Annotated in this window: 54 protein-coding genes and 1 tRNA gene (1 of these 55 running past the window's edge); 43 read left to right on the forward strand and 12 right to left on the reverse strand. The window is 48.2% G+C overall.

Annotation, left to right across the window (positions count from 1 at the left end):
* Positions 1 to 128: 128 nt before the first annotated feature.
* From phnC to phnD, 3 genes are read right to left on the reverse strand one after another with little or no spacing between them, the layout of a single operon-like run.
* Positions 129 to 911 (reverse strand): phosphonate ABC transporter ATP-binding protein, encoded by a 783-nt coding sequence (phnC, locus tag ACZYR9_RS03850; protein ID WP_488977149.1) that lies wholly within the window; start codon positions 909 to 911, stop codon positions 129 to 131.
* A 51-nt stretch (positions 912 to 962) separates the two neighbouring features.
* Complete coding sequence (gene phnE / locus ACZYR9_RS03855) at positions 963 to 1,721, reverse strand: phosphonate ABC transporter, permease protein PhnE (RefSeq protein ID WP_488977150.1); 759 nt, start codon at positions 1,719 to 1,721, stop codon at positions 963 to 965.
* Positions 1,722 to 1,751: 30 nt separating this feature from the next.
* Positions 1,752 to 2,657: a phosphate/phosphite/phosphonate ABC transporter substrate-binding protein gene (phnD, locus tag ACZYR9_RS03860; protein WP_488977151.1), complete on the reverse strand. Its 906-nt coding sequence runs from the start codon at positions 2,655 to 2,657 to the stop codon at positions 1,752 to 1,754.
* 216 nt (positions 2,658 to 2,873) lie between these two features.
* Here phnD and selA point away from each other — a divergent pair, with 216 nt between their 5' ends.
* Complete coding sequence (gene selA / locus ACZYR9_RS03865; protein ID WP_488977152.1) at positions 2,874 to 4,316, forward strand: L-seryl-tRNA(Sec) selenium transferase; 1,443 nt, start codon at positions 2,874 to 2,876, stop codon at positions 4,314 to 4,316.
* Here selA and ACZYR9_RS03870 read toward each other — a convergent pair.
* Positions 4,307 to 5,182, reverse strand: a complete 876-nt coding sequence (locus ACZYR9_RS03870) for a selenium metabolism-associated LysR family transcriptional regulator (RefSeq protein WP_488977153.1) — start codon at positions 5,180 to 5,182, stop codon at positions 4,307 to 4,309. The two genes, selA and ACZYR9_RS03870, sit on opposite strands and share 10 nt — an antisense overlap.
* 274 nt (positions 5,183 to 5,456) lie before the next feature.
* On the opposite strand from ACZYR9_RS03870, the gene ACZYR9_RS03875 reads away from it, so the two are divergent.
* From ACZYR9_RS03875 to ACZYR9_RS03885, 3 genes are all read left to right on the forward strand, one after another.
* On the forward strand, positions 5,457 to 5,660 hold the full coding sequence (locus tag ACZYR9_RS03875) for a thioredoxin family protein (protein WP_488977392.1): 204 nt from the start codon (positions 5,457 to 5,459) through the stop codon (positions 5,658 to 5,660).
* Between the two features lie 85 nt (positions 5,661 to 5,745).
* Complete coding sequence (locus ACZYR9_RS03880; RefSeq protein WP_488977154.1) at positions 5,746 to 6,741, forward strand: glycosyltransferase; 996 nt, start codon at positions 5,746 to 5,748, stop codon at positions 6,739 to 6,741.
* Between the two features lie 51 nt (positions 6,742 to 6,792).
* Complete coding sequence (locus ACZYR9_RS03885; protein WP_488977155.1) at positions 6,793 to 7,413, forward strand: polysaccharide deacetylase family protein; 621 nt, start codon at positions 6,793 to 6,795, stop codon at positions 7,411 to 7,413.
* A gap of 80 nt (positions 7,414 to 7,493) precedes the next feature.
* Here the strand turns inward: ACZYR9_RS03885 and ACZYR9_RS03890 are convergent.
* Positions 7,494 to 7,590, reverse strand: a tRNA-Sec gene (locus ACZYR9_RS03890).
* 208 nt (positions 7,591 to 7,798) lie between these two features.
* Between ACZYR9_RS03890 and ACZYR9_RS03895 the strand changes: the two genes are divergently transcribed.
* The 12 genes from ACZYR9_RS03895 (at position 7,799) to ACZYR9_RS03950 (ending at position 20,712) form a co-directional block, all read left to right on the forward strand.
* A complete protein-coding gene (locus ACZYR9_RS03895; RefSeq protein WP_488977393.1) occupies positions 7,799 to 8,626 on the forward strand; it encodes a sensor histidine kinase in 828 nt (275 codons plus the stop codon).
* Positions 8,623 to 9,291 carry a response regulator gene (locus tag ACZYR9_RS03900; RefSeq protein ID WP_488977156.1) on the forward strand — a complete coding sequence of 223 codons (669 nt, stop codon included), beginning with the start codon at positions 8,623 to 8,625 and terminating at the stop codon, positions 9,289 to 9,291. The genes ACZYR9_RS03895 and ACZYR9_RS03900 overlap by 4 nt, the downstream gene beginning before the upstream one ends.
* An 83-nt stretch (positions 9,292 to 9,374) precedes the next feature.
* Positions 9,375 to 10,037 carry a YcnI family copper-binding membrane protein gene (locus ACZYR9_RS03905; RefSeq protein ID WP_488977157.1) on the forward strand — a complete coding sequence of 221 codons (663 nt, stop codon included), beginning with the start codon at positions 9,375 to 9,377 and terminating at the stop codon, positions 10,035 to 10,037.
* 171 nt (positions 10,038 to 10,208) lie between these two features.
* Positions 10,209 to 10,973: a CAP domain-containing protein gene (locus tag ACZYR9_RS03910; RefSeq protein WP_488977158.1), complete on the forward strand. Its 765-nt coding sequence runs from the start codon at positions 10,209 to 10,211 to the stop codon at positions 10,971 to 10,973.
* Between the two features lie 193 nt (positions 10,974 to 11,166).
* Positions 11,167 to 11,646 carry a large conductance mechanosensitive channel protein MscL gene (gene mscL, locus ACZYR9_RS03915; protein WP_488977159.1) on the forward strand — a complete coding sequence of 160 codons (480 nt, stop codon included), beginning with the start codon at positions 11,167 to 11,169 and terminating at the stop codon, positions 11,644 to 11,646.
* Between the two features lie 142 nt (positions 11,647 to 11,788).
* Positions 11,789 to 12,373, forward strand: a complete 585-nt coding sequence (locus tag ACZYR9_RS03920) for a class I SAM-dependent methyltransferase (protein WP_488977160.1) — start codon at positions 11,789 to 11,791, stop codon at positions 12,371 to 12,373.
* Positions 12,370 to 12,999, forward strand: a complete 630-nt coding sequence (locus tag ACZYR9_RS03925; protein ID WP_488977161.1) for a DedA family protein — start codon at positions 12,370 to 12,372, stop codon at positions 12,997 to 12,999. Before ACZYR9_RS03920 ends, ACZYR9_RS03925 begins: the two co-directional genes overlap by 4 nt.
* Before the next feature lie 227 nt (positions 13,000 to 13,226).
* Complete coding sequence (locus ACZYR9_RS03930) at positions 13,227 to 14,453, forward strand: ROK family transcriptional regulator (RefSeq protein WP_488977162.1); 1,227 nt, start codon at positions 13,227 to 13,229, stop codon at positions 14,451 to 14,453.
* A 219-nt stretch (positions 14,454 to 14,672) separates the two neighbouring features.
* Complete coding sequence (locus ACZYR9_RS03935) at positions 14,673 to 14,897, forward strand: helix-turn-helix domain-containing protein (protein ID WP_488977163.1); 225 nt, start codon at positions 14,673 to 14,675, stop codon at positions 14,895 to 14,897.
* 150 nt (positions 14,898 to 15,047) lie between these two features.
* Complete coding sequence (locus ACZYR9_RS03940; RefSeq protein WP_488977394.1) at positions 15,048 to 16,118, forward strand: putative bifunctional diguanylate cyclase/phosphodiesterase; 1,071 nt, start codon at positions 15,048 to 15,050, stop codon at positions 16,116 to 16,118.
* 421 nt (positions 16,119 to 16,539) lie between these two features.
* Positions 16,540 to 18,225 (forward strand): methyl-accepting chemotaxis protein, encoded by a 1,686-nt coding sequence (locus tag ACZYR9_RS03945; protein WP_488977164.1) that lies wholly within the window; start codon positions 16,540 to 16,542, stop codon positions 18,223 to 18,225.
* Between the two features lie 339 nt (positions 18,226 to 18,564).
* Positions 18,565 to 20,712: a sensor domain-containing protein gene (locus ACZYR9_RS03950; protein WP_488977165.1), complete on the forward strand. Its 2,148-nt coding sequence runs from the start codon at positions 18,565 to 18,567 to the stop codon at positions 20,710 to 20,712.
* 63 nt (positions 20,713 to 20,775) lie between these two features.
* On the opposite strand, the gene ACZYR9_RS03955 is transcribed toward ACZYR9_RS03950, so the two are convergent.
* Positions 20,776 to 21,663 (reverse strand): LysR family transcriptional regulator, encoded by an 888-nt coding sequence (locus tag ACZYR9_RS03955; RefSeq protein WP_488977166.1) that lies wholly within the window; start codon positions 21,661 to 21,663, stop codon positions 20,776 to 20,778.
* 225 nt (positions 21,664 to 21,888) lie between these two features.
* Between ACZYR9_RS03955 and ACZYR9_RS03960 the strand changes: the two genes are divergently transcribed.
* From ACZYR9_RS03960 to ACZYR9_RS03970, 3 genes are all read left to right on the forward strand, one after another.
* Positions 21,889 to 22,923: a YeiH family protein gene (locus ACZYR9_RS03960; protein WP_488977167.1), complete on the forward strand. Its 1,035-nt coding sequence runs from the start codon at positions 21,889 to 21,891 to the stop codon at positions 22,921 to 22,923.
* Positions 22,924 to 22,960: 37 nt separating this feature from the next.
* Positions 22,961 to 24,415, forward strand: a complete 1,455-nt coding sequence (locus tag ACZYR9_RS03965; protein WP_488977168.1) for a potassium/proton antiporter — start codon at positions 22,961 to 22,963, stop codon at positions 24,413 to 24,415.
* Positions 24,416 to 24,579: 164 nt separating this feature from the next.
* Complete coding sequence (locus tag ACZYR9_RS03970; protein WP_488977169.1) at positions 24,580 to 25,347, forward strand: divergent polysaccharide deacetylase family protein; 768 nt, start codon at positions 24,580 to 24,582, stop codon at positions 25,345 to 25,347.
* Positions 25,348 to 25,429: 82 nt separating this feature from the next.
* Here the strand turns inward: ACZYR9_RS03970 and ACZYR9_RS03975 are convergent, their stop codons facing one another.
* Entirely contained in the window at positions 25,430 to 26,059 is a 630-nt protein-coding gene (locus ACZYR9_RS03975; RefSeq protein WP_488977170.1) for a C40 family peptidase, read from the reverse strand.
* A 213-nt stretch (positions 26,060 to 26,272) separates the two neighbouring features.
* Between ACZYR9_RS03975 and ACZYR9_RS03980 the strand changes: the two genes are divergently transcribed.
* From ACZYR9_RS03980 to ACZYR9_RS04000, 5 genes are all read left to right on the forward strand, one after another.
* Positions 26,273 to 26,617, forward strand: a complete 345-nt coding sequence (locus ACZYR9_RS03980; protein WP_488977171.1) for a hypothetical protein — start codon at positions 26,273 to 26,275, stop codon at positions 26,615 to 26,617.
* Between the two features lie 65 nt (positions 26,618 to 26,682).
* Positions 26,683 to 27,180 carry a cation:proton antiporter regulatory subunit gene (locus ACZYR9_RS03985; protein WP_488977172.1) on the forward strand — a complete coding sequence of 166 codons (498 nt, stop codon included), beginning with the start codon at positions 26,683 to 26,685 and terminating at the stop codon, positions 27,178 to 27,180.
* 2 nt (positions 27,181 to 27,182) lie between these two features.
* Entirely contained in the window at positions 27,183 to 28,421 is a 1,239-nt protein-coding gene (locus ACZYR9_RS03990; protein WP_488977173.1) for a cation:proton antiporter, read from the forward strand.
* 422 nt (positions 28,422 to 28,843) lie between these two features.
* On the forward strand, positions 28,844 to 30,019 hold the full coding sequence (locus tag ACZYR9_RS03995; protein WP_488977174.1) for a DNA sulfur modification protein DndB: 1,176 nt from the start codon (positions 28,844 to 28,846) through the stop codon (positions 30,017 to 30,019).
* Positions 30,019 to 31,191 (forward strand): DNA sulfur modification protein DndB, encoded by a 1,173-nt coding sequence (locus ACZYR9_RS04000; protein ID WP_488977175.1) that lies wholly within the window; start codon positions 30,019 to 30,021, stop codon positions 31,189 to 31,191. The genes ACZYR9_RS03995 and ACZYR9_RS04000 overlap by 1 nt, the downstream gene beginning before the upstream one ends.
* 75 nt (positions 31,192 to 31,266) lie before the next feature.
* On the opposite strand, the gene ACZYR9_RS04005 is transcribed toward ACZYR9_RS04000, so the two are convergent.
* Entirely contained in the window at positions 31,267 to 32,478 is a 1,212-nt protein-coding gene (locus ACZYR9_RS04005; protein WP_488977176.1) for an ROK family protein, read from the reverse strand.
* A gap of 167 nt (positions 32,479 to 32,645) precedes the next feature.
* Here ACZYR9_RS04005 and ACZYR9_RS04010 point away from each other — a divergent pair, with 167 nt between their 5' ends.
* The 4 genes from ACZYR9_RS04010 to ACZYR9_RS04025 all read left to right on the forward strand — a co-directional run bounded on the left by ACZYR9_RS04010 (position 32,646) and on the right by ACZYR9_RS04025 (position 36,239).
* Positions 32,646 to 33,383 carry a class I SAM-dependent methyltransferase gene (locus ACZYR9_RS04010; RefSeq protein WP_488977395.1) on the forward strand — a complete coding sequence of 246 codons (738 nt, stop codon included), beginning with the start codon at positions 32,646 to 32,648 and terminating at the stop codon, positions 33,381 to 33,383.
* A gap of 1 nt (position 33,384) precedes the next feature.
* Positions 33,385 to 34,380: an MBL fold metallo-hydrolase gene (locus ACZYR9_RS04015; protein WP_488977177.1), complete on the forward strand. Its 996-nt coding sequence runs from the start codon at positions 33,385 to 33,387 to the stop codon at positions 34,378 to 34,380.
* 209 nt (positions 34,381 to 34,589) lie between these two features.
* The gene (locus tag ACZYR9_RS04020; RefSeq protein ID WP_488977178.1) at positions 34,590 to 35,657 is read left to right on the forward strand and encodes a Ger(x)C family spore germination C-terminal domain-containing protein; all 1,068 of its coding nucleotides are present in this window, start codon (positions 34,590 to 34,592) and stop codon (positions 35,655 to 35,657) included.
* 3 nt (positions 35,658 to 35,660) lie between these two features.
* Positions 35,661 to 36,239 carry a hypothetical protein gene (locus tag ACZYR9_RS04025; protein WP_488977179.1) on the forward strand — a complete coding sequence of 193 codons (579 nt, stop codon included), beginning with the start codon at positions 35,661 to 35,663 and terminating at the stop codon, positions 36,237 to 36,239.
* A 66-nt stretch (positions 36,240 to 36,305) separates the two neighbouring features.
* Here ACZYR9_RS04025 and ACZYR9_RS04030 read toward each other — a convergent pair whose 3' ends face one another.
* Positions 36,306 to 36,824: a phosphatidylglycerophosphatase A family protein gene (locus tag ACZYR9_RS04030; protein ID WP_488977180.1), complete on the reverse strand. Its 519-nt coding sequence runs from the start codon at positions 36,822 to 36,824 to the stop codon at positions 36,306 to 36,308.
* A complete protein-coding gene (locus tag ACZYR9_RS04035) occupies positions 36,821 to 37,711 on the reverse strand; it encodes a diguanylate cyclase domain-containing protein (RefSeq protein ID WP_488977181.1) in 891 nt (296 codons plus the stop codon). The genes ACZYR9_RS04030 and ACZYR9_RS04035 overlap by 4 nt, the downstream gene beginning before the upstream one ends.
* A gap of 196 nt (positions 37,712 to 37,907) precedes the next feature.
* On the opposite strand from ACZYR9_RS04035, the gene ACZYR9_RS04040 reads away from it, so the two are divergent.
* The 3 genes from ACZYR9_RS04040 (at position 37,908) to ACZYR9_RS04050 (ending at position 40,500) form a co-directional block, all read left to right on the forward strand.
* Positions 37,908 to 38,942, forward strand: coding sequence for a GerMN domain-containing protein (locus ACZYR9_RS04040; protein WP_488977182.1), 1,035 nt, complete (start codon positions 37,908 to 37,910; stop codon positions 38,940 to 38,942).
* A gap of 171 nt (positions 38,943 to 39,113) precedes the next feature.
* The gene (gene rph / locus ACZYR9_RS04045) at positions 39,114 to 39,875 is read left to right on the forward strand and encodes a ribonuclease PH (RefSeq protein WP_488977396.1); all 762 of its coding nucleotides are present in this window, start codon (positions 39,114 to 39,116) and stop codon (positions 39,873 to 39,875) included.
* Positions 39,856 to 40,500, forward strand: a complete 645-nt coding sequence (locus ACZYR9_RS04050) for an XTP/dITP diphosphatase (protein WP_488977183.1) — start codon at positions 39,856 to 39,858, stop codon at positions 40,498 to 40,500. Before rph ends, ACZYR9_RS04050 begins: the two co-directional genes overlap by 20 nt.
* 84 nt (positions 40,501 to 40,584) lie before the next feature.
* Here ACZYR9_RS04050 and asnB read toward each other — a convergent pair whose 3' ends face one another.
* Positions 40,585 to 42,429, reverse strand: a complete 1,845-nt coding sequence (gene asnB, locus ACZYR9_RS04055; protein WP_488977184.1) for an asparagine synthase (glutamine-hydrolyzing) — start codon at positions 42,427 to 42,429, stop codon at positions 40,585 to 40,587.
* 309 nt (positions 42,430 to 42,738) lie between these two features.
* Between asnB and ACZYR9_RS04060 the strand changes: the two genes are divergently transcribed.
* The 6 genes from ACZYR9_RS04060 to ispG all read left to right on the forward strand — a co-directional run bounded on the left by ACZYR9_RS04060 (position 42,739) and on the right by ispG (position 49,241).
* Positions 42,739 to 43,080, forward strand: a complete 342-nt coding sequence (locus tag ACZYR9_RS04060; protein WP_488977185.1) for a hypothetical protein — start codon at positions 42,739 to 42,741, stop codon at positions 43,078 to 43,080.
* Between the two features lie 260 nt (positions 43,081 to 43,340).
* Complete coding sequence (locus tag ACZYR9_RS04065) at positions 43,341 to 44,249, forward strand: hypothetical protein (protein ID WP_488977186.1); 909 nt, start codon at positions 43,341 to 43,343, stop codon at positions 44,247 to 44,249.
* Between the two features lie 149 nt (positions 44,250 to 44,398).
* A complete protein-coding gene (gene tig / locus ACZYR9_RS04070; RefSeq protein WP_488977187.1) occupies positions 44,399 to 45,688 on the forward strand; it encodes a trigger factor in 1,290 nt (429 codons plus the stop codon).
* Between the two features lie 442 nt (positions 45,689 to 46,130).
* A complete protein-coding gene (gene clpP, locus ACZYR9_RS04075; protein WP_488977188.1) occupies positions 46,131 to 46,721 on the forward strand; it encodes an ATP-dependent Clp endopeptidase proteolytic subunit ClpP in 591 nt (196 codons plus the stop codon).
* A 15-nt stretch (positions 46,722 to 46,736) separates the two neighbouring features.
* Positions 46,737 to 48,002 carry an ATP-dependent protease ATP-binding subunit ClpX gene (gene clpX / locus ACZYR9_RS04080; protein ID WP_488977189.1) on the forward strand — a complete coding sequence of 422 codons (1,266 nt, stop codon included), beginning with the start codon at positions 46,737 to 46,739 and terminating at the stop codon, positions 48,000 to 48,002.
* A 129-nt stretch (positions 48,003 to 48,131) separates the two neighbouring features.
* Positions 48,132 to 49,241 (forward strand): flavodoxin-dependent (E)-4-hydroxy-3-methylbut-2-enyl-diphosphate synthase, encoded by a 1,110-nt coding sequence (gene ispG / locus ACZYR9_RS04085; protein ID WP_488977190.1) that lies wholly within the window; start codon positions 48,132 to 48,134, stop codon positions 49,239 to 49,241.
* A gap of 122 nt (positions 49,242 to 49,363) precedes the next feature.
* On the opposite strand, the gene ACZYR9_RS04090 is transcribed toward ispG, so the two are convergent.
* Positions 49,364 to 50,170, reverse strand: coding sequence for an N-acetylmuramoyl-L-alanine amidase family protein (locus ACZYR9_RS04090; RefSeq protein WP_488977191.1), 807 nt, complete (start codon positions 50,168 to 50,170; stop codon positions 49,364 to 49,366).
* A 137-nt stretch (positions 50,171 to 50,307) separates the two neighbouring features.
* Here ACZYR9_RS04090 and lonB point away from each other — a divergent pair, with 137 nt between their 5' ends.
* The 6 genes from lonB to hemA form a co-directional block, all read left to right on the forward strand.
* The gene (lonB, locus tag ACZYR9_RS04095; protein ID WP_488977192.1) at positions 50,308 to 52,011 is read left to right on the forward strand and encodes an ATP-dependent protease LonB; all 1,704 of its coding nucleotides are present in this window, start codon (positions 50,308 to 50,310) and stop codon (positions 52,009 to 52,011) included.
* 105 nt (positions 52,012 to 52,116) lie between these two features.
* Positions 52,117 to 54,447 carry an endopeptidase La gene (lon, locus tag ACZYR9_RS04100; RefSeq protein ID WP_488977193.1) on the forward strand — a complete coding sequence of 777 codons (2,331 nt, stop codon included), beginning with the start codon at positions 52,117 to 52,119 and terminating at the stop codon, positions 54,445 to 54,447.
* A gap of 76 nt (positions 54,448 to 54,523) precedes the next feature.
* Positions 54,524 to 55,159 (forward strand): ribosome biogenesis GTP-binding protein YihA/YsxC, encoded by a 636-nt coding sequence (yihA, locus tag ACZYR9_RS04105; RefSeq protein WP_488977194.1) that lies wholly within the window; start codon positions 54,524 to 54,526, stop codon positions 55,157 to 55,159.
* A 279-nt stretch (positions 55,160 to 55,438) separates the two neighbouring features.
* Positions 55,439 to 56,026 (forward strand): non-ribosomal peptide synthetase module, encoded by a 588-nt coding sequence (locus ACZYR9_RS04110; RefSeq protein ID WP_488977195.1) that lies wholly within the window; start codon positions 55,439 to 55,441, stop codon positions 56,024 to 56,026.
* 404 nt (positions 56,027 to 56,430) lie between these two features.
* Positions 56,431 to 56,832 carry an adenosylmethionine decarboxylase gene (speD, locus tag ACZYR9_RS04115; RefSeq protein ID WP_488977196.1) on the forward strand — a complete coding sequence of 134 codons (402 nt, stop codon included), beginning with the start codon at positions 56,431 to 56,433 and terminating at the stop codon, positions 56,830 to 56,832.
* A 324-nt stretch (positions 56,833 to 57,156) separates the two neighbouring features.
* Positions 57,157 to 57,671, forward strand: the 5' end (the start) of a protein-coding gene (gene hemA, locus ACZYR9_RS04120) for a glutamyl-tRNA reductase (RefSeq protein WP_488977397.1). The gene runs 886 nt beyond the window's last position; 515 of the gene's 1,401 nt are visible here — the first part of the coding sequence; its start codon is at positions 57,157 to 57,159; the stop codon falls past the right edge of the window.

Below are 57,671 nucleotides of genomic sequence, written 5' to 3' on the forward strand. Positions count from 1 at the left end.
ATTACTCTGCAAAATGTATGGACTAAAGACGCTTTTGTAAATCGCATGCGCATGAATGACGAACATCGGAAAGCCGTATGAGGGAAAACTTCACGTACGGTTTGATGAGGAGGGGCTGAAAAAAAAATTCAGTCCTTTACTCTAGAAGCTTCGGCGGCATGACGATTCGGAACGTCTTGATAAATCAGCTGCTGAATCTCGGGAGTTACTTCGGAAGGACTGCCGTCAAAAACAACTCTTCCATGAGACAAGCCAATGATACGGGTGGCATACTGCTTGGCCAATTCGACATCATGGAGGTTGATGAGGGTAATGCGCTTATGGCGACGATGAATCTCCAGCAGGCTGTCCATAATGCTGCGAGAGATCACAGGATCCAGGCTGGCCACAGGCTCATCGCCGAGGATGATCTTCGGGTTTTGCATGAGCAGCCGGGCGATGGCCACCCTTTGCTGCTGCCCGCCGCTTAAATTTTCGACCCGCTGCCCGGTATAGGAGGCAAGACCGACCTGATCCAGAGACTGTAAGGCAAGCTCCCTTTCGTCCCGCGAGAAATATCCAAGCCAATTTTTCCAGGAGCTGCGTGAACCCAGCGCTCCGAGCAGGACGTTCGTAAGAACGGTTAATCTCGGAACCAGATTGAATTGCTGAAAAATCATGCCGATGTTCGTGCGGATGTGCCGCATTTCTTTTTCGGATAACCGGGTGAGCTCGACCCCGTCCCATACGATTCTGCCGCTTGCAGGCTTCACCAGTCGATTGATGCAGCGAATCAGCGTAGATTTGCCGGCCCCGCTTGAACCGATGACGGCAACGAATTCGCCCTGCTTCAATTGCAGGGAAACCTGATCCAATGCAGGAGCAGGGCGACTGCCGTAGGTGACGCTTATATCTTCAATGGAGATGTTCATATCTAACCGCTCCCTTGCAAATTCCTCATGACCAGCCGGTTGTTCAAACAATTAAATGGTTCTTGAACGGATGACTGCACTCAGATAATCGATGACGACGACCAAAATCATGATCATGAGCACATCCACTGCAACCTTCTCGTATTGGAACATTTTAAAATGGATAAAAAGCTGCTGTCCGATGCCTCCCGCACCGATAAAGCCAAGGATTAGCGAGGTGCGGATTGCTACCTCCAACCGGTAAAAATACTGCGACAGCATATTCGGTATAATTTGCGGCAGAATACCGTACAGAGAGATCATGGAGCGGCTGGCTCCCGCCGACTTCAACGCTTCCTGAGGACCGGGGTCCGCCGCTTCCACCAGCTCGGAAATCAGCTTTCCCAATACGCCGATATTATGGAGAATAAGAGCCAAAATGGCGGGAAAAGGACCGAGGCCCACAACCGTCACAAAAATTAAACCGAAGACGATCTCCGGTACGGAGCGCAGGAAGCTAAGCGCGGTCCGCACCGTATTATAAACCAGCGGGGTGCTTAGGTTGCGAGCGGCAAGGAAGCTTAACGGAATGGCGCCGACAATGGCAATGATCGTACCGAGGAAAGCCATCTCCAGCGTAACCAGCGTTTCACGCAAGGCGGAAGGGAAAACCTCCCACGCGGGAGGCAGCCACTTCTCATGGATAAACGTGAACATATTAGAGATGGCCATTAATTTGGATAAATCAATCTGTGTTCCGGCAACACTTCCATAAACAGCCGCAATAATAATCAGCGAAATCAGAAGATTACGCTTGTTGAGCCAAAGCATGAATGATCACCAGCCAATTCTTGTAAGACACTATTTCGTTTTTAAAAGACCCTGCTGCTCCGCGGCCGAGCGAATCGCTTCATAGTCTTTATTCTCCGCTTTGGTAAACCCGCTTGCGCCGAATGCATGAAGAATGTCCGCATCCTGTACGCCTAGGAATGCTTCTCTTAATTGCTCGATGGTTTGTTGATCGGTGCCTTTTTTCACGGCCCATGGATACTGGAACAGATCTTCCGATTTCCAAATCACTTTGATTTGATTTCCGTCCACCTTTTTCTGTTCGACGAGCATATCATAAATCGCGCTGTCAATCGCTCCGGCATCGACTTGCTTGTTTTGTACGGCGAGTGCCGTTACATCATGAGATCCGGTAAAGCGGACCTCCTTAAATTGATGGTTGTTCGGATCGGTATACACTCCGCGGTTTTTTAGCTCGATCCCCGGTATAAGAGACCCCGAAGTGGAGTTGGGATCGCCGAAGGCGAAGCTGGTATTTTTAGAATCCTTCAGCAGATCATCAAGCGAATTCCAGGGATGATCCTTATGAGTGATGATATAGGAGTGATAATACGGCTTTCCTTTAATAAGCTGCGTCACGATCGCTTCCGCACCGCTGTCATGATGTGCAATAACATATGTCAGAGGGCCGAAATAAGCCATATCGACCTGACCGAAATTCATCGCTTCAACCACTCCGTTATAATCGGGATACACCTGAATCGTTACGTTGCGGTTTAATTTTTCCTTCAGGATTCCAGCCAGCTTGTTCATGGCAATCTGCATATCTCCCTGATTTTGTACCGGGATGACGGCAATTTTAAATTCAGCCGCGGCTTGACCGGCACTTTCCTTGGTTTGGCTTGCGCAGCCTGCGGCCAGCGCAAAAATCATGGCAAGCATGATCAGTATAGCAACTTTTTTTCCTTTCCAGTTCATCCTATAGCTTCCCCCTTGTGCTATGAAATTCATTACCATCTTTATGATGACAATGAATCAATAATGTAATGAAAAATTATCATGAACAAACGTAACATGATTAGCCGCAAAAAGCAAAGAGTTTGAATATCATGATATTTGAGAAAAGGAAAAAAAATCGGTAAGATAAATCACATGGACTTTGATGATATGGAATGTAAAGAGGGGGAAACGGGAGTGACGGACATCAGTGCAAGCCAAAGGAGCTTGCTTAGGGCCATACCTGCAATCCATCGGCTTATTGAGCAACCATTAGTGGTGCGGTTCAGAACGGAGCTCCATGTTCCCCATGAATTGATTGTCGGCAGTGCACAACAGTTAACGGAGGAATGGCGCAAGAAAATTCTGAAGGATACCTTGCCGATAATGACTGAGCAGGAGCTGTTTGAGCAGATGAGCAAGGATTTGCATCAAAAAATAACGGAGTGGCTGTCGCCGCGTTTACGCAGAGTGATCAACGGAACAGGCGTAGTCTTACATACAAATCTTGGACGGGCGCTGCTGAGTGAAACAGCGATAAAACAAGCGGTGGAAGCTGCAGCGTATTATTCCAATCTGGAATATGACATTCCAGCAGGGGAACGGGGATCGCGGCACAGCCATGTGGAGGCCTTGATCTGCAGGCTTACCGGTGCCGAAGCAGCTATGGTTGTCAATAATAATGCGGCCGCCGTTTATCTGATATTGCGAGAGCTGGCTAAAAATAAGGAAGCGATTGTATCCAGAGGACAGCTGGTGGAAATCGGGGGATCGTTCCGCATATCCGAGATTATGGCGGAGAGCGGAGCCAGACTTGTTGAAGTAGGGACGAGCAATAAGACCCATCTGTATGATTACGAACGGGCTATAAATGATCAAACCTCGCTGCTCATGAAGGTGCACACGAGCAACTTTCGAACCGTAGGCTTTACAAGCACGGTGTCCGTTCAGGAGCTTGTTGAACTGGGGGCCAAGTACCGGATTCCTGTATATGAAGATTTGGGAAGCGGTGTGCTGTACGACTTGAGGCCATATGGAATCGGTGATGAACCGTTGGTTCAAGAGGTTCTCGAAGCCGGGGCGGATCTCGTATCGTTCAGCGGAGACAAGCTGTTGGGGGGGCCGCAGGCGGGAATCATTGCCGGAAAGAAACAGTGGATCGACAGATTAAAGAAGAATCAGCTGGCGAGAGTCTTGAGAGTGGATAAAATGACGCTAGGCGCATTGGAGGCTACCCTACGCCTCTACCTGCTTCCGGAGCAGGCCAGACAAGAAATTCCTGCTCTGCGGGATATTTTGATGCCCCTTCACGAAATTGAAGAAAAGGCCAGCCGTTTCATCGCGACTGTCGGGACCGATACGGGAATCGACATGAGCTTGATCGACGACGAATCGGCTGTCGGAGGCGGCACCCTGCCTGGAATCACCCTGCCTACAAAAGCGGTAGCCCTCAAGCTCCCGGGTCTACCAGCACATCATCTGGAGGAAAAGCTTCGGTCGGGTACGCCTCCAGTCATTGTACGTGTAGTAAAAGATCAGGTGCGCATCGATTTTCGCACGGTGATGACAGAGGAGCTTGATCTTTTGGCGCAAGCCGTTCGGAGCGCCTTCGGAAATAACGATAATATCGTTCAAGGATGAATTCTTCTGATTTCCTTGGTGAACGTTTCAACCAGCGGATGGGAAATGCGTGTCTCATGGGCAGCCAAATAAAAGCATCGATCCGTCGGAAGCTCATATAAGATCGTCAGAGTCGACTTCATAAGCGTTTGAGCAAAGCTCCAGTGGGAAACAAAGGAGATTCCGATTCCGGCCTCTACCATGGCAAGGATTGATTCCGTGCTGGTAACCTCCGCCACGTAATGAAGCTCCTCCGGACGGATACCGTGTTCCTTAAAACACTTGTCCATTGCTGCACGGGTGCCCGATCCTTTTTCCCTCACGATGAGCGGCCATTGCTTGATGTCTTCCAGCCTCGTTAAGCGTTGTTCCGGACGGTTTCCGACCAGGACAAGCCGGTCTTCCGCGATGCTTTGCGCGCGAATATGCGATTGCTCAGGCTTGCTGCCCACCACAGCCAAATCAATTTGCTTGTTCTCCAGCCTGGATAAGATCGCGGAAGAATCGTCAATCAGTACGGAAAATTCCACCTTCGGATATTGATCTTGAAATGATTTTATAATTCGCGGTAAAAGATACGTACCGGGAATGGTGCTTGCACCGATCTTCAATGTGCCGCTAAGCTCCTGCTTTAGTTCATGACATTCATGCAGGAGCTGTTCCCACTCCGCAAGTACCGATAAGGCTCTGGAGTAAACGATTCGTCCGGCCGGAGTCAGCTCGACAAAGGACGTGTTCCGGTTCAAAAGCTGTACGCCGACCTCCTGCTCCAACGCCTTAATCTGCCGGCTTATTCCTGATTGCGTAACATTCATCATTTCTGCCACTTCCGAAAAGCAGCGGCGGTCCGCCACATAAACGAAGGTTTGCAGCCGTTTCAGATTCATATGGCTTTCCTCCTTTGTTGAACATATTATACCTTATTTCCGGTCCGGTATTGAATCGTTCTTAATACGGACGCTTTGTTTCATCATCGTGACCGCTGTATAATATTATTTATCGAAAAATCCGGAAGTGGGAATAATAGAAGCAGTTTCTTTCAAGGAGGTGAATCTAATGGCAAAAACCATTACCTCGGCCGAATATGATACCCTTGTGAAACAGGCGACAAAGCCGGTTGTCCTTGAGTTCGGTGCGGATTGGTGACCCGGCTGCCGTCAACTGAGACCGGTGGTCTCAAAAGTATCGGAACAGGATAAGGACGTTGATTATTACTATGTGGATGTGGATCAGTCTCCGGAGATCGCAAGTCAATTCGAGGTGCGAAGCATCCCCACACTGGTATTGATCAAAAACGGGAATGAAACCAACCGTTCTGTCGGCTTTATTCCCGAGGCTAGAGTCAAGGAATTCGCACACTCTTAAGGGAAGATAAAGAGACACGATCCAAGACGCGATCCGTGTCTCTTTATTTCTGAGTTTAGAATAACCCTAACAAAGGATGTAGAAAATGAAAGTTGTCCTGGTAACACCGAATTATCATCAGCCGCGGGGAAACACGGTGACCGTCGAACGGATATCCGGGGGGCTGCAGGATTTGGGGATCTCGACGGAGATTGTCTCTATAACCGAGAGCACTCCTTTTCCTCCGCTTCCGCAGGCCGATTTAGTCCATGGTTTTAATGCCTATCAATTTTATAGATTTTGGACTCATCGGGGTTCGTCCGCTTGTCCGTATGTCATTACATTGACGGGAACAGATCTCAATCATTCCTTGTTTCATACAGAAACAAAAGAGGCAGTTATCCAATCCTTATACCGTTCGAGGGCTATTCATGTATTTAATGAAGAAGCAAGAAGATTACTATGGCAAACCGTACCCGGCCTGCAGGATAATACATATTTAATTCCCCAAGGAATCCGTATATTTCCCCCTGCAGCAGATCAAGTGAAGAAGGAAGACGGCACCTTTCTTTTCGTTCTTCCGGCAGGCATCCGCAAAGTAAAGAATATTCCCGCGGCGATTTCGATGCTGGCTTCGCTTTATAAACAGGACCCAAGCATTCGCCTGTGGATCACCGGTCCGATTCTCGAGCAGGAGGAAGGCCGTAAGGTAAGGAGCATGGTTGAGCAAAACGCCCATTGGGTCCGATATTTCGGTCAATTACCCCACAGGGAAATGGGCGAAATTTATCGATGTGCCGATGTGGTATTGAATACTTCCCTTTCGGAAGGCCAGTCCTCTGCCATACTGGAAGCCATGTCCATGGGTGTTCCCGTTGTTGTTTCGGATATAGCGGGGAATCGGGATATCGTACCGCATGGGAAAGTGGGATTTGTATATGGAGATGAACGGGAATTTGCACAATATGTACGTCGTCTGATGGAAAGCAAACCATTAAGAAGCGAAATGGGAGCTCTGGGAAAGGAATATGTTCAGGTCCATCATTCCTTCGACGCGGAAATGCAAGCGATTGTAGGCATGTACCGGCAAATTCTTAAATAATACAGTTTTCTTTGGAAGAAGGCGATAGGGATGAAAAAGAAGACTCCGTGAGTGGCAAACCAATTTGAGGTCGTGTACGACCGAAAAGATCGTCAAGTCATTACCCGTTCCTACGAATGGACCCGAATCCGTCAAAAATCAGTCGTATTAACCTTCGATGACGGGCCTGGCAGGTGTTTACCGCAAATCCTTGATATTTTAAAAAAGGAGAACGTTCCGGGGGTCTTTTTTTGGCAGTCTCGTCTTTTACATCCCCTTCGTCCTTGGAGAAGGGTCGTTGAGGAAGGACATCTGATCGGTTCTCATTCATGCAAGCATTCGGATCTGCGCAAAATGGATAATTCGGAGCAATATCATGATTTGTTCCATAGCAAGCAAAAGCTTGAAAACGTGACGGGGCAGACGATCCGGTATTTCCGTCCTCCGTTCGGCCAGTATGACGCTTGCACTTTAGAGGCTGTCAGGGAATTGGGTATGGTGACCGTGATGTGGAGCACGGCATCGTTTGATTGGGAATTAAAGGAGCGGCCTGAGCAAATTGTGTTCAATGTGGTTTCCCATCTGGAGGAGGGAGCCATTATATTGCTTCACGAATTGCCGCAAACGGTGCGTGTTCTGCCTGAGTTGATCAGGCAAATCCGTAATGAAGGCTATTCATTTACATTATTGTAACGTCCGCATGGAGGTAGGTGTCTTTGCAGCCAAGCTTCGGTGAGCTGGCTTCCGAGGGCACCTTTTTCATGAAATGGGGTTGGCGAGACTGTGTGGGAATCGAACCCACCGGAGACGGCACGCGCCTCCCAAAAGGTTTTGAAGACCCAGGGGGACACCAGTACCCCAACCAGCCCCATGCTTTAAAGGGATAAAAACGGTTTTCCATTGAAAACATCTCTTCGGTATTATAGTACAAAACTTTTGAACAAACAAATCACAGCGGTTAAGAACTTTCATACCCTGCTCGTAGTTTGTCTGATTTTCAGTATATAATGCAAGAAGAGAGAGGGGTGATGGAGGTCGTCCCCTTGTGGCTGATATAAAGAGGTGGGAATGAATGAATATGTCCATGAGAAGCTATAAAATATTGACGATTTTACTGCCTCCGCTCATTATTGGCGGCTTTGAGTACATCCGGCATGATTTTTTGCTGAATGTCATTTCTATGGAAGCGGGCAATTTCTATATGACCCTGCTCACGCTTTTACTCTCCTATTTGTTCGGAACGTGGATGTTCGGGCGGATCCAGAGCATGAACGAGAAGCTGGCGGAAGAAGAGGCCAAGCGGGCCGTATATGAAGAACGGGAACGGCTGGCGCAGGAGCTGCATGACAACATTGCGCAAATTTTGTTTTTTATGAATGTACAGCTAAAAAAGGGGCAGCTGGATGAGGCGCGCTCCGCCGTATCGGAGATTGACCATCATCTGCGGCAGGCGATTTTTAATTTACGGACGGTACCGGAAGAGGGAGCCAATTTCATCACAAGGCTGCAGACTTGGCTGGAGGAGTGGAGCGGCATGAGCGGCATTGCCGTCGAGCAAAAAATCAGCGTGCCGGAGGATAGTATTCCGCCGGCTGCGGAGGTTCCTCTGTTCTCGATTATCCGCGAGGCGTTTACAAACATTCGCAAGCATTCCCAGGCGGACCATGCCTACATTGAGTTTGTAATGCGTGAGGACGAAAATGGCTGGAGCTTAAGGATTAGCGATAACGGCAAAGGAGCGAATTATGATGTGGAGGAGCAGCCTCAGCGTTACGGGATTTCCATCATGCGCAAACGGGCTAGAGAGCTGGGAGCAAAGCTGGACATCACAACAGAGGCGGGTCAAGGTCTGGAGCTGACGGTTACCGGGCCATTACTTGAGGAACAGGGAGGGAGAATATCATGAATTACCGTGTACTGATTGCAGATGATCATCCGCTTGCACGCAAAGCCGTCCGCACCCTCATTGAGGGTGAGAGCGGCTTCGAGTGGATTGGTGAAGCCCGCAACGGCCTGGAAGCCGTTGAGCTTTGCGGCAAGCTGCTGCCGGATCTCGTACTGATGGATATCCAAATGCCGGAGATGGGGGGGCTTGAGGCAACGAAGCGGATTAAACAGCTTTATCCGCAAATCCGTGTGGTCATGCTTACCGTTTCCGATGATGTGACGGATTTGTTCACCGCCATCCGCTATGGGGCACAAGGATATCTGCTCAAAAATATGGATCCGGACGATTGGATCGTGTATTTGCACGGGCTGCTCGATGATGACAGCGAAATCTCCCGCAGGATGGCGGACAGGCTCTTTCATTCGTTCCGTTCGGCGGACGCCAGTGTGAGCGATGTACAACCCGGTGTACTGTCCCAGCGGGAGTGTGAAATATTAAGCTGCGTAGCCAGCGGCCAAAGCAACCGGCAAATCGCGGAAACGCTCATTATTACGGAAAATACGGTGAAGAATCATATCAAGAACATTTTGGCCAAGCTGTCCCTCGACAACCGGGTGCAGCTGACAGCGTATGCCGTCCGTCACGGGCTGACACAGATCGGACAAAAAAACGGGCGAAAATAGCCCGATCGAGTCATTCTTTCCAGCAACGGTTTGGTATACATTACATATGGATATAATGACCGCTATGAAAGAAGGGATACCATATGAGAAAAAAATGGCATATTATGCTGGTATTATGCCTCTTCTTATCGCTTATGACCGGAGGAATAGCCAGCGCGCACGTCACTGTGCTGCCGAAAGAAACGACACAAGGGTCTTACGAGAAGTTTGCCGTCAGGGTTCCGACGGAGAAAGATGTGCCGACAGTGAAGGTGGAAGTGAAGTTTCAGCTGGATGCAGTCACCATCTCCCGTTTCGAGCCGAAGCCGGGCTGGAATTATGAGCTGACAAAAGATAACGACGGTAAAATTACCGGCGTCATTTGGACGGCAACGGGCGAAGGTCTCGGACCTACGGAGTTCGGAGAATTTTACATGCAGGGTAAAGTAGCCGATAACGCTACAGCTATTCAGTGGAAGGCTTATCAAACCTACAAGGACGGCAGTGTCGTTGAGTGGGTAGGCGCGGAAGGCTCGGATAAACCTGCTTCCGTTACCAAGGTAAATGCCAAACCGGCAGGAGCAGCCGCGGACAGCCACGGCCATTCGGCACCTGCTGCAGATGCAGGAACGGCTCATGGCAGCGATGCCGCAGCACCGGCGGCAGGAGCACCAGCAGCATCCGCAGCGCCGCTGTACTTGTCCATTGCCGCTCTCATTCTTGGCGCACTGTCCTTCATCGTTTCCTTATCCCGCAGAAAGCGCTGATCCTTTACACCATCGGCCCGTCTCCAGCATTGGAGACGGGTTTTTCTTGGTTGCAGAGTCCAATATGGAGCAGAAAAGTTCTTTTCAACAAAACATATCATAAAAATGCAGCCAGTAGGGGATGCTGGGTTTAGACTTGATCATTTACCAATTCGGGGGGAATCTACGGAGATGCTGCTGCGTTTACGGAACAAGAAATATGCTGTGCTGCTGCTTGTCTGCCTGCTCATGAGCATGACAGCCGCAGGCAAGGTCTTTGCATTTGGGGAAGGCGCACAAGGGCCGGACGTTTATGCCGTCCAGGGGATGTTAAAATCCCTTGGATATTATCAGGGGAAAATCACAGGTTATTACGGGCCCGACACAGTCAACGGCGTCAAGGTGTTTCAGAAGGCTAACGGGCTTCTGGCTACAGGGGCAGTAGATGACAAAACGTTACAAGCGATCCTGTGGGCCTATGGAAATTTGAAAGTTCCGAAGAAGCCGGCCCCTGTCCCGGAACCTGCACCGTCACCAAAGCCGGACCCGGCGCCTAATCAGAAAACGCCCGAGCTTTCGTCTGAAGAGCAGCAGATGATCGACTTGATCAATAAGGCCCGATCCGATGCCGGATTGTCCCCGCTTGCGGTCGATCTGGTGCTGTCCAACGTTGCGCGTTTGAAAAGCCAGGACATGGTGAATAACAATTATTTTTCCCACGAATCTCCTACGTACGGATCACCTTTTGACATGATGAAGCAATTCGGATTTCGGCACCGGACTGCCGGAGAGAATATCGCCTGCAATCAAGACGCGGCGGGAGCTCATCAAGCGTTAATGAATTCCGAAGGACACCGGGCGAATATTCTAAGCAAAGACTTTACCCATATCGGCATCGGTGTCGCTGACGGCGGTCCCTGCGGCAGGATGTTTACTCAGCAGTTTATAGCCAAATAACACAGGAGCAAACATCCCTGAAGCGCTCGAAGCTTCAGGGATGTTTGCTAAGACGGACGCAAACCGCTTCATACGGTTCGAAATATCTGATATTTATTAAGGAGATGAATTTTTGCACAGCGGCATTTCCTTAAAGAGGCTGATTAGTGTAAAATAGGAGAACAAACCGAATTAGGGAAAGAGGGGTGCAGGTTTGGCATCGAAGCTTTTTAAGGAATTTAAAGAATTCGCTGTAAAGGGAAATATGATCGATCTGGCCATCGGTGTCATTATCGGCGCGGCTTTCGGGAAGGTTGTCACGTCAATCGTGAAAGACGTAGTCATGCCTCCCATCGGATTGCTGCTCGGGAGGGTCAATTTTTCGGATTTGTTCATCAGTCTGGATGGTATGTCGTATGCATCGCTCAAGCAAGCTCAAGATGCAGGCGCGCCTACGCTAAATTACGGACTTTTTATCAATAATTTTCTAGACTTTCTTATTGTTTCTTTTGTGATCTTTATGGCTGTGAAGCAGCTCAATCGTTTGCGCAGAAAGGAAGAGGCCAAGCCGGAACCCCAACCAACCACGAAGGAATGTCCGGAATGCTTGTCCGAAATCCCCTTGAAAGCGGTCCGCTGCAAATATTGCACTGCAATCCTTGAAGGTAAAAATGAACTAAACTCGTCAAACTAAGAAATGGCAGTGGATTGTTTTCCTTTGGGGTGAGGGTCGGGAGATTGATTGCATCTTAAGAAATTATTCAGAATTTCCTTCACTTGTTCTAAAGGTGTTTTGGTTAACCTAAGGTTATATGAGCAGGGAGGGTTCTGTGCAAATGAATCTCGGTTCAATCGTACTAGAAAAGTTTTTATTTCTAAATAAATTTATTCAATCCCCTAAAGAGGTAGGAAGTGTGACGCCCAGCTCCAGGTTTTTGGCTCAAGCGATGACCAAGCACGTGGATTGGAACAGGATCGAAAGCGTGGCAGAGCTTGGAGCGGGAACGGGGGCGCTGACCAAATACATAGAGCAGGCCGCTTCAGGCCGGGTTAAGGTGCTGTTGTTCGAAAAAGAGCCGGGGCTTCGCTTTAAGCTGGCTCAAAAATATCCTTCGTATGTTTGCTATGAGGATGCCTGCCACATTCAAAAGGCGGTGCGCCGGGAAAAATTGGCCGGCCTGGACGTGGTCATCAGCGGACTGCCGTTCTTCAACTTTCCGCAGGAAATACGCGACCGGTTGATCAAACAGATTATTTCGTCCTTGAAACCGGGCGGAAGCTTTATTGCCTTTCAATATTCACTGCAAATGAAACCTCAATTAAGCCGTTATTTTGATATCGAGACCATCCGGTTCGTACCGTTTAACGTTCCGCCCGCTTTTGTATATGTGTGCCGAAAGAAAGAAGATGCGACTTCATGACAACCGACTTATTGCTCGACTTGATTGGACAATACGGCTATGCGGCCTTGTTCTTTGCTTTATGGCTGGGCATTGTGGGAATGCCGATTCCCGATGAGGTCATTGTGATGACCGGCGGCGCGGTTACGGCAGGAGGACTGCTTCACACCGTTCCGGCCTTCATTCTGACTTATCTCGGCGTCGTATCCGGCCTTAGTCTGGGTTATATCCTCGGACGCTTTGTCGGGACACCCGTATTAGATAAGCTGGGACGAAAGAAAAACATGAACAAATATATCGAGATGTCTCAACACTGGAGCGGCAAATACGGAAGTTTGGCTCTAGTCATCAGCTATTTTTTTCCCGTGGTCCGGCACGTGATGCCTTACGTCGTAGGTATGAATAAAATGTCGTTTGGAAGATATGCTCTTTTTTCATATACTACCGGGTTTTTGTGGACGCTGATCTTTTTTATGGCGGGACGCTTAACGGTGAATCATGCGGCTGATGCGGGTATGAAGGTTTATCAGTACGGATTGAAGCTGCTGTGGGTGCCTGTCCTGGCGGGTCTTTTGTATTTCATCTTCCGACTCGCTCATCAAAAAAAGCAGGGGAGAGGAAGTGCGGCGGTAGAGAAAGAACAATAAACTTCAGGAATACATATCCCTTTTTATGGACAGAGCCGCTGTTCAGGAAAGGGATTTTTTAGTTTTTCCGTTGTGGTTAATCGATGCCATACTGGAAAGCCACAGAGAAAAAAAGGGAGCGTTTCACGGAATAGCAAAAAAGATTGCAGTCATCCCTTTCTCAACCTTCCGGGGGTGTTATAATATAGTTTAATCAGATATTTATAATAGGGAAAGTGGTGTAATCTATGAAATTGCTCTTCATGACCGCTCATGTACTGCAAATCATAAGAAGAGCGAAGCAGCCTTTGTCCAAAACGGATATTGCGGCGGCTTCCGGCTTATCCGTTTCTGCTGTATCAGAACATGTCGAACGGTTAATGAATGAAAAGCTCATTCAAATTTCTAATATTGGCCAGTCCAGCGGAGGCAGAAAGCCCAAGCTGTACTCCATCAATCCGCATGCCGGATATATCATATCCATTGAGCTGGGCACAAGCGCCGTTCGTGTAGCTATTACCGATTTTGATTGCCATATTCTCGTATCCCGCGGTGCTCCGGTAGATATTAGCGAGGGACCGGAGAACGTTCTATCTTACATACATAGCATGCTCTGTGAGATGCTGGTAAAAGCCCAAATTGAAAAAAGCACCATCAAAGGCATTGGTATCGGAATTCCGGGACCGGTTGAGTTTGTCTCCGGTCTGCCCATCTCTCCGCCGATTATGCCCGGGTGGGATCGCTACCCGATCAGAGAATTTTGGTCCCGGTATTTTGATTGCCCCTGCTATGTTGATAATGATGTGAACATTATGGCCGTCGGGGAGCACGCCAAAGGCTTACAGTTTGAAGTAGACAACTTAATCTATATTAAGATTGGGACAGGGATCGGGGCCGGCATCATATATAATGGCAAGCTTTATCGAGGGGTAAGCGGAAGTGCGGGCGATATAGGTCATATTGATATTGGCAGAGATGTAAGCTGCTGGTGCGGCAACCGGGGCTGTCTGGAGGCCTTGGCGGGAGGTAAAGCTATTGCTGCCCAAGCGAAGGAAATGGCTTTGGCAGGAAAAAGCGATTTTTTGCTGGAGAGATTGAAATCAAAGGGTGAGATCACCATTAAGGATGTGCACATGGGAATCCATAGCTTTGATTCCACGTCCGTTGAATTGATTCGTGAGAGCGGCGCCTTGATAGGACAAGTGATTTCTTCACTGGTCAATTTTGCAAATCCTGCCCTGATTTCGATTGGCGGGGGAGTTGCGGAGACCGGTGATATTTTGTTGGCTGCGATCAGACAAGGTGTCTATCAGAGATCCCTGCCTCTGTCTACACGAAATTTGTTAATCAATAAGTCCAACCTGGGAAGGGCCGCAGGACTTGTTGGCGGAGCTTTTATGACCATCGACCAGCTCATTATCAACAGCATTGAGAAATCGGATACGCTTTTTGATATGAGGATGAAAAGCTGGTAGTTATGACTATATTTGTGGTGTTAGGAAGGAGTGCGTAAGCATAACCTCTACAATCCATGGGCATCCGCCATGGATTTTTTGGCTTTAGGGCCAATCAAGCCGTTAAAGCCCATTTTCCCTCTGCAAGCGCACCATAGGACGCTATCCTTCATAAACTGAATTTGACTGTATCCCTAGACCTTGTAATGATACCAAAACCCGGGCAAGGAGGGGTGACATTTGAAGGGTAGCGACCATAAAAGTAAATTTCTGCTAACTAATCGCGAGCTTGAAGTATTTGAACTGCTGGTACAGGACAAAACGACCAAAGATATCGCGCAGCAACTGTTTATCAGTGAAAAGACCGTGCGAAACCATATCTCGAATGTAATGCAAAAACTGAACGTTAAAGGGCGTTCGCAGGCGGTTGTCGAGCTGATTAAGCTTGGGGAGTTGCAAATCTGAAAAATTTTATTGACCCTAACAAAGCCTTCTTTTTACGGTTTCTCTTTATAGAGGATCGTGAGATGAAGGTTTTTTGGTCTGGGGACATTGTCTTTGTCGAAATACGTTGAAATTTATATGAATTTCGCTTTATAAGCGGCACACCGTTGGCTGGGTGAAGGGGATATTATTTCTCGTCAAGGCGGCGATGAGTTTACCATCATGCTAAATCATGTTGCCAGCCTTGCCCACATTGCTCCTATCGCAAATAAAATCCTGGATGCGATGGTTCAACCCATCAAGCTTGATCATTATGAATTTGTTTTAACGACAAGCATCGGTATCAGTGTATATCCGGACCATGGACACGATTCCCACACTTTAATTAAACAAGCCGATCAAGCGATGTACCTTGCCAAGGAGCACGGAAAAAACAATTTTAAGGTTTATGAGCCTGATTTGACAAAGGTTTTATCTAGAAAATGGATATTGGAGCAAAGCCTTTATAAGGCATTGAAAAAAAATGAATTATCTCTTCATTATCAGCCTATTGTTAATCTAACGACGGGAAAAATTATAGGTTTGGAGGCGTTGGTGCGCTGGCATCAATCTGAATTAGGCTATGTTCCGCCCTCTGAGTTCATACCCACTGCAGAAGAATGCGGGTTAATCGTCCCGATAGGTGAATGGGTGCTTAGAAGTGCATGTGTACAAAACAAATTATGGCAAAAAAAGGGGTACTGTTGCGTTTATGTATCTGTAAATATTTCTGCGAGACAATTCGAACATGCTCATTTTGTTCAAATGGTGAAAAATATACTTGCCGAAACCGGCTTGGAGGCACAGTATTTAAAGCTCGAAATAACGGAAAGTACAGCCATGTCCAACGCTGAAGAGATGATTAAGAAGCTCGAAGAACTTCAAGTATTGGGAGTTCATCTATCTATTGACGATTTCGGCACGGGTTATTCCTCATTAAGCTACTTAAAAAAATTCCAAATTAAAACGTTAAAAATAGATCAGTCCTTTATTAAGGATATCAATGTTGATCCTAACCAGGAAGCCATCATTAATGCGATTGTGGCTATGGCTAAAAATTTGCGTATCCATGTCGTGGCGGAAGGCGTCGAGTTGTTGCAGCAGGTGGAGTTTTTAAAAGAAGTCGGCTGCTATGACATGCAAGGTTATTTTTTCAGCAAGCCCTTAGTGACTGAACATGTGGAACGCTTATTAAGCAAATAAGAAATTAACAGCCGGAAACAACATCCCGGAACGCGCGGAAAGCGGATTTTGCATTTTAAATGTACAGTTAAAGCCTTATGTTAAAATTGTTCTATGTAGGGAGATTGTAACAGAAGGCTTTTTACTTTCTGTATTTGGCTGATACAGGCTAGGCTGAACTTGTCGATATATCTCGTTAATAGTCGGTTTTTTATGAAAAAATTTATGGGAATTTAATTTTTTTATAACAATCTGCCTATTATGTGATATATTATTACGGGACCAAAGCTCTAGAATATACCGATGAAAAGTCGAACCAAAGAGAGGAGATATGGATTAAGGAAAATTGATAACGCTTTATCCTGATATGAATAGTAACAAATAACCAAATAAGTATTTATCGTTTACATTTATACATTTATCGAACCATGAGGTGTGATCAATGAAGCTTACTATTGGCAAAAAAATGATGGGCGGATTTCTTGTTGTCACTTTACTTCTTGGCATCATTAGTTTTGTATCGTATACCAATATCGAAAAAGTAGATGATTCCTATTCCGATTTGGTTGATCGCCGGGCTCTCATATTATCCAATGCTAAAGATATGCAAATCAGTGCTTCAAGGCAAATTTCCGGTATGCGTGGGGTGCTTTTACAAGAAGAGGGTTCAGCGGAGATCGTAGCCACCGCCATTAACGATCTAAACGAGAAAATCAATGCTACTATCGTCATCGTTAGGCGTGAAGAAGTCAAAGCCAAGCTGCAGCAGCTGCAAATGATGAACGCCGATTTCAAATCGCAATCCGATGCGGTCATCGCTTTCATGCGAAGCAATCCGGAACAGGCTAAACGTCATTCTGCCCAAGTCTTATTTCCTTTAGCTAGAGAAATCAGGGACATATCGGACCAATTGGCCAATGAACAAGCACAATTGATGGAGGAAGGCAGTAGGGCTAACCATGCGTTAGTAGCTTCTGTCGTGACCACTGTGCTTACGCTGAGCATCATTGCTTTTATTTTGGCTGTATTCATAGGGCTATATATTACCCGAATCATCAAAAAACCGATTTTAATGATAGCCGATGCCGCCAGGGAAATTTCATCAGGAAATCTTACCGGGGATGACATTAAAGTGAAAAGCCGCGATGAAATAGCAGACCTCGCCCAATCCTTTAACCAAATGACAATGAATCTCCGCCATTTGATCGGCCAGGTTGGATTTAATGCCAAGCAGGTTAGAGCAACCTCACACGAGTTATCTGAAAGTGCGGATCAAACAAGCAAAGCAACGGAGCAAATTACGGTCGCGATCCAAGAGGTGGCATTGGGTTCTGAAAAACAGGTCCACAGCGCCGAAGAAGCGAATGAAGCAGCGGCTGAAATTTTAAAAGGGATGAATCAGGCGGCCTCATCCATTCAATCCGTTGCTGATCTCACCACAACAACCAGCGAAAAAGCAAGTGCCGGAAACGAGGTTGTAATGCAAGCTGTGGAGCAAATGAATGTCATGCAGCGCGCGGCAAGTCATAACGCAGAGGTTATTAATGCTCTGGGAGAAAAAACAAAGGAAATCGGACACATTGTTCAATTGATTACCGATATTTCCACTCAAACCAACCTGTTGGCTCTAAATGCTGCGATCGAAGCTGCGCGGGCCGGTGAGCATGGACGAGGCTTTGCCGTTGTTGCCGATGAAGTAAGAAAATTAGCGGAACAATCCGGAGAGGCGGCGGGCCAAATTCGTGATTTGATCGGCGAGGTGCAAGCAGAAGCGGATAAGGCGGTTCAGTCCATGATCGAGGGCGCTTCCGTTGTCACCGAGGGCATTCAATTGGTTCATTTAAGCGGTGAAGCTTTCAGGGACATTGTCAAAGCGATTGAACAGGTTGCTGCCGAATCCCAGGAAGTCTCCGCTATTATAGAGCAGGTGAATTCAAGCTCACAAAGTATGGCGGAAATGATGGAAGGCGTTGCGCATATTGCCGAACAAGCGGCAGGAAATACACAGAGCGTGGCCGCTTCAGCCGAAGAACAAAATGCATCCATGGAAGAAATATCGGCTTCCGCTGAAGCTTTAAGCAAGATGGCACAAGAGCTGCAGGATTTGATAAGCCAATTTAAAGTGTAATATCCGGGAGTCCTCGCTAAGCATACTGCTGGCGAGGATTTTTTACCGGCGAATGGTTCTTCGTCGAAAAGACCTCGGTCACAAGTTTTTTGCTAGTGGGGCCGCATTTTAACATAAATCTAACAAAACAAGGATATCGACCAAATACTTTCTGAATATTTTTATGTTATTGTGTTCTCATAGCTTAGACGATGTTAGCGAATCTTACCGCCTGACACTTAACTTGCTTATCAGTCAGATTTTTCCATGTCAACATATGCTCTTTAGGGCGTGTCGGGTACCCGGCGCGTTTTTTCTGTTTTACACGATGTTTTTAAATTTCACTCAGGAGAGATAACTATGGATAGTACGTCTTACAGAAATGATCAACATAGGATAGAAGGTCACCATACTTTATATCATGATTTACATCATTTATCAGATCCATCGGAAGGCAGCGAGGCCGAGCTTCATTTATATCGTACGATAGTGCATAACTTAATTGAAAATGCTCCAGTAGGAATCTATGTAATGGAAGATAGGGCCTTCTCTTATGTGAACACCCATTATTGTAAGCTTATGGGATATACCAAACTCGAATTAACCGAAGGCTCCGTTCCTCTTGAACGGCTCATCCACCCGGATGACTACTCTCTTATACAAACGAATATGGAAAAAAGAAAATCGGGAGAGACAAAAGAAGCTCGCTATCGTATTCGGAAAATGCATAAGAACGGCAGCGTAATCTATGTGGAAATTCATTCCTCCATAACGCAAATCTACGGGAAGACCGTATTATTCGGGAGCGTTATCGACATCACAGAACAAGTCTTGGCGGAACAGCTGCTTCAAGAAAGCAATGAACGATATAAGTCTCTGTTCGATAATAGTCCGGACGCTATCTTTTCATTTGATGATAATGGGAAATTCATCAGTGTCAATCCGGCCAGTGAAATGATCACGGGCTACACCAGGGAAGAATTATTGCAGATTTCCTTTATTCCCCTTGTCATCTCCGAGGATATACCCACGGCCATCCATCACTTTGAGGAAGCTAAAAAAGGACTGCCAAGCAGTTCGGATCTTGTCATTACCCGAAAAGATGGAAGTAAAGTATACATTCATGCGAATCATTTCCCGATGAAGGCTAATGGAAAGATCATCGGCACCTACGGAGTGGCCAGAGACATTACGCAAAAAATATTATATGATCAGCAAATGGAGCAGTTTGCTTTTTATGACCCTTTGACAAAACTGCCCAATCGCAAGCTGTTTGAAGACAGGTTGAGTCAGGTGATCAACTTTTCTAAAGAGCATGAGGATGAATTTGCCGTACTCTTTTTGGATTTGGACCGCTTTAAATTTATTAATGATTCCTTTGGACATCACATTGGCGATGAATTTTTAAAGCAGGTAGCTCAACGATTACAGCAAAGTGTGCGTAAAACAGATACAATCAGCAGAATGGGCGGAGATGAGTTTACTATCCTTGTACCGGAAACGTCCCGGGAAGAAGTCATTCGATTAGCCGAGCGGATCAATCAAGTATTGAGTGAGATGCTGCAGGTAGAAGGACACTCGGTTACTGCTTCAGCCAGTATAGGAATTGCTTTTGGAAGAGGGATGGAGCATAGTATTCACGAAATCATCCGAAATGCGGATACGGCTATGTACTATACGAAAAAGTTCAAGAAAAACAGCTATACGATTTATTCGGAAGAAATGGACTTAAAAGCATCATACAAATTAACCATTGAGCGCGATTTAAAATTCGCTATTGAGAACAATGAGCTGGAACTTTACTACCAGCCAATTATAGATCTGAAAACGAAGCGGCTCACGGCGATGGAGGCTTTAATTCGTTGGCAGCACCCGCAGCTGGGGCTTATACCCCCTTCCGATTTTATACCTGTTGCAGAAGAAAGCGGACAAATTATTCCATTTGGTACCTGGGTGCTTCAAACCGTATGCCGTCAAGTCAGAATATGGCAAAACTCAGGAACCGTCCCTCCTTTTAAAGTAGCGGTAAACATTTCTGCAAAACAAATACAGCATGATCACTTTGTAGATTTGGTTCTTCATATGTTACAAGAAGTACATTTAGATCCAAAGTGGCTGGAGCTGGAGGTAACGGAAAGTATATTGTTAGATGATGTGGAGCTTATCAAAGAAAATCTTGTGAGATTGAAGCAAGCGGGGATTTCGATATCCATTGATGATTTCGGTACAGGGTATACCTCTTTAAGCTATCTTCGCCAATTCCCGTTTGACAAAGTGAAAATTGATCGCAGCTTTATTGATGATATCAATTATGATATGAACGGAAAACGGATTGCGTCTGCCATCATCTCGTTAGCTCACAATTTAAATATGAACGTGGTAGCAGAGGGTATTGAGAATGAAGCCCAGCTAAAATACTTAGTGGAAGAAAGCTGCAATGAAGGGCAGGGCTATTACTTCAGCCAACCCTTACCCGTCGATCGGCTTCAATGGGTATCTCCAAAGTAAAAGCCGCGGCCTTCAGTGTTCTAATCGGATTGCAGCTTCACATGGGTTCGGGTGCAGCGGAAATCATTCTGTTGAAGACAGTAATTTTTGGATAAACATGTTTAACGCCATGGATGCCGCTTCGTTTTTTTCTTGGATCATGGACAAATTTCGGATGAATCGATACCCTTTGACGGGAATTTCGCAAAGCTCGCCGGAATTCAATTCTTTGCTGACGACGAAGCGGGAAAGAATGGCAATACCAAGTCCGGAGGCTACCGCTTCTTTTACGCCCTGGGTGCTGCTGAATACGAAGGAACGTTTGACTTCAAGCCCGGCATCATGAATAAATTGATCGCTAAAAGCTCGTGTACCCGAGCCTTCCTCCCGAAAAATCCATATTTGTCCTTGTAGAGATGCTTCCAATTTGGCTCCTCTAAGAGTGCTTAGGGGGTGTTCCGGTGAGGCGACCAGGATCATTTCATCCTTCATAATGGATTTGATGTGTAATCCTTGCTGTGTCACCTGCCCTTCAACCAAACCAAGGTCAAGCTCATTGGTACGGACAGCTTGAACGATCTCTTCCGTATTTCCGATATTCACCTGAATCTCAACCTTAGGGTACAGCTGAACATATTCGGCCAGCACACGCGGCAGGATGTACTCCCCAATCGTAAAGCTGGCTCCAATTTTCAGCAAACCCGTGACTTCGTCACGCAGCGATCGGATTTCCTGTTTTGCTTCACTGTAAAGAGAAAGGATTTGTTTTGCCTGCTTATATAAAATTTCCCCAGCCTCCGTTAATTTGACATGCTTGGGCGAGCGATGCAGCAGCTTGGCTCCAAATTCATTTTCCAAATTGCGAATATGCAGGCTCACGCCAGGCTGGGAGAGGTGGAGCATTTCCGCAGCTCTTGAAAAATTGCTTTGTTCCGATACGGTAACAAAAACGCGTAATGTTTCTACGATCATGGAAAGCCCTCCGATTTGACAGCCATAGGTGAATGGTATCCGTTTCATCCCAACGGATGATTTTGTACATTTATTGTATTTGCAATTCCTTACCTATACAATCCCAATCATTAGTTTTACTCATGATTAAGATAGTAAATCGGTATTTCACTTCCGGAAGGTTCGGCTCTATAGTTGAAGCATTAAGAACATGCCTGATTCAACGCAACTATAGGAGTGAGTACGATGGAACAAGCGACAAACCTTCCATTGAAAAGAGGCTTTGGCTTTGCCCAAGGAATAGGATTAACACTGCTGCTGGCCCTTTCGGCTAAATGGATATCGGGATTTCCTTTCCTGAATATGATGGGGCAGCTGGTCATCGCGATCCTGCTTGGGATGATCTGGAGAGCCGTAATGGGTGTTCGAGAGAAGACGGGTACGGGAATATCGTTTTCAAGCAAAAAACTGCTGCGCATCGGCATCATCCTTCTTGGGATGAGACTGAATCTTTTGGATATGATTCAATCAGGTCCCAAGCTATTGGCCATAGCTTGCACCTATATCATTATTGCTATCTTTGTTGTCTATGGCATTTCAAAGTGGTTGAAGGTGCAGCATCGATTAGGTATGCTTACCGCTTGCGGGACGGCGATATGCGGTGCTGCGGCTATAGTGGCCATTTCGCCTCAAATGAAGGCCAACGATCAAGAAACAGCGGTTAGCGCCGCGACAGTGGCCATTCTGGGAACGATTTTTACGCTGGTCTACACCGTAAGCTATCCCGTATTGGGAATGACGCCCTTTGGATACGGCGTATTTGCGGGGGCTACGCTTCATGAGGTGGCTCATGTGATAGCGGCTGCGGCTCCCGGAGGCAAGGAGGCTGTGGATATGGCAGTCATTGTGAAGCTGACCCGGGTGGCCATGCTCGTTCCTGCAGCTATTTTTATCGGCTATTGGGCCCATAGGCTGGAGATCAGGGAAGGGGGAATGGAGCAAAGGACAAGCTGGAAGGCGATCCCCATCCCTTGGTTTGTATTCGGGTTTATACTGATGAGTGGTGTAAACACGTTAAATATGATACCTTTAGAAGTGGCCAATCATATGATTTCCATTGCGTATGTATTGATTGCTATGGCGATGGCGGGGCTTGGACTTAACGTGGAGCTGGCAGTCTTCCGTCGGTTAGGGTTAAAGTCTTTTATTGCCGGATTCATTGGCTCAGTTCTCTTGGCTGTCCTAGGGTATGCTTTGGTTCTTCTTTTTGGACTGGCATAAAAGGCATTCATCACAGAACATGTAGGAAGGTGATAATTTGGTGTTTACCATAGACAATACCATACTCTTATTTGCAATCTTATTATTACTCGGGGTTTTCACCACTAAATTCTCCTCCAGGTTCGGACTGCCCTCCCTAGTATTATTTATCGCTGTGGGCATGGGTTTAAGTAAATTTATTTATTACGATAATGCTGCAATAACGCAGCTTTTCGGAATATTGGCGCTGATTGTGATTTTGTTTGAGGGCGGCTTGCAAACCAAATGGAAAAATGTGCGCGGAGTCATCGCTCCTTCTCTGTCTCTAGCCACATTGGGCGTTGTACTCACAACGGTCGTCATAGGCATTTGCGCCAAATTTATACTCGATGTGAGCTGGCTGGAGGGAATGCTTTTTGGGGCGATTGTCGGCTCCACGGATGCGGCAGCTGTTTTCGCCGTTTTGGGAAACAAAAATATTAAACAAAGATTGACGTCTACACTTGAGGTTGAATCGGGAACGAACGATCCTATGGCCGTTTTTTTAACGGTTTCGTTAATACAGCTGATCCAATCTCCGGATGCCGGTTTCTTTACTATGATTTTGAATTTTTTCTGGCAGATGGGACTGGGTCTTGTATTAGGAATACTCTTGGGCAAAATCACGGTTTGGTGTATTAACCGGATCAATCTGGATTCTTCCGGTCTATATCCCGTCTTGGCCATGGCCTTTGCCATCTTTACCTATAGCTCTACGTCTTTGTTAAAGGGCAGCGGATTATTGGCCGTTTACGTGATGGCTGTATTAGTAGGGAATTCCGATCTTACCTACCGGCATGCGATATTCAGATTCAATGAAGGCTTTGCGTGGATGATGCAGATCCTTATGTTTATATTACTCGGCTTACTGGTCTTCCCTTCGGAATTGATTGAAATCAGCTGGCAAGGCATAATTTTATCGATCTTATTGATGTTTGTGGCAAGGCCGGTCGGTGTGTTTGTCAGCACGTTGTTTTTAAAATTTTCGACGAAAGAAAAGATATTGATCTCATGGTCAGGTCTGCGTGGTGCGGTTCCCATCGTACTGGCTACCTATCCGCTAATGGCCGGAATGGAAAAAGGCCAATTGTTTTTCAATGTAGTCTTTTTCGTAGTCCTCCTTTCGGCGTTGGTTCAAGGAGCGACCATATCTCCGCTGGCTAATAAATTGGGACTGTCCAATGGCGAAAAGATCGTTGTGCCGCATACTCTTGAGCTCGTATCGATCGGCAAAACAAACAGTGAAATCATTGAAATTCAGGTGGAGATCGACTCCCTTATGGCTGGAAAGGAATTGCATCAGCTGCAGATGCCGGAGGATTCTTTAATCAATGCGATTATACGCGGGGAAAAATTGATTACGCCTCGGGGAAATACGATTTTGGAATCGGGAGATATCTTATATGTTCTGTCCCGCAAGGGGCAGTCGGAAGGAATTAAAGCTCTATTTTATAAAAAAGAACCATCCTCATAATGCTATGCTATCATGTGCCCAGTCCAAAGCCTTCTTTTTACGCTGTCTCTATGTTAGGGAACGTAAGAAGAGGGCTTTTGGTTAATCTATACTCCATATGCATATTGCATGGAGAAAACAAACATATTATTGGTTAATGAAGCGTTTTGGGAAGGAAGCTTATTATGAAATTTGGGATAGGTTGTATAGCCGTGCTGCTGTTGCTTTGTTGTACTCTGCTGGTTGAAGCGCAGGAAGCTGCCATTCCATCGAAAAGGGCTGCCATCGTTATTGACGATTTTGGTAACGACATGTTCGGAACTAAAGAGATGATGAATTTGCCATTTCCGATTACCGTTGCTGTTATGCCTTTTTTGCCTACGACCAAAAGGGACGCGGAATGGGCGCATAAAGTCGGTCATGAAGTGATTGTCCATATGCCGATGGAGCCCAAATCAGGGTATAAAGACAAATGGCTTGGACCCGGGGCGATTACGACCGAGCTCACGGATGAAGAGATTAGACGGCGTATCAATGCTGCTCTCGATGATGTTCCTCATGCTGTCGGCATCAATAATCACATGGGCTCCAAAGTGACGGCCGATCCCCGCATCGTCCGCATTATTCTTGAAGAATGCCAAAAAAGAGGGGTATTTTTTCTGGACAGCCATACGAATTACCGGAGTATTGTTTCCAAAACGGCCTCGAAAATTGGGGTCCCTTGTATTGAAAATCATATTTTTCTCGATGATATCAATACGAAAGACCATATATCCAAGCAAATTCAATTGCTTCAAAAGCATCTGAAGGATCATGACGAATGCGTAGTGATTGGTCATGTAGGAGCCAAAAAGAAAACGGCAGCCGTGCTGGGAGAGGTTATTCCCAAACTGAGGAAGGAAATTGAATTTTTGCGTGTCTCCGAGCTGATGGAAAAAAAGTCAGCCATGTAGAGATAAAAATGAAAAAGCCGAGTGTGAACTGCACCCCAATTGTTAGACAACCCTAACAATTGGAGGTGCAGTTTTTTCATTCTTAGTTGATCAAACGGCGTGCACCCCAATAATGCTCGTCATAATAAGGTATGCCGAAAAGGGAAGTGATTTTTACTTCTCTGGTCCCTCCATAGGTGCTGGCATGAAGAATCTTGTTGTTCCCAAGATAGATGGCAACGTGAGAAACGCCGCTGGTATAGGTCCCCTGCAAAAATACAAGGTCGCCTTTGCGAAGCTCGGCTTTTTTTACCGGCGTCCCCATTTGACTGATCCATGCCGCAGAATGAAGAAGGTTATATCCGTTTTGATTAAATACATATTGTATAAAGCCCGAGCAGTCAAACGCAGTATAAGGTGTATCTCCGCCAAAGACGTAAGGCGTTCCAAGCTGGTTCATCCCGGTTGCAATAATGGCATCGGCTTTGGCCTCCCAGCCCGGCTTTTGTGTTGAGGATTGAGGGAGATTGATCACTACGCCTGCATAAATATTATACGGATCAAGCCTAGGGTTGGCTGCCAGCAGATCAGCCAGTTTAATATTCAGCTTTTGTGAAACGGTCCAGAGGGTATCAGAGCTCGTGGCTATGTACTGATTTGGAGCAGCTGCAGCAGCAATTCCGCTAAATAAGAATGTTGTAGCCAATACGGATGAAAGGATCATTTTTTTCATTCTTTGCCTCCTGTGGCTTATTCTCGTTGCATAGTAATTCTAACAAAGAAGAAGAATTAGAATAAAGGTGTAAATTCTGGAATTAGCTAAGCCGGTATAAACGATGAGGAAGATCATTCGTTCGTTTTTATAAAGCCATTTTGGTAAAGAAAATGGATTTTAAAGAAAAAGTACTATATAATGAAATGAAAACGGAGTAAGGAGGGAAGTTTAATGCAGTTCAAGAATAAACGCATACGGCTGTTTTTTTTTCTGCTGCTTGCGCTTGCGCTTGCCGTGGCTGCGGTAACTCCCTCCATTAATGTTGAACCCGTATCCAGAACGTCTGCCTTTTCCACAGCCCAGTCCAGTTTTTCTTCAAGTGCGCTGCTTCATCATGTCATGATGACCTATATGGTTTTCGCGTTTTCTCTATCAAGCTATTGGATACTTCTGCTCGTATTCTTGCGGTTTCAGATACCGGTCCACCGGTTGGAATGCGCGGTTTCCAAGCAATTAAGAAAAATTTGTCTGAGACCGGTTAAGTTTACTTCGCATTTCGTGGCGCTAAAGCCCTAAATGCTATAGCGATAGTTCAATTTATACCCTCGGCAACGAAGTGAACTTACAGGAGGTCATTCCTTATGCCTAATATCAGAGAAAGCGATTTGCCCGGCATCGGGCGTAAATTTCAATTAATTACGCGGGGCGGCGACAAGCTGGTCGTCATTATCCATGATGACGGAAGAAGAGAGCTTTATCACTTTGAACATGACGATCCGGATGACAGCATCTCCATGGTGACGCTAGACGATGATGAAGCGCGTATCATTGGAAGCATCATCGGCGGAATGAATTATAAGCCCAAAGCGCTGGAAACCATTGAAGTGGAACTGGACGATTTGACCATTGAATGGTATAAGGTCGAGCACGATTACAAATGTATCGGCTTGTCCATCGGACAATTGGAAATCAGGCAGAAGACAGGCACCAGCATTATCGCCGTAGTCGAGAAAGACCATAGCAAGAAGATCAATCCGGGCCCGGATTATGTGTTTAAAGCCGATTCAACGCTTATTATTGCGGGAGAACGAAAGCATCTAAAGCTCCTAAAAGAGATTCTGGTTCATGGGAGTGAATAAGGATGGATCATATCGTTCTGGAAGTTGGCCTTGCTATCGCGCTCATCGCTGCCGCAGGATTGTTATCCGCTAAATTACGCTTTTCCGTTATTCCGTTTTACATCTTGGTGGGGATGGCGGTAGGTCCGCATGCTCCCGAAATCGGATTATTCGATTTCCGCTTCATTGAAAGCGCGCCGTTGATCGAATTTATGGGCCGTCTCGGAATTCTGTTCCTGCTCTTTTATCTGGGGCTTGAATTCTCTGTCGGCCGTTTGATTAAATCAGGCAAATCCATTGCCGTGGGCGGAACGATTTACATTGCCATTAACTTTACGTTAGGCATTCTGCTCGGCTGGATGTTGGACTTTCCTTTCAAGGAGATTTTGGTCGTTGCAGGGATAACGACCATTTCCTCAAGCGCCATTGTTGCGAAGGTGCTGGTGGATTTAAAACGAACGGCAAATCCCGAAACCGAAATGATCCTCGGCATTATCATGTTCGAAGACGTATTTCTGGCTGTTTACATCTCTATCCTCTCCGGGCTTGTCTTAAGCGGCGCTACCTCACTTGGCGGCGTTTTGCTTTCCGCTTTAATGGCGCTTGGTTTCATGCTCCTCTTTATTATCCTTGGTCGAAAGGTCGTGCCATTCTTAAACCGTGCATTAAACATCCGATCTAATGAAACCTTCGCGCTGGTGATTTTTGGCGCTTTGTTCTTAATTGCGGGCATTGGCGAAACCATTCACGTTGCTGAAGCCATCGGCGCGCTGCTGACCGGACTCGTATTGGCGGAGACAGAGCATATGAAGCGGATCGAGCACCTCATCCTTCCATTTCGTGATTTCTTCGGAGCCATCTTTTTCTTCAGCTTCGGATTATCGATCGATCCTCTTACATTAGGCGGAGCCGTATGGTATTCTTTGGCAGCCGTAGTGATTACCTTGATCGGAAACTTCATTGCAGGGATGCTCGCAGGCAGATATGCCGGCTTATCGCCAAAGGCGTCGGCGAACATTGGACTTACAATCGTTTCCCGGGGAGAGTTTTCCATCATTATGGCGAATATCGGCAAAGCCGGGGGATTGCTGGCGATTCTACAGCCGTTTGCTGCACTTTATGTATTGATTCTGGCGATCCTGGGACCGCTGCTGACCAAAGAATCCAAATGGGTGTATAACTCGCTGAACCGAATCATTCCGCTTGGAGGAAAACCTAAAAAAGAACAAAAAGCCCCCGTGCGGCAGACCGATGAATCTTAAAAATAAAAGTACATTCTAAAGCTGGCTTTCGTGGTTTACAATTCGATCCGACCGCCATGAAGCAGCTGAATATACCAGAAGACAAGACAAAGAGGCATCCCTTGGGATGTCTCTTTGTCATTTGGTTTTTAGGAATGAGTTTCAGGCCAAGTTAATTGACAACCCGTTAAAAAGCATATACGATTAATTTTATATGCTTAACTATAACTTTGCAGCACTGGGCTATGGCAATTGAAGCTGGCGGATCGTGCTTTTGCCAAGGGTTCCTGATGTCAAATGGTTTTTCTTACGAAAAAACTGCGTAAATTGCCGGAAAGCTGAATGTTTTGCGCATTTTCTGTGTATAATGGAATTATATCAACCTATTATAGTAAAATATACTCATATGCCTAACTGCAAGGTATCCAAGGAGGAATACGGATATGGATAACATCACATCTCTGTCGGAGCTGCTGGCGGAGCAGAAGGCGTCGTCCTATATAGAAATTCCAGGGGTTGCTTCCAGAACCTTCGGCCAAACGACGCTTTCAACAACATTGCCCATGAGCAAGCTTTTCGCCATCTATGAAGTCGATTTGGAGGTTCAGCGCTCCATCGTACCACAAAACTTGTCCAAAATGATGGATTATATCATGCTTTATTTGGATAACGGACAAGGAATTTATTTCCCGGGTATTATTTTGTCTGCCCGCGGTGCCGGTGAATACGATCCGGATTCACGTTTGTACAGACTTCAGGCCATCGAGAAGCTCTACGTGGTCGACGGGCAGCATCGTTTGGCGGCTTTCCGTCGTTTAATGGAAACGCTACAAAGCGCAATGGCAAGAGCCAAAGACCGCAGAGAATATGATCGTATGGAGGAAATTTCGGCGAAGCTGAGCAAGCTGTACGCCTTCCCGATGTCCACCATGATTTATCTCGATATCAACGCGCGTCAAGAGCGTCAATTGTTCTCGGACATCAATAAGCTTCCGCGCAAGATTGGCGGTAACTTGGCGGTTCTCAGAGAGCAGCGCAGATTTTATCATGTCCTTGCTTCCCGGTTGGCGCTGGAAACTCAGGTGATGAAACAAATTCCGGTCGACATGTTTACCGAACGGGGCAAAGGACCGGAGTACCTGTTCTCTTATCATCTGCTGATCGAAATTATGATTGGTTTGTTTGAAGGCCGTTTGAAGTCGGCTGCCCGTAACAACGGGTATTACTTCGAGGATCAACAGGTAGAAGAACACATGAAGCTGGCCGTCCATTACTTTGAGAGCCTGCTGAAGTATTTGCCTGCGCCGGAAAAAGGCGAATTGTGCTGGTCGGAGAACCTGCAAATCGCTCTTTCTATGTTTTTCCATGGTGAAGTGACCAAAACCGGTACGTTTAATAAATATGCGCTTGACTATGCGCTTAAAATCCTGCCTCACATTGATTGGGATGCCATCTACAGCGGGGATGAGAAAGACCGTTTGCCCAGACGCTCCCGTATTGTGAAAGCCTATCAGTTTGTTAAAGATTTCTATAACGAGCACCATATGTTTTTGATTCGTGAAGACTCGCTTGCTGAGCAAGTTTTCCAAACGGAAAACACTAAGGAGGACGTTGGCTAATGGACGGCTTAAACCTACAAATGACGATCCATCCCTTTTGCGATCGTTTCGGACTTGCGACGGTAGCCATACAGGTACAGGATTTACTGAACTATACAACGATTGACCCGATGGTACAGAGAAAGCTGAGCGCCGGTCAGCGCCGCAAAATTGCGAATTATTTGCAGGAGCGCGATCTCGACCGCGTATTTTTTGGTCCGGTTACGCTTAGTCTGCGCGATGTCAGCAGCTTGGCAAAGGCGGAGAACGGGCTGTACTTGCGTCCAGGCTCCAAACTGAGCATTCTCGACGGACAGCACCGTATTCTTGCTTTGGGTTATGTAGGAGAGCAAATGCTCAAAGAAGCCCGCAGCTTGGATAAGAAGCTTGCAGCCTTAAAGATCAAGCACCGCAAGACGCCGGATAATGCGGAGATTACCGCCGAGCTGGAACAGCTTGAAGGACAGGTAGAGCAGTTGGAGCGCCGCCGGCTGGAGCTCATGGAGAGCGAACTGGCGGTCCAAATTTACATTGGTCTCAGCGAAGAGGAAGAAAAGCAGCTGTTCGGTGACATTAACTCCAAGGTTCAGCTGGTGAGCAAGGAGCTCGGCCATTCGTTTGACTCCATCGATCCGCTTAACGTCGTGATTCAGCAGGTGGTAGACCATAACGTGTTCTTGAAGGGCGCGGGTGTGGAACGCAGGGCTAACCTGACCGCATACAACAAAAACTTCACTTCGTTCAGCTGGTTGTATTCTACAGCTACCATGCTGTTTACAGGAAAGATGCAGCCATCTTATGAGCTGGCCCGCAAAATCAAGCAGGATCCTTCTACTTATATTGAGATTTTGCACCAATTTTTTACCACACTCATTCCGTTGATGCCGGAACAGCCCGGGTTGCCTCAGTATAACTCGTCTGCGCGTGCCATGCAGGAGAGTATTGCGCTGTATGCGAACCGTCATTTGTTTGCGGACGGTAAATACGTGAAGAACTGGACGAAATGCTTGAACATTTTTGAAGGCTTCGATTGGACGCATGACAACGAGCTGCTGATCGAGCGCTTCGGGCAGCTTGATAATGGAAAGCTGAACCTTATTCATGAGAAATCGCTGCGCAAGCACGGAAAGCTGGTTGAGCTGTTCCAAGAGCTGCACGGCGACACTATCGATGAGGATGAAGCATCGGCATAATCACATTTGCAAAAGCTCCATGGAGACCAAAAGGTTTCTCTGGAGCTTTTTTTGGCGTCTGGAGGCGGTGCTCCCTTATACGGCCGTCAGCTTGTTAATGACCATGATGGCCGCGCCGGTAGCAAGCGCATCTTCTCCTAAGGCCCCCTGGCTGAACACGACTTGATACTTGGGATAATAGTACGTTCTTTGGATGGCGACCCGTGTGGCGATATGGAAAAAACCGGGGTGGCTGCTGATTAAAGCACCGCCGAGAATGACTTTTTCAGGATGTAAAATATTGAGCAGGTTGGACAAGCCGATGCCAAAATAAGTCGCGGCTTGGGTGAACAATTCGACGGTTAGAGGATCATTGTCCCTTAATGCCTGTCCAAGATGGGAGAATGTAATCTTCTCCGGATCCGGCTCGATTCGCAGCAGGATGCTGTCCCGTCCTTGCTTGAGCCGGGTTTGAGTTTGCTGCTCCAGCGCATGAATGGAGGCGTAGGATTCCCAAGCACCGAAATTCCCTTGTCCCCAAAGCCTTGGCCCGTCGGTTTGAATAATCATTTGGCCAACGGCCCCTTCCATGTCTACAGCGCCATAAACGACTTGTCCGTTGGTCATCATGGCCGAGCGTAATCCGACCCCGACATGGATATACAGCAGATGCTGATAATCCCGTCCGCGGTCAGACCAGGATTCCCCGATTAGGGCGGTATTTGCCCCGTTATCGAGAAGAACGGGGAATCCGAGGCGCTGCTCCAGAACTTCCGTCACATGAACCTGGTTCCAGCCCGCGGAAGGAAAATATAAGGGTTCCAGGATGGTCCCTGATGTGCGATCAATGGGTCCGACTGCTCCGACTCCGATGCCCAGCACTTTATGGGATGGGATGCCGCGCTCGGAAATCATCTTCTGTACCGTCAATATAATTTCATCCAAGAGCACTTCCGGGGTAAGACTATCGGTCATCATCCAGCTTTTGGAATCGAGCTTATTCATTTGCAGATCGAAAAGCACCAGCTTGGAGTACATTCTGGAAATATCCAGTCCGAATACATAGGCATAGTCGGGATTAATGGTATATAATATAGGCCTTCGGCCGCCCGTTGAGTCTCCGAAACCAGCCTCCAAAATGATTTTATGTGCAGTAAGCTCTTCTAAGGTTCGGGTTAACGTACTCCCGGTCAGGCCGCTTTTGTCGAGGAGATCGATTTTGGATACGGTTCCTACTTTACGGATCAGTTCAAAAATCTCTTTCGCTTTTCGGCCGGAAATTCTTTGTGACAGGCTTTCGCGCTCCATGATCTTCCTCCGATACCAGATTGAACGCCAATTAAAGTATCATTATACTATACTCGTGCCGGGTCGGAAACTGAAACGTGTTTTTGCCCCCTTCTTCTGTTAAAATAAGGGTTAGTCTGTCAAGCGGGTTTCAAGCCGATGTGTAAGAGAAGGGGACGATGGAGATCATGACGGAGTGGTACGAGAAAAGCTTTGGACAAGATTATTTGTTGGTATATAAGCATCGTGATTTACAGGGAGCCTATGAAGAGGTACGCCGGATGATGGAATGGCTGGAGCTGCCGGAAGGGGCGGAAGTGCTTGATTTGTGCTGTGGAATGGGACGCCATTCCATGGCGCTTCACGGGTTTGGCTTCCAGGTCACGGGGGTCGATCTTTCCGAGGTGCTTTTGGCAGAAGCCAGGAAGCTGGATCGGGAAGGCAGCGTACGATGGATCCGGGGAGATATGCGCAGCGTACCCTTGACGGACCGGTTTGACGCGGTGGTGAATTTGTTTACGTCTTTCGGATATTTTAACGAGCCGGCCGACAATGAACGGGTATTAAAGGAGATCCAAAGACTGCTTAAACCGGATGGACGATTTATTATAGATTATTTGAATCCTTCCTACGTATCTGCTCACCTCGTACCTCATTCGGTACGGACGGAAGGCGAGATTACGATCGACGAACGGCGCCGGATTGAGGACGGATTTGTCCGGAAAACGATTGTACTGCAGGATGAAAAGAATAGGGGAGAACGGGTTTACGAGGAGCAGGTAAAGCTGATTGACCGTGAAAGCTTTGTTCAGATGCTCCACCGGGCGGGACTGGTTGCAGATGCCGTATATGGCGGCTACGATGCATCCCCTTATGATCCTGCCAACTCCAAACGGATGATTTTTGTAGGAAGGAGGGAGAAGTAAGATGTCCGGTCGATTGTCGGCAGCCTCTACGGTTACGGAGCACGGTGATGTCCTGCAGGTCAAAGTTCCGCTTCCGTTTCCTCTGCGTTTTGTCAACAGCTATCTGCTGCCCGGTCCGGACGGCTGGACGTTGATCGATCCCGGTCTCCGGACGGAGCAATCCGAGGCGTTGTGGGAATCAGTGCTCACGGAACGGGGAATTCGCTTCGATAGTATTGAGCGTATCGTTCTTACCCATCATCATCCCGATCATTATGGTCTGGCAGGGTGGTTTCAAGAACGTACAGGCGGCGCTCCCGTCATGATGTCGCGGACGGCTTGGGAGCATACCGGACTCTTGTGGGGTGAGGGTCAGCCCATGGCGGAGAAGCTGATGACACTGTTTCGAATCAACGGGATGCCTGCGGAGCTGGAGAAGGCCATGAAGGATAATATGGACAGCTTTGTGCAGGCGGTCTCTCCGCAGCCGAAGGTTACCTTGATTGATGAAGCGGCGAAAGTTAGGCTGGGCAAGGACGTCTACGAGACGATTCATACACCGGGTCATGCTTCCGGTCACCTATGCTTTTATCTTGAAAAGACAGCTGTGATGTTCTGCGGTGACCATGTCCTGCCGCAAATTTCACCGAATGTCAGTTACTTGCCGTTGGGCATCGATGAGAACCCGCTGGCTAGCTATATGACCAGCTTGGAGCAGATCAGCCGCTACGAGGTGCGCCTGGCGTTTCCCGGTCACCGCAAGCCGTTCACTTATTTGCAGCAGCGGGCTAAGGAGCTGATCGTTCATCACCACCAAAGGCTCGAATCGATGCGGGCTCTTCTGACGGAGCCGCGTACGGCTTATGACGTATGCCGCGCCGCTTTCGGCGACAAACTGAGCGTGCACCAGCTCCGGTTCGCTCTGTCGGAGACGATGGCGCACCTGATTTGGCTGCGTGAAGCGGGCAAGGTACGCTCGATCGAGCAGGACGGAATGGTCAGCTATAGGCAGTTGTAAGCATAGGCGTTAGAAAATAAGGTACGGCATCAAGCCTTCGTTGGGACAAACGAAGGCTATTTATTTATGCCTTTATACATGTAAGGGTTTGATTTCAATAGATCCGCCGTACTATGCATATTTTTTTATGAAATGGGAAATATTAGATCAGCGAGAAATGCAGAGCTTCTGCACTCTGCCCAAAGCGCAAAATGGAAGGGGAAGGGTGAATGGCAAAGGACCGATTGCTGTTGAGGCGTCTCATGCCGATCGTTGCATGTTTGGTCATGGGCACCGGCTGTACGGCATCCAATGACGAACCGGTGACGCCGTTTCAGTACGAAGGGGCGCACCTCACGGTAGCCGGAGTTGACGCTGATCCGGGGGGGCTGCGCGTAACGACCGCAGAACACTTGACCCGTTTCGCAGGCGGGAAGCTGCAGGCTTTTGCGGCGGGAGAGCCGCGTACGCAATCCTTTTCCGCCTTCTCGGAAGCCGTTTGGCAGTGGGAGCAAAAAGCGCCGCCCCGATGGATTGCGATCGGCGAGCCATGGGCACGAAGGCACGGCTTCCCGGTGTCCTGGGCCAAGCAGCTGCAAAGGCTCAGTGTGAAGCAAGGTCGCACGCCGCTGCTTGCCGTCGTGGAAGGCTCGGCCGAGCAGTGGGTACGCAGTCCGCATGGTGCAGACGGCGTTATGGCGATGCTTAGCCAAAACGGCTGGGCTGCAGATTCGCTTCGTTCCTTCGACTATAGGGTTGGTGACGATCTCGTTTTGCCTTATCTTTCTACAGATGCTTTGTCCGGTTGGAGCGAAGGGGGTCGGATACCTGCACCGCAGGCGTTGTTGTTTAAAAATCAAGAGCCGGTCACCATGCTTTCTTCCGGTCAAAGCGAGCTGCTCTCCTGCTTGCGCGGCGGCGATTTGCCGCGAATGAGCTGGCCTGCTGCGGATTCTGCGGAATCGGCCATCGATAAAACGCCGGAGCTTAAGAAGGTCTCCTGTAAAGCGGACATTGCCGCCAACGGTGATTTAAAGCATCCGAGGCTGAGGATGCTTTTGTCGATAACGGCGCTTTCGGACGGACGATCCACAGCCTGGCAATGGGAAGATAGATTGAAGCAGCAGGGAGAGGAGCTTATCCATTCTCTGCAGGAGCTTCGGACCGATCCTTTGCGTTTGGGAGAAGCCACCCGCAAGCAATACAGCGGCTTTTGGACGCAAGAGCGGTGGAGAGAAGCGTTGGCACGGGCGGAAGTTAAACTGGACATCGATGTCAGATTACATGGAGGTACATAAACAATGAATGCACGATATCCGTGGACACAAGCGGCAGTGTGGTCCTTGGCGTTGCTTCTAGGGTTATCCCTGCTGGCCTTAACGGCCTGTCAAAAGGGACAGTCCCCGCCCACGCAAGGGCAGCAAGGGCAGGCACAAAATCAAGGGAATCAAGGAAATCAAGGAGACCAAGCCGCCAAGCCGCCGGCTGCTCCGCCAGAGCTTGTACCGATTACCTACACGGACGCGGACAAGGAGGGGATTCGAAATACAGCCAAATTCACCGGCGTCGCAACCATTTATGTTCCGCAAAAAACAGTTCCCGGTGATCAGCTCAACCAAGTGCAGGGCAGCGGGAAAGTCATGACGGTAAAATATAATCATATGGCTGTGATGGAGTCTTCTGATGAGCTTCAACCCGCGGGACTGGAGCCTGAGAAAGTAGTGCAGCTTAGCATTGGCACGGCCAATTGGCTGACGGTAGGCGGACAGAGCGGCCTTTATTTGAAGCAAGGTGACACGTTCGTGGCCATCCAGCCGGCCAAGGACGTTGCTCCGGAGGCTGTCGAGGCCATCGCCGATTCCCTGGCTCCGCTCCAATAAACAGCTTGACAAACAAAAAGGCAATGCTTCTTGAGAAAAAGAAGCATTGCCTTTTTTAACGAAGCTTTATTCATCGAATCCCTTCTCTTTTTCTTCCTGTTTGCGATGTGCAATCCGACTGCTGGCCGAAGCGGCGATGGCACCGACGATATCGTCCAAAAACGTATGCTTGCGTTCTCCGCTTTTATCATTCAGCTGTTTTACAATACCCGGTTTCAGCTTGTCGATATATCCGAAATTCGTAAGACCGATGCTGCCGTATACGTTCACGATGGATAGCGCCAAGATTTCATCGCAGCCGTAAAGCCCTTCATCATTTTCGACCATTTCCTGAAGAGGGGACATCAATTGGCCCTTCTCCGACAACATGTCAAGCTGAATGCCTGTCAGGATGGCATTTTGCACTTCCCGCTTGGACAGCACCTGCTCCACGCTTGCCATGCACTCTTCCAGCGTCAGGTTGTCGTAATAGTCCTTTTGCAGAAAATACGTCAGCTCCGCAATATCCTCCGTCCGAACCCCGCGATTTCTTAACCATTCACGGGAGGCTTCAGCTACTTTTTTGCTGTTCAAACTGTATTTCACGAGGACGCCTCCTTCGTATTTCTAAAAAAAAGAAAGTGATTCTTTCCCTGCTGTTTTGAAGTATACATAGCGGCATCAGCACATTGCAGCAGCGTTTCAAGGTCCAATCCGTCTTGAGGATAAAAGGAGGCTCCGATGCTGCAGGTGATTGCAATGGTCAGCCCGTGCAGATGAAACGGCTGACTAAGCGCCTCCAGCATTCTGCGGCCAACCTTGGCGACATCCTCCGGATGCTCGAACTGCTGAAGCAGCACAACGAACTCGTCGCCGCTGATTCGGCTTACGGTGTCGGGCTCGCGGATGGAATAGGCTAACCGGGAAGCGACCATGACCAGGAGCTCATCTCCGATGGAGTGGCCGTATGTATCATTCACGCGCTTGAAGTTATCCAAATCCAGATAAAGAACGGCCAGCTTCGAATGATAACGCTTGGCTAAATGAAGCGATTGGCAGAAGCGGTCTTGAAACAATCGGCGGTTTGCAAGCCCGGTCAGTGCGTCGTAATAAGCCAGACGCATGAGACGCTCTTCATGCTGCTTGAGGTCAGTGATATCTCTGGCGACGATGGCTGCATGTCGTCTGCAGCTGCCTTGTACAGTCACCGGATATCCTTTGGCCTCCAACCAAATCCATGTTTTGTCAGGAAGCATAGCGCGAAACACCGTTACAAAGGGTTGACCTTGATCCAGCAGCAGCCGGCATGCTTCTTGAAGGGGCGGCAAATCATTCTCGTGGACCCGCTTGTAAAGGAGTGTTCCAGAATTCGGCTTAGGTGATACGCCGACCGGAGTTCCCGAAGCATCAAAAATCCATAGCCAGTCCGGGGACTGCAGTAAAGCGGCTTGGTACAAATCATCCGACGACGGTTCGGGAAGACGGTTTTCCATTTGGCGACTCACCTCTTTTTGGAAAAACACATCTTTTATTATAGGCTTCAAGTACTGGTAAATCAAGGATAATACCGTCTTAAGAACTACATAGACATGTCCGTAAGCGGGGACAAATTGTTGTCATAAACTTGTCTCTGTCTCGTATACATAAGTAAAAAAGGACAACACCCCGACAATAAAAGGAGGAACAGCAATGAAACAGTACAAATGGACACGGTGGGCCGCCGTTACCGGCATTGTGGTGCTGCTGACTTCCGGCTGCTCGGAAGCGACGAAGGAACAATCTCAGCCGATCGATCCTCCACAGACCGGAACGGATGCCGGGCAAGTGGGGGCACAACCCGTTTCGGCTGCCATGGTCCATCCGATGCAAATCACCGTTTATGCAAAGGATGAGAAAGGCTTTGTCGCTCCTATTGCCATGCAAATCGAGAAAACAGAAAGCACGGCCAAGAGAGCGCTCGAATACATGGTGGAAGGCGGACCGTCCGAAGGCCGGCTTCCTGCGGGCTTCACGAGTCTGCTCCCCAAAGGAACCGAAATCAAAGGAATCAGCATCAAAGATAAGCTTGCTATCGTAGATTTCTCCAATTCCTTCACAGATTATAACCTGCAGGACGAAAGGAAAATATTGGAGGGAATCACTTGGACGCTTACGAGCTTTCCTACCGTAGACAAAGTGCAAATTCGCGTAGAGGGTAAAGCGTTGAAAGAAATGCCCGTCGGCGGAACGCCGATGGACGAGGCGCTGACCCGGGCGATGGGGATTAACCTGGAGAAGCCGGAGCATGTGGAGTTCGGCCAAGCGACACCGGTGACACTTTATTTCTTGAATCAAAACCAGGAAGAATACAGCTACTATGTGCCGGTGACCCGGTTGATCAATCGGACCGGCGAGGTTGCTGAAGCGGTTGTGCAGCAGCTCATTGCCGGTCCGGATGAGAAGAAGGGCTTGACCGCGGTAATGACGCCGGGCGCGGAGCTGCTCAAGGTCAGCAAAGCGGAGAATATTATCACGGTTAATTTCTCCGACACCATGCTCGGACCGGATCAAAAAGCTCCGGCCGAAGCGCTGAAGGCCGTGGTGCTTTCCTTGACGGAAAATGCGGAAGCATCCACCAAAGTGCAAATTTTGGTCAACGGAAAAGCCAATGTGAGCGCGACGGACAACCAAAGCTACGCGAAGCCGGTGTCGAGGCCTCAGGCGGTTAACCAGATGAAGCTGTAATGTTCAACCGCATGGCCAGAGCCCCCTTAATGCGGCAGTGACGGATAAAGGGGGATTTTTACCGAATTCATCATTACGCCCCGATCCAGCAGAAACCCGGTACCGGTTGGTTTTCCATATTTGCTCTGGTACAATAAGGAGCGTCAGAGCAAAAGGAGGAAGAAACACTTGATAAGACGCGACGGCCGAAGAGCCGATGAAACCAGACCGGTAAAAATGACGGTAAATTATAACAAGCATGCGGAAGGGTCCGTTCTCGTTGAGGTGGGCGATACCAAGGTGATTTGTACCGCCACGATTGAAGAGAGGGTTCCCCCGTTTATGAAAGGGCAGGGCAAGGGCTGGGTAACGGCGGAATATTCGATGCTGCCCCGCGCGACTTCGGTCCGAAACCAGAGGGAAGCGGCCAGAGGCAAGCTGGGCGGCCGAACCATGGAAATTCAGCGTTTGATCGGCCGGGCGCTTCGTTCGGTAGTTCAGCTGGAGGCGCTTGGGGAACGGACTGTCACGTTGGACTGCGACGTGATTCAAGCCGATGGCGGCACCCGTACGACGTCGATCACGGGGGCGTTCGTAGCGATGGCGATCGCGATCGATAAATTGGCTACCGACAAAAAATTAAGCCGTTTTCCGATTATAGATTTTCTTGGCTCGGTCAGTGTGGGCATTATTCAGGAGCAGGCCCTTCTCGATTTGAACTACGAGGAAGATTCCAAAGCGAAGGTAGATATGAATGTGGTGATGACCGGCGGCGGTAAATTCGTAGAGGTTCAGGGAACAGGGGAGGAGGCGCCGTTCTCCCGCGAAGAGCTCGATGAGCTGCTGTTGTTGGCGGAGCTTGGCATTCAATCGATGATCAGTGAGCAGGAGAAGGTGCTTGGACCGATTTCTGAACGGATCAGGGGGGCTTCTCATGCCGCTTCTCGGTCCTGAAATTCTGATTGCAACGAAAAACGCAGGAAAAGTTAAAGAATTCGAATCTCTGTTTCGGGATAAAGGCATGACGGTTCGCAGCCTGCGTGATTACCCGGATATCCCGGATATCCCGGAGGATGGGGAGACATTCGCAGCCAATGCGCTGATTAAAGCGAGAGCTATCGCTTTGAAGTTCGGAGTCGCCGTGGCCGCTGATGATTCCGGTTTATGCGTTGATCGTCTTGGCGGCGCTCCCGGCGTCTATTCGGCGCGTTATGCCGGAGAGCCGTCAGATGATGCGGCGAACAACCGCAAGCTGCTTGATGAGCTGGGTAAGCGGGTTTCGTTAGCTCAAGCCCCCGCACAACAGGGGGGGGCTGCGGTTCTTAGTCCCGCCCGTTTCGTGTGCGCCATAGCGCTTGTCGACAAAAACGGAGAGCCGATTGCTGAGGTTGAAGGAGAATGCGAAGGCGTCATTATCGACTCTCCGAGAGGGGAACGGGGCTTTGGCTATGATCCGCTCTTCTATGTGCCGGAGCTGGGCCGTACGCTCGCCGAGCTTACGGTGGAGGAAAAAAACGCCTTGAGCCATCGCGGCCGGGCGCTGCGCAAGCTGTGGGGCATACTTGCCGACCACGAATAAAAATCATAACGGAACGGACTGCACGGTGAAACATTCCGGCAGTCCGTTCCGTTATTTCATATACAGACCGTTATCTGTCCTTTGTCAGCGAATACTCACTTGGTAGCTGCGCAGCCAAGTATCCACTTGCGCGAGGTAGGCAAACAGCTGGGGTCCTGTCATTAACTGTCCGAACCAAGGGAGATCGAACCGGCCGCCGTCATTTTCGGCTAACGCACGAATTTTGGCGGCGTCGATAAATGGCAGCAGCGGAGAAGAAGGATCGTTTAAGATGTCGAGCACCCAGGAACGGACGGCCGACAAGTAGTTTGGATTGTGTGTTTTCGGATACGGACTTTTTTTGCGGGTCAGCACATCGTCGGGCAGAGCGCCTTTGAGCGCTTTTCGCAAAATTCCTTTTTCGCGGTCGCCCGCCGTCTTGACTTCCCAGGGAATGTTCCAGACGTATTCAACAAGGCGATGGTCGCAAAATGGTACGCGAACCTCAAGGCCGACCGCCATGCTCATCCGATCCTTCCTGTCGAGGAGCGTCGGCATGAAGCGGGTGATATTAAGATATGACATCTCTCGCATTCGGTTTTGCAAACGGTCCTCGCCGGCCAGCCGCGGAACCTCGGATAACGCTTGGAGATACTGTTCTTGAACATATTGCTCAGGCTTCACCCAATCGACAAAGTCGGGTGACAGCAGAGCGACGCGTTCCGGGGTGGCAAGCGACCAGGGGAAGGTTTGTGCGTTTAAGGCATCGTCACGGTGAAACCAGGGATAGCCGCCGAATATTTCATCCGCAGCTTCGCCGGAAATCGCCACCGTCGCTTCTTTTTTGATTTCCCGGCAGAACAAATACAGCGATCCGTCGACATCGGCCATCCCCGGCATATCGCGGGCATATACGACACTGTTTAGAGAATCGACAAGCTCCGGCGTATCGAATTCCAACGCGTGATGGACGGTGCCCAAAACATCGGTCATCCGCTGAATCCAAGGTGCGTCGGCGTTTGGCTGGAAGGCGTTCATTTTAAAATGCTTGTCATTGTCCAAGTAATCGATCGAGTACGTATGCAATGTCCCCAGGCCTTGTTCCTGATAATGACGGGAGGCAAAAGACGTAAGCGCACTTGAATCAAGCCCGCCTGAGAGCAGTGTGCAGATCGGCACGTCGGATGCAAGCTGGCGCTTTACCGTATCCTCCAAAAGCTCGCGCACTTTTTCGGCTGTGGTTTCGACGTTATCTTCATGGGGCTTGCTTTCCAGCTTCCAGTAAGCCCGGATGCGAAGGCCGTTGGCATCCATCACCATGCAGTGACCGGGCTTCAGCTCATGCATATTTTTGTATATGCCGTGTCCGGGGGTTCGCGCCGGCCCAACGGCGAAAATCTCAGCCAGCCCTTGCCCGTTGATCTGGGCGGGAAAGTCGGGATGTGCGAGAATGGCTTTAGGCTCCGAGCCAAACAAAAATCGGCCGTCTGTATAAGAATAAAAAAACGGCTTAACGCCGAGCCGATCGCGGGCTGCAAACAGAGACTGTTCCTCATCATCCCAAACAGCAAAGGCAAAAATGCCGTTAAACCGATCCACGCAGGCCTGGCCCCATTCGATAAACGCCACGAGGAGCACCTCGGTGTCGCATGTCGTTAAAAAACGATGACCGCGCAGCTCCAGCTCTTTTTTCAGCTCGGGGGCATTATATAGCTCACCGTTGTACACAAGGCTGTACGTATAATCGCCTGCTCTTCGCGTCATCGGCTGGGCACCGTTCTCCGGGTCCATGACGCTGAGACGCCGGTGTCCGAGGGCGCAGCGGGGGGTGATCCATGTGCCCGACGCATCCGGACCGCGCGGGGCGAGCGTATCCGTCATATTCTCAAGAATGGACGGATATTGCGTCAAATCTCTGTGCCAATCGATCCATCCCGTAATCCCACACATTGTCTTTATCCTCTCCGATCTCTGTAATTTCTCTAGGCTAAACAAGCCTCTCTAAGGAGTGACAGCAAGATGTTAAAGGTTATGCGGTAAAAAGGCGATTCATGTCTGTCCGCTGTGGGCGGAAGACTCAAAAACTTGACGAACAATTGGACAAACGATCGAATAAAAGTTACACTAAAACGTATAAAACCTTTGGGTACGTTCTGCCATGCGGCGGCGATGAATAGAAAATGGAGTTTGTGTTCCATTCTATTTTTAAATACGCTTGACAGAGATGCAGAGAATCAACATGTAAAGGTGGTCATAAGTATGAAGAAGACGTTATCGGAGCAGCAAAAGGAATATAAAGAAGCCAAGGAGCAATTTGAAAAAGCTAACAAAGAATTCGAGAAAAAGCTGGCAACTACAAAGAAGCTGGGAACGGTGAACCAGGAAACGATGGAGCAGCTTATTGAAGATACCGGATTGCACACAGCCTTGAACCGTCTCGGAGCGGCGGAAGCCGCGCTTTTGAACTGGTCTCACCAGATGATTCAAAACGAACGCGACTACTTGCAGAACAAGGAAGCCGTCGACAGAATGTATGCTTATATCGACAAGAATCCGCACATCAAGGCTCAATTGATCCAAGCCGCCATGAAAATGGACTAATCTGTGGTCGGAATCCTAACGATCCAGTTGAATATGCAATCAGCCCGGATGCCTGCCATCAAGGGCTTTTTTAACGAAAAAAAAGTGTGCATTTTCAGCGGAGCTGAACCTTTTTCTTTATCGCAGCAAAATCTGCTTCTGATTTGCGGCCGCTCATCCTTGAACGGTATCGTAAGCGGTTTTCGCAGATTTTGCTTTCGCTTTCTTTTTCGGGTACACTGGCATTCATAGGAAAGTCGCTTAAGGAAAGGCGGTGTCGCATGAACGGACAATCGAACGATAATGTAATTCTTTTTCCAAAAACCGTCGAGTACTATCAATATGAGCTGACCCGACTCCTGGAGGCGGAACAGTACGGCGATGCGATCAGGCTGCTGCGTTTCCTGCTAACTTGCCAGTCCGACGACCAAAGAGTGAGGGAAGAATGGCAATCGCTTTTGGATTGGCTGTATATGATGTTTCCCGATCTCGTGTATCAATCCGATATCGACTTGGGGCAGGATCTAAGCGAGACGGATTTGCTGCGAGAGCATCTTAGTGCCAAGGGCGAACAGGGCATGGAGTATGCCCAAAAGCTGTTGGAAAGCTTAAGGGAGCACAAAGACGCGGACAAGCTGATGCTGGCGCTGGATCAGCTTGCTTTTTTGGAACACCCGGACATTGACCAGGCCCTGCTGGATTGGTTTACACAGATGCCGCTTCATCCCATTATTCAATTCAAAACGCTTCAAACGTTAAAAAAGCGCGGTGTGACGGGGACCGTGACACTCCATAAGAATGGAGAAACCGGTGTGGTCGACATTCAAGACACGCCGGCAGGCTTTGATCAGTTTCCTTCACAGATTCAAGACATTATTTACCGGGTGCAGGAAATCAGCGAAACGCAGCATCCGGCCTTATCCTACTTTGCGGGGGAAACCTGGAATGAATTCCTTGCGTTTATTTACGGCACCTCGTTTTATGCCCAGATGCTGAAGCAGGAAACCGCTTGTGTCGATGTATGGGCTGCTGCGCTGCACCTGACGTTACTGGAGCGTTTGTTTGAGGGTGGGGATAAGGCTGACATTATGGAGCAGTACGGCATTACTTCCGAATTGACATTCCAATGGGAGCAAGCGTACAGGTTGATGCAGCAATTTGCCTCGAATGTATTTACCCGAAGAGTTTGATGATTATTCAGTTGGTTTAGCTCAATATTATGCCTTGAAAACGTCATTCATTATGGTTATAATATAATGGTTATATCGAGAGGCCTGTCCTCAGTTCGTTGCAGTAATAAAAATTGGAATGGAACATTTTTGGAAGGGGAAAGCATAAAATGAAAGCAAGCTGGGAAAAAATAGAGAAGAACGTTGTGGTTCTTGATATTGAAGTGGATGCGGATCAGGTGGCCGCCGCTCTGGACAAGGCATTTAAGAAAGTCGTACAAAAGGTGAACGTCCCGGGTTTCCGTAAGGGCAAAGTGCCTCGCTCCATTTTTGAGTCCAAATTTGGCGTGGAAAGCTTGTATCAGGATGCACTTGATTTTATCGTGCCGGATGCTTATGTAGCGGCTGTGGAAGAAACGCGCGTTGAGCCTGTAGACCGCCCTGAGGTGGACGTGGAGCAGTTCGGCAAAGGACAAAGCTTGAAATTCAAAGCCAAAGTTGTTGTCAAGCCGGAAGTGGAGCTCGGCGAATACAAGGGCATCGAGCTCGAAGCGGAAGAAGCTTCCGTGACGGCTGAAGAAGTGAATGAAGAACTGGAAAGACTGCAAAAGCGCCATGCGGAGCTGGTACCGGTCGAAGAAGGCGCTGCACAAAACGGCGACGTTGTCGTAATCGACTTCGAAGGCTTCGTTGACGGGGTTGCATTTGAAGGCGGTAAAGCCGAGAGATATTCCCTGGAGCTTGGATCCAACAGCTTTATTCCTGGCTTTGAAGACCAAGTGGTAGGTTTGGAGATCGGCGGCGAGAAGGACATTACCGTAACCTTCCCTGAAAATTATCAAGCTGAAGAGCTGCAAGGCAAAGAAGCCGTATTCAAAGTCAAGCTGCACGACATCAAACGCAAAAACCTGCCGGAGCTTGACGACGAATTCGCCAAAGACGTCAGCGAGTTCGAAACGCTTGATGAATTCAAGGCTGATCTCGAAAACAAGCTGAAAGAGCGCAAGCAAAACGAGATTGACGCCAAGAGAGAAACCCAAGTGGTCGAAAAAGCGGCAGCAGCGGCTCAAGTTGAAATTCCTGAAGTGATGATCAATGACGAAGCTGAGCAAATGGTTAAAGAATTTGAATCGCGTTTGCGCACGCAAGGCATGAACATCGAGATGTACTACCAGTTCACCGGTCAGAAAGCAGAGGACCTGAAAGGTCAAATGCGCGGTGACGCTGAGAAGCGCGTCCTGAACAATCTGGTGCTCGAAGCTATTGCCAAGGCTGAGAACCTGGAAGCAACAGAAGAAGAAATCAATGCCGAGCTGGAGAACTTGTCCAAAATGTACGGCCGTTCCGCAGACGAGATCCGCAGTATCTTCACGTCCAACGGAAACATGCCTGCCTTGGTACAAGACATTGTGAACCGCAAAACGGTTAAGTTCTTGCTCGATAACAGCAAAACGGCGTAAGGGATAATGCTCCATACTGCGTCACATACATTCAAAGGCACGTGTCATTCCATGCGTGCCTTTGTTTTACCCAAAAGTATGTTTCCGCCGGCTGAAGCATGCGTATAACATGGGCATAAGAAACGGGTATATCGAAGTACACAGTTTTGCATATTTGGTTGTACATATAGAGCATTGCATTCACAGCGGCAATTGGCCGCAACCGATTGACATACGTTGACATACATAGAACAGTTTTGCCGTGCAGTACATAGGAAGTCCATGGAAAGTACATAATGAGCAGTAGGAAACAGCTGTTGTTCAGTATTTTGGCGTCATCTTTCAGCGTGAAATGAAGGACATCGGACCTGTGACTTCCGCGAGAATGACTTTAGCCATTAAACGTGCTACAATGATTTTGTATGATACTGGTGTTGCATTATGAAGTAGAGGGGTTGGGACGATGACTCTGGTACCTATGGTTGTAGAACAGGAAGGCCGCGGCGAACGCTCTTACGATATTTACTCGCGCTTGTTGAAGGATCGCATCATTTTTTTGGGCAGTGCGATCGATGACGATGTCGCCAACCTGGTTATAGCCCAATTGTTGTTTTTGGCTGCAACGGATCCTGACAAGGATATCCACTTGTACATTAACTCCCCTGGCGGTTCGGTAACCGCGGGAATGGGTATATATGATACAATGCAATTTATTAAGCCGGATGTTTCAACGATTTGCGTCGGCATGGCTGCAAGTATGGGCTCTTTGCTGTTAACCGCGGGAGCCCCGGGCAAACGCTTTGCTTTGCCGAACAGCGAGGTTATGATTCACCAGCCGCTTGGAGGCGTTCGCGGTCAGGCATCGGATATTAAAATTCATGCCGACTGGATTATCAAGACCAAGCAGAAGCTGAATCAAATTTATGTGGACCGTACAGGACAGCCATACGAAAAAATCGAACGCGATACTGACCGCGATAATTTTATGAGTGCGGAGGAAGCTAAAGCATACGGGCTCATTGATGCGGTTATCACTCGCAGTGATTTGACTTAGAAAAGGAGTGATCCCATGTTTAAATTTAACGACGAAAAAGGCCAGCTGAAATGCTCCTTCTGCGGCAAGTCGCAAGAGCAGGTGCGTAAGCTGGTTGCCGGACCGGGCGTTTATATATGTGATGAATGCATCGAGCTTTGCACGGAAATCGTTGAGGAAGAATTGGGGCACGAAGAAGAGCTTGATCTGAAGGATGTACCGAAGCCGATGGAAATCCGCGCTATTCTGGATTCCTATGTCATCGGACAGGAGCAGGCCAAAAAATCGCTTTCCGTTGCGGTCTATAATCACTATAAGCGGATCAATACCCAACAGGGCAAGCTGGATGATGTAGAACTGCAAAAATCCAACATTGCGCTTGTGGGTCCGACGGGTAGCGGTAAGACGCTTCTGGCGCAAACACTCGCCAAAATTTTGAATGTGCCGTTTGCGATTGCAGATGCCACATCGCTTACCGAAGCGGGCTATGTAGGCGAAGACGTGGAAAACATTCTTTTGAAGCTGATCCAGGCTGCTGATTACGACGTCGAAAAAGCGGAACGCGGAATCATTTATATCGACGAGATCGATAAAGTGGCGCGCAAATCCGAAAACCCGTCCATCACACGTGATGTCTCGGGTGAGGGCGTGCAGCAGGCTCTCCTCAAAATTCTTGAGGGAACGGTCGCTTCCGTACCGCCGCAGGGCGGACGTAAGCATCCGCATCAGGAATTCATCCAAATCGATACAACAAACATCCTGTTTATTTGCGGAGGAGCGTTTGACGGTCTGGAGCAAATTATTAAGCGCCGGATTGGCAAGAAGGTCATTGGTTTCGGTGCGGATGGACACAAGGTCGATCTGAAGCCGGGCGAGTATTTATCGCTTGTACTTCCTGAGGATCTGCTGAAGTTCGGTTTGATTCCGGAGTTTGTGGGCCGTATTCCGGTCATTTCCACATTGGAGCCGCTGGATGAAGCTGCGCTGATGCGGATTTTGACGGAACCGAAAAATGCGCTTGTCAAACAATATCAAAAGCTGCTCGAGATGGATAATGTTACACTCGAGTTCGAGAACGATGCGCTGGAAGAAATCGCGAAAGAAGCGATCAAGCGCAACACCGGTGCACGGGGCTTGAGAGCCATCATCGAAGGCATTATGCTGGATGTGATGTATGAGGCGCCTTCCCGTACGGAATCTTCACAGTGCGTGGTTACGAAGGAAGCGGTCCAAGCTAAGATTGCTCCTCAAATTACTGCCCTTGACGGTCAATCGGTGAAGAAAAAAGAAGAAAGCGCGTAAGCGCAGGGTATACTAATAAATCAAACACCTCCAATCCGCTGCCGAATTTCCTTAACCACCCATTCAAGGGCGAAGGAACACCTGCTTCGGAGCGGAGGATGTTTGGTATCATGGGAGAGAAGAAAACAGATGTTTCATAGAACGGAAACAATTCCGGTCAAAGTTGGAAATCTGACCATAGGCGGAAGCAATGACGTCATCATCCAAAGCATGTGTACGACCAAGACGGCGGATGTGAAGGCAACGGTAGCGGAGATTCATCGCCTTGAAGAAGCCGGCTGCCAAATCGTGCGCGTTACAGTTAACAATAAAGAGGCGGCTGAGGCCATTAAAGAGATCAAGAAGCAAATTTCCATTCCGCTTGTAGCCGATATCCATTTTGATCACCGTTTGGCGCTGCTGGCTATTGAGAACGGTATTGATAAGGTGAGGATCAATCCGGGGAACATTGGCCGCCGCGAGAAAGTGGAAGCGGTGGTTAAGGCTTGCAAAGAGCGCGGGATTCCGATTCGCATCGGTGTGAATGCCGGATCGTTGGAAAATCATCTTCTTGAAAAGTATGGTTATCCGACTCCTGAGGCCATGGTTGAGAGCGCCTTGTATCACATTAAAATTTTGGAAGAGCTTGATTTCCATGATATTATCGTTTCCCTTAAAGCGTCGGATGTGCCTATGGCCATAGCCGCTTACACGAAAGCGGCTGCAGCATTCCGCTATCCGCTGCATCTGGGGATTACGGAAGCGGGAACCTTATTTTCCGGGACCGTAAAGAGCGCTGCGGGTTTAGGTGCGCTGCTGAGCATGGGGATCGGCTCGACCATTCGCATCTCGCTTAGCGCAGATCCGGTGGAGGAAGTCAAAGTATGCCGCGAGCTTCTCAAATCCTTCGGTTTAATCACGAATGCGGCAACGCTGGTTTCCTGCCCGACCTGCGGACGTCTTGACATTGATCTTTTTTCCATAGCTAATGAGGTGGAGGAATATATCTCTAAGCTTAAGGTGCCGATTAAAGTATCTGTTCTGGGCTGTGCCGTTAACGGCCCCGGCGAAGCTCGCGAAGCCGATATCGGAATTGCCGGAGCCCGCGGGGAAGGGATGCTGTTCCGTTACGGAGAGATGATCCGCAAAGTGCCTGAAGCCGAGCTTCTTTCCGAACTAAAGAAGGAAATTGATATTATTGTCGATCATTTTAACAAAACCGGCGAAATCCCCGGCAGAAAGCATCATGCCAACGTTTAATGAGGTAAACAAAAAGCCTTGGATTTGTCTCTTCATACGAGACGGATTCGAGGTTTTTTGTCATTTGCTCCTATCGGCGTATAAAACCGGATGCGGAAACAAATAACAAGATATATCAAATTTTAGAAAGGGTTGGATAACGGTTTTAAATAATGCTCGATTCCTTTGGCTATACGATCCGCGATGGCTTGCTGGGAGCTGGGCTGAACCAGCATTTCGCGATCTTGACGGTTCGTAATAAAGCCCATCTCCACAATAACGGTAGGTATACGGGAATGTTTTAGCAAATAATAGGTTTTTCCGTAAAAGGGCTTTTCGTCCCTGCCGTAAAATTGATTCAGTGAATGCTGGAGATGCTTGGCGAGCAGTTTGCTTTGCTCACTTTTTTGATGAAGAAGGATGGCCCCTCTTTTAGACGAATTTTTTGCCGAGTTGACATGTAAGCTGATCATCGCTTTGGGTTTGATTTCATTGGCCAAATGACTCCGCTGCGCAAGGTCCTTCAAATGTCTTGATCTGCTTTTCAACCATAAATTGTCACTGCTCAGCGCGTAGTCCCCCGAACGGTTAAGCACTACAATATAGCCCTTTTTTCGTAAAGCCTCATATGTTTTTTCGGCAATGGCCAAATTGATATCCTTCTCCAACAGATCGCCATAAGACGTACCGCCGTCGATTCCTCCATGGCCTACATCGATGATAACATCAACATTCGAGATCGCCGGGTGTTCGCTTATGGCATTAGGCCGCAGGAGAGCATCGGGGACTGAAGCATGAACCCGTTGCGTAAGCCCAATTGACTTAGGCATAAGTAAAATTGAGAGTACTAATCCGAGTGATACGATGCGCTTAATCCTCATCCGCTTGGCCACCAGACTCATGCCTCCTTGATTCGTAATTGATGTGCTTTTGTCTTTAGCATCCCCCAAAAAGTTTCTTCCGTCTATGCGATTAATGCTGCCATGACTGGGCAATAATACCATATATGTTTTGAACGAAAAGGCAGTTGATACCGCATATTTGTATACAGGTCCTGTCAGCTGAAACCATATGGAGGTCAAAAGGTATGAATATAAGTGTAATTTTAATGGTGATCCAACTGTTTTTTGCCATTGTGATCGGGATGTACTTTTGGAATTTGCTGCGCAATCAGCAAACCAACCGTACGGCCGTCGATAAAGAATCCAAGAAGGAACTCGAGAAGCTGCGCAAGCTTCGTTCCATCTCGCTTAATAAACCTCTTGCAGAGAAAACAAGACCGTCGTCTATGGAAGATATCGTAGGGCAAAAAGAAGGTCTGCGCGCGTTGAAGGCAGCCTTATGCGGAGCCAATCCTCAGCATGTCATCATTTACGGGCCGCCGGGCGTAGGGAAGACGGCAGCTGCCCGTGTGGTGCTGGAGGAGGCAAAGAAAAATCCGGAATCTCCCTTTCGTCCCGATGCCAAATTTACGGAAATCGATGCAACAACGGCAAGGTTTGATGAACGCGGTATTGCCGATCCGTTGATCGGTTCCGTTCATGATCCGATATATCAGGGAGCCGGAGCAATGGGAGTTGCAGGTATTCCTCAGCCGAAGCCGGGAGCGGTCACTAAGGCGCACGGAGGAATACTGTTCATAGATGAGATCGGGGAATTACATCCGCATCAGATGAATAAATTATTAAAGGTACTTGAAGATCGTAAAGTATTTCTCGAGAGCGCATACTATAACTCAGAAGACACTAATGTGCCGAGCTATATTCATGATGTGTTTCAAAACGGACTGCCTGCGGATTTTCGTCTTGTCGGCGCAACGACGCGTACCCCGCAGGAGCTTCCTCCCGCCATCCGTTCACGCTGTATGGAAATTTATTTTCGTCCGCTGCTGCCCGATGAGATTGGCATGATTGCGGCCAAAGCGCTCAAAAAGATCGGATTTCCCGAGAATAAAGAAGCGATTGAGGTGGTCAAAAAGTATGCGACCAACGGCCGCGAGGCCGTCAATGTGATTCAGTTGGCGGCGGGAATGGCATTGACGGACCAGCGCCGCGAAGTGTCGGCGGCTGATATTGAATGGGTGGTCAACAGCTCTCAGCTTCCCCCGCGTCCGGAGAAAAAAATTCACCCGCAGCCTGAAATCGGCTTGGTGAACGGATTGGCCGTCTACGGACCCAATATGGGAACACTGCTGGACATTGAAGTTACGGCGATTCCTGCGGCGCAGCCGGGCGGCGGGCGTTTTACAATAACGGGTGTTGTGGATGAAGAGGAAATGGGAGGAGGAGCGCGGACGCTGCGCCGTAAGAGTATGGCTCGCGGTTCAGTAGAGAATGTGCTGACCGTTCTTCGGAGACTTGACATTAGGCCGTATGACTTCGATCTGCACATCAATTTTCCGGGAGGCATTCCGATCGACGGTCCATCTGCGGGAGTGTCGATGGCCGTGGCTATTACTTCGGCCATCAAACGAATTCCGGTGGACAACCATATCGCCATGACCGGTGAAATTAGCATTCACGGGAAAATCAAGCCCGTTGGAGGCGTTATTGCTAAGGTGGAGGCGGCTTTCCATGCAGGAGCGAACAACGTCATTATTCCAAAGGAGAACTGGCAGGACATTTTTAAAGGATTAAACGGCTTGGAGGTCATCCCCGTCGATTCGGTCGAAGAGGCGCTTCATCATGCATTGGGAATGGAATTTCATGCTCCGTCCGAATCCCTGGATTTGGTACAGGATGCCGCTTCCCCGGCTTCTGTAACGGTACTTCACGCCGATGGGCTCGAATAGGGCAATCGGCGTCTCATTTTGGGGAGGGCGCTGATTGGTGTTTTGAAATCAATTTTGATAAAATGTAAATCACAGCATGTATGTTAAGTCTGGAGGTGCTCGCCAATGGGACCGAGCAAACAGAAGGTGCGTCGTTTGCCGCTGCTTCCACTGCGGGGATTGCTCGTGTATCCGAGCATGGTTCTGCATTTGGACGTAGGCAGAGAGAAATCGGTGCGTGCGCTTGAAAAAGCGATGGTCGAGGACAGCATGATCCTGCTGTGTTCGCAATCCGAAGTAAATATTGAGGAACCGAAGAACGAAGACATTTACCGGATCGGTACCATTGCCAAAGTACGTCAAATGCTCAAGCTGCCAAACGGCACGATCAGAGTCCTTGTGGAAGGCGTCGTTCGCGCCGAAATCACCGAGTTTCTGGTCAATGACGAATATTATGAGGTCAACGCCAAGGAATTGCCCGAACAAGAAACGTCCGATCCGGAAATTGATGCTTTAATGCGGACGGTACTAAATCAATTCGAGCATTATATTAATCTTTCAAAGAAAGTGACGCCGGAGACACTGGCCGCTGTATCCGATATTGATGAGGCGGGAAGACTGGCGGACGTCATTTGCAGTCATCTATCGTTAAAAATTAAAGATAAACAGGAAATTCTGGAAACTGTCGACGTGCGTTTGCGGCTGGAAAAGCTGCTGAATATTTTAAACAATGAACGGGAAGTGCTGGAGCTCGAGCGCAAAATCAGCCAACGCGTCAAGAAACAAATGGAGAAGACGCAGAAGGAATATTATTTGCGCGAGCAGATGAAGGCCATCCAAAAGGAGCTTGGGGATAAGGAAGGCCGTGCCGGAGAAGCGGAGGAGCTGCGCAGCCAGTTAGCGCAAAGCGAAGTGCCGGAGAAAGTGAAAGAGAAGATAGAAAAGGAAATTGACCGGCTTGAAAAAATGCCGGCTACCTCGGCAGAAGGCTCGGTGATCCGCAATTACATCGACTGGCTGCTTGGCCTCCCTTGGACTCATTCCACTGAGGATGATCTGGATATCCACAAAGCGGAGGAAATCCTGAATCAGGACCATTATGGCTTGGAGAAGCCCAAGGAACGTGTTCTTGAATATTTGGCCGTACGGAAGCTGGTCAAAAAAATGAAGGGTCCGATTCTGTGTCTCGTAGGACCTCCGGGAGTCGGAAAAACGTCGATTGCCCGATCCATCGCACGCTCTTTGGAACGTGAGTTCGTTCGCATTTCCTTAGGCGGGGTGCGTGACGAGGCTGAGATACGGGGACATCGTCGTACGTATGTCGGCGCGATGCCGGGACGAATCATTCAGGGCATGAAGACGGCCGGATCCAATAACCCTGTTTTCCTGCTCGATGAAATCGATAAGATGTCGATGGATTTTCGCGGTGACCCGGCATCGGCGCTGCTTGAGGTTCTCGATCCGGAACAGAACAGCACATTTAGCGATCACTATGTGGAAGTTCCTTTTGACCTGTCGAATGTGATGTTTATTACGACAGCCAACGGAGTGCACAATATTCCCAGACCGCTGCTCGACCGGATGGAAGTGCTGTATATTCCGGGCTATACTGAGATTGAGAAGCTGAAAATCGCGCAAAATTATTTGCTGCCCAAGCAGCGCGGCGATCATGGGCTTACGGAGGAGCAACTGGTCGTAGATGAAGCGGCGTTGATGAAAACGGTCCGTGAGTACACAAGAGAGGCCGGTGTTCGCAACCTGGAGCAGCAGGTCTCATCCATTTGCCGAAAGGCCGCGAAGCAGGTCGTAGGCGGAGCTGAGCGTGTTCACGTACAGGAAGACAATCTTAAAGAGTTCCTTGGTCAACCCAAATTCCGTTTCGGGATGGCCGAAGAAAAGGATCAAGTCGGAGCCGTCACAGGACTGGCTTGGACGGAGGTCGGCGGAGACACGTTAGTGATCGAGGTCACGGTTATGCCGGGTAACGGCAAGCTTACTCTGACAGGCAAGCTGGGCGATGTGATGAAGGAATCCGCTCAGGCCGCGTTCAGCTACACACGTTCGCGAGTCGAGCAGTTCCGGATTCCATCGGATTTTCACGAAAAATTTGATATCCATATTCATATACCGGAAGGGGCCATTCCCAAGGACGGACCGTCCGCGGGCATTACGATGGGCACAGCGCTGGTTTCGTCGCTTACAGGGATTCCAGTCTCCCGTCATGTAGCCATGACAGGAGAAATTACGCTTCGCGGCCGGGTGCTTCCGATTGGCGGATTGAAGGAGAAATGCATGGCTGCTCACCGTGCGGGGATCCGTACGATCATTCTGCCCAAAGATAATGAGAAGGACATCGAGGAAATACCCGAGAGCGTGCGCAACGATTTGAAATTTCACCCTGTTTCTCACATGGACGAAGTTCTTGAGCATGCTCTTGTCAAGCCGGTGGGAGTCTAATACATGCGCTGATTGGTCTGCTGTGCGGTTGAATCCGTTCAGGCCAATCAGCGTTCGATAGAAATGAGTGAAATGCATGAAAGTTAATCAAGCCGAATTTGTGATCAGCGCGGTCGGTCCAAATCAATACCCTTCCGATGCCTTGCCGGAAATCGCTCTGGCAGGGCGTTCTAATGTCGGTAAATCTTCATTAATTAACCGTATGATCAGCCGTAAAAATTTAGCCCGGACCAGCTCGAAGCCCGGCAAAACGCAGCAGCTCAATTACTACCGGATTAATACCGATTTATTTTTCGTCGATTTGCCCGGCTACGGATATGCGCAGGTGTCCAAGACTGAACGGGAAAAGTGGGGTAAATTCATCGAGGAATACCTGCTGCATCGGGAATATTTACAGCTTGTGCTGCAAATTATCGACCTTCGCCATCCACCTTCGAAGGATGATCAGGCCATGTATGCCTGGCTTAAGCATAACGGGGTTCCTGTATGCATCGTAACAACGAAGGCGGACAAAATTCCTAAGGGAAAATGGCAGAAGCATATAAAGATCGTAAGAGAGACGCTGGGTGCGGACAAGTCAGACCCGTTCGTGCTGTTCTCTTCTGAAACGGGGCTCGGCAAAGATGAATTATGGTCATTGATTGAGCAGCGGATTGGCTATGGTGCTGAACCCCTAGCCGAGATCGATAATGTCAAAGAAAATGAAAGCTAATCGTAGAAGAAACCCGTGTGTTGAACAGACTTACGCGGGTTTCTTTTTTTGTCTTTTTGCTGCAAACGTCACAGGGAACTGCGAAACAAAGCGAGGGAGAACGAGTTTTTTAAACGTTACCGCGATCTTCTGGAGGGAAAACGCGAAATTTTCTGATTTCCGGCGAAATACAAAGCCTTATAAGCAGGAATATTAAATAAATATGTAGTATAATGTATAGAGAACAACTGAAAAAAAGTTGAAGCTAAAGGTTCGAAAAAAATGAATCGAGGGATTTTTATGGCAAATAGGTTAGCGACCGAATACGTCAAAACCTGCCTACAATTAACGGAAGCCGAGATGACCCAATTCATTCAAATGTTTGTGGACCAAGGGGCTTCTTTGCAAGTCAAAGTGCTTGAAAATGGAAATCAAGAGGTAGTGCTGCTAGACGACGCGGGTGAAGAAATCGTCCTGTCGTTTGAGCGGCAAATGAATTTGTATGTATGTCAAGGAACATGCCGGATTAGAAATAAAAATCTGGTTAATGCTATGCGCAAGGCGGTATCGGTCTTCAAGGGAGATGCTATCGTTCACCGGATTTATACTGCTTATATCATGATCTATACCTATAAGCATGGCGCAGTCGTAAAGATTGTAGAGAAGACCAAGAGTGCCGAGAAGGTCGTATTTGAATATAAGGATACGCTCGGGCAGCTTGAGCTTTTGTTCCATAAGAATGAAGTGGAGCATGAGATTAAGCGGCTCAAAGTGCAAGTAAACAGCCTGCTCGACCTGCGCAATGAGATGACGGATCAAGCCGTCCGCGATCAGATCGACGTCCGGCTCCGCAAACTGACGCATCGGTTGTTTGTGCTTGAAGCTTAAAATAAATGTGATAGAGACAGGAACCCTTTCCGGCTTAGCCTTGCCAGTGCCGGGGAAGGGTTCTATTTGCATTTTTATACATTCTTTGTTGTAGAAAATGAATAGTCATCTTATCGGCACTACGGTTCGGAATGAGGCTTCGCACATTCACATCGGACAACTTTTGTACATATTTTGTTGTTGTGCGATCATGGATCGAAGGGGAATCGTGATTTCAAAAAAAAAAGTATTGCATTTCTGTTCAATAGATGTTATTTTTATTTTCGTTGAAAAAATAATAGGAACCAGGATTCACTCAGGACATGTAATGTTGCGAGAGATTATTCCCTCGGGAAGTGAATGACGTAGGTCCTAGCGGATGAAATTTTCAAAACATTTTATTCCTAGGAAGGGGGAACCGAAAGATGGAATACTCAACTTTCGGAAGACACGTAGCTGTAGACACTTGGGGAGTCGATTTTGACCTTCTCAATAATGCTGAATGGTTACAAGCACAAATGGTAGAAGCAGCTGAGGTTTGTGGGGCAACCGTATTATCGGTACAGTCCAAACAATTTGAACCACAAGGCGCAACGGTTCTTGTATTACTGTCAGAAAGTCATCTCTCCATTCATACGTATCCTGAGAAAGGCTTCGCAGCGCTTGATTGCTACACCTGTGGCGAGACGGTTGACCCTCAGTTGGCTATCGAACACATGCTATCGGTTTTGAAGCCTGAGGTTACACACGCTAAAAAACTGGTTCGGGGTATGGGTGAGCTGCAAGTCGAAACACCGGTTTTGAAGCAAGCAGCGTTAGTTAAATAATGATTTTGGTGCAGATAAGATAACCACGGAACCATATCCGTGGTTATTTCTTTTCATTCCCTCCCATACATATCAAGTAAGGCTTGGCCGGTGCATGGTTTTTTCAGTAAACAAGTGTGGTTAAGCATATGGTATGTAAAGAAAATGAAATCGGCAAGTATATGTCTCGATATTCCGGAGGAAAATAGAAAAGGCAGCATTAGGTAATGCAAATTTTCGGAAAACGATTGTGAATGTGAAAAAAAGTTCATAAATTATGTCGAAGAAACACGGACAACTATGTTATAATAATTACAATTTAAGAGGAGGAGGCAGGTGAACGAGATGCATATCGTCGTAGCGGGTTTAAATTATCGTACAGCGCCGGTATCGATCAGAGAGAAGTTTGCATTTGCAGAAAAGGATTTGCCGCTGGCGTTAAAAGAGCTCAAAGGCATCAAGAGCGTGATGGAATGCGTCATCGTGGCCACCTGCAACCGGACTGAGCTATACGTTGTGGTTGACAGCCAACACTTGTGCGGAAATTTTTTGCGTGGGTTTATTGAAAAATGGTTTGATGTGCCCAAGGAGCAGTTTAATAAGCATCTTTATATTCTTGAGAATGAACAAGCCATAGAGCATTTGTTCCGGGTGACGAGCGGACTGGATTCCATGGTCATCGGTGAAACGCAAATTTTAGGGCAGGTTCGTGATGCCTTCCTTCTGTCACAACAGGAAAAGGCAACAGGCGTATTCTTTAATACGCTGTTCAAGCAGGCGGTCACGATGGCTAAACGTGCGCATACCGATACGGGAATCGGAGAAAATCCGGTATCGGTCAGCTATGCTGCAGTGGAGCT

Source organism: Paenibacillus sp. F024 (assembly GCF_057814255.1).

Bases quoted from the DNA above. Each gene is read 5' to 3' on its own strand.
- ACZYR9_RS03880 (WP_488977154.1), top strand. From the start codon at position 5,746: ATGAAAGTTGTCCTGGTAACACCGAATTATCATCAGCCGCGGGGAAAC.
- ACZYR9_RS03910 (WP_488977158.1), top strand. From the start codon at position 10,209: ATGCTGCTGCGTTTACGGAACAAGAAATATGCTGTGCTGCTGCTTGTC.
- ACZYR9_RS04020 (WP_488977178.1), top strand. From the start codon at position 34,590: ATGGCAAAGGACCGATTGCTGTTGAGGCGTCTCATGCCGATCGTTGCA.
- ACZYR9_RS04015 (WP_488977177.1), top strand. From the start codon at position 33,385: ATGTCCGGTCGATTGTCGGCAGCCTCTACGGTTACGGAGCACGGTGAT.
- ACZYR9_RS04005 (WP_488977176.1), bottom strand. From the start codon at position 32,478: ATGGAGCGCGAAAGCCTGTCACAAAGAATTTCCGGCCGAAAAGCGAAA.
- ispG (WP_488977190.1), top strand. From the start codon at position 48,132: ATGTTTCATAGAACGGAAACAATTCCGGTCAAAGTTGGAAATCTGACC.
- ACZYR9_RS03990 (WP_488977173.1), top strand. From the start codon at position 27,183: ATGGATCATATCGTTCTGGAAGTTGGCCTTGCTATCGCGCTCATCGCT.
- clpX (WP_488977189.1), top strand. From the start codon at position 46,737: ATGTTTAAATTTAACGACGAAAAAGGCCAGCTGAAATGCTCCTTCTGC.
- ACZYR9_RS03945 (WP_488977164.1), top strand. From the start codon at position 16,540: ATGAAGCTTACTATTGGCAAAAAAATGATGGGCGGATTTCTTGTTGTC.
- ACZYR9_RS04010 (WP_488977395.1), top strand. From the start codon at position 32,646: ATGACGGAGTGGTACGAGAAAAGCTTTGGACAAGATTATTTGTTGGTA.
- phnC (WP_488977149.1), bottom strand. From the start codon at position 911: ATGAACATCTCCATTGAAGATATAAGCGTCACCTACGGCAGTCGCCCT.
- ACZYR9_RS03925 (WP_488977161.1), top strand. From the start codon at position 12,370: ATGACAACCGACTTATTGCTCGACTTGATTGGACAATACGGCTATGCG.
- tig (WP_488977187.1), top strand. From the start codon at position 44,399: ATGAAAGCAAGCTGGGAAAAAATAGAGAAGAACGTTGTGGTTCTTGAT.
- ACZYR9_RS04110 (WP_488977195.1), top strand. From the start codon at position 55,439: ATGGCAAATAGGTTAGCGACCGAATACGTCAAAACCTGCCTACAATTA.
- lon (WP_488977193.1), top strand. From the start codon at position 52,117: ATGGGACCGAGCAAACAGAAGGTGCGTCGTTTGCCGCTGCTTCCACTG.
- ACZYR9_RS03980 (WP_488977171.1), top strand. From the start codon at position 26,273: ATGCAGTTCAAGAATAAACGCATACGGCTGTTTTTTTTTCTGCTGCTT.
- ACZYR9_RS04060 (WP_488977185.1), top strand. From the start codon at position 42,739: ATGAAGAAGACGTTATCGGAGCAGCAAAAGGAATATAAAGAAGCCAAG.
- lonB (WP_488977192.1), top strand. From the start codon at position 50,308: ATGAATATAAGTGTAATTTTAATGGTGATCCAACTGTTTTTTGCCATT.
- ACZYR9_RS03975 (WP_488977170.1), bottom strand. From the start codon at position 26,059: ATGAAAAAAATGATCCTTTCATCCGTATTGGCTACAACATTCTTATTT.
- ACZYR9_RS03950 (WP_488977165.1), top strand. From the start codon at position 18,565: ATGGATAGTACGTCTTACAGAAATGATCAACATAGGATAGAAGGTCAC.
- ACZYR9_RS04040 (WP_488977182.1), top strand. From the start codon at position 37,908: ATGAAACAGTACAAATGGACACGGTGGGCCGCCGTTACCGGCATTGTG.
- ACZYR9_RS04025 (WP_488977179.1), top strand. From the start codon at position 35,661: ATGAATGCACGATATCCGTGGACACAAGCGGCAGTGTGGTCCTTGGCG.
- ACZYR9_RS03985 (WP_488977172.1), top strand. From the start codon at position 26,683: ATGCCTAATATCAGAGAAAGCGATTTGCCCGGCATCGGGCGTAAATTT.
- ACZYR9_RS04065 (WP_488977186.1), top strand. From the start codon at position 43,341: ATGAACGGACAATCGAACGATAATGTAATTCTTTTTCCAAAAACCGTC.
- ACZYR9_RS03995 (WP_488977174.1), top strand. From the start codon at position 28,844: ATGGATAACATCACATCTCTGTCGGAGCTGCTGGCGGAGCAGAAGGCG.
- ACZYR9_RS03920 (WP_488977160.1), top strand. From the start codon at position 11,789: ATGAATCTCGGTTCAATCGTACTAGAAAAGTTTTTATTTCTAAATAAA.
- yihA (WP_488977194.1), top strand. From the start codon at position 54,524: ATGAAAGTTAATCAAGCCGAATTTGTGATCAGCGCGGTCGGTCCAAAT.
- ACZYR9_RS04000 (WP_488977175.1), top strand. From the start codon at position 30,019: ATGGACGGCTTAAACCTACAAATGACGATCCATCCCTTTTGCGATCGT.
- ACZYR9_RS04035 (WP_488977181.1), bottom strand. From the start codon at position 37,711: ATGGAAAACCGTCTTCCCGAACCGTCGTCGGATGATTTGTACCAAGCC.
- ACZYR9_RS03870 (WP_488977153.1), bottom strand. From the start codon at position 5,182: ATGAATCTGAAACGGCTGCAAACCTTCGTTTATGTGGCGGACCGCCGC.
- clpP (WP_488977188.1), top strand. From the start codon at position 46,131: ATGACTCTGGTACCTATGGTTGTAGAACAGGAAGGCCGCGGCGAACGC.
- ACZYR9_RS03955 (WP_488977166.1), bottom strand. From the start codon at position 21,663: ATGATCGTAGAAACATTACGCGTTTTTGTTACCGTATCGGAACAAAGC.
- ACZYR9_RS03905 (WP_488977157.1), top strand. From the start codon at position 9,375: ATGAGAAAAAAATGGCATATTATGCTGGTATTATGCCTCTTCTTATCG.
- ACZYR9_RS03960 (WP_488977167.1), top strand. From the start codon at position 21,889: ATGGAACAAGCGACAAACCTTCCATTGAAAAGAGGCTTTGGCTTTGCC.
- ACZYR9_RS03930 (WP_488977162.1), top strand. From the start codon at position 13,227: ATGAAATTGCTCTTCATGACCGCTCATGTACTGCAAATCATAAGAAGA.
- ACZYR9_RS03970 (WP_488977169.1), top strand. From the start codon at position 24,580: ATGAAATTTGGGATAGGTTGTATAGCCGTGCTGCTGTTGCTTTGTTGT.
- phnE (WP_488977150.1), bottom strand. From the start codon at position 1,721: ATGCTTTGGCTCAACAAGCGTAATCTTCTGATTTCGCTGATTATTATT.
- speD (WP_488977196.1), top strand. From the start codon at position 56,431: ATGGAATACTCAACTTTCGGAAGACACGTAGCTGTAGACACTTGGGGA.
- ACZYR9_RS03900 (WP_488977156.1), top strand. From the start codon at position 8,623: ATGAATTACCGTGTACTGATTGCAGATGATCATCCGCTTGCACGCAAA.
- asnB (WP_488977184.1), bottom strand. From the start codon at position 42,429: ATGTGTGGGATTACGGGATGGATCGATTGGCACAGAGATTTGACGCAA.
- phnD (WP_488977151.1), bottom strand. From the start codon at position 2,657: ATGAACTGGAAAGGAAAAAAAGTTGCTATACTGATCATGCTTGCCATG.
- ACZYR9_RS04050 (WP_488977183.1), top strand. From the start codon at position 39,856: ATGCCGCTTCTCGGTCCTGAAATTCTGATTGCAACGAAAAACGCAGGA.
- ACZYR9_RS03895 (WP_488977393.1), top strand. From the start codon at position 7,799: ATGTCCATGAGAAGCTATAAAATATTGACGATTTTACTGCCTCCGCTC.